General features: G+C 62.5%; 60 protein-coding genes and 1 tRNA gene (2 of these 61 running past the window's edge). 19 read left to right on the top strand and 42 right to left on the bottom strand.

Going from position 1 to position 54172, the window contains the following annotated elements; translation table 11 throughout:
* Together ACFO3E_RS20560 and ACFO3E_RS20555 are read left to right on the top strand one after the other, a co-directional pair.
* Nucleotides 1-627, top strand: the 3' portion of a protein-coding gene (locus ACFO3E_RS20560) for a DUF938 domain-containing protein (RefSeq protein WP_380807166.1). Its footprint begins 21 nt before the window's first position; 627 of the gene's 648 nt are visible here — the last part of the coding sequence; its start codon lies beyond the left edge, outside the window; it ends in the stop codon at nt 625-627.
* Between the two features lie 131 nt (nt 628-758).
* Nucleotides 759-1634, top strand: a complete 876-nt coding sequence (locus tag ACFO3E_RS20555) for a hypothetical protein (protein WP_066527403.1) — start codon at nt 759-761, stop codon at nt 1632-1634.
* Here ACFO3E_RS20555 and ACFO3E_RS20550 read toward each other — a convergent pair.
* The 7 genes from ACFO3E_RS20550 to ACFO3E_RS20520 form a co-directional block, all read right to left on the bottom strand.
* The gene (locus tag ACFO3E_RS20550) at nt 1591-3582 is read right to left on the bottom strand and encodes an ATP-binding protein (RefSeq protein ID WP_380807164.1); all 1992 of its coding nucleotides are present in this window, start codon (nt 3580-3582) and stop codon (nt 1591-1593) included. The two genes, ACFO3E_RS20555 and ACFO3E_RS20550, sit on opposite strands and share 44 nt — an antisense overlap.
* 123 nt (nt 3583-3705) lie before the next feature.
* Complete coding sequence (gene spt / locus ACFO3E_RS20545; protein WP_066529231.1) at nt 3706-4968, bottom strand: serine palmitoyltransferase; 1263 nt, start codon at nt 4966-4968, stop codon at nt 3706-3708.
* Between the two features lie 136 nt (nt 4969-5104).
* Complete coding sequence (locus ACFO3E_RS20540) at nt 5105-5347, bottom strand: acyl carrier protein (protein WP_066527414.1); 243 nt, start codon at nt 5345-5347, stop codon at nt 5105-5107.
* A 118-nt stretch (nt 5348-5465) separates the two neighbouring features.
* The gene (locus tag ACFO3E_RS20535; RefSeq protein WP_066527417.1) at nt 5466-5744 is read right to left on the bottom strand and encodes an ETC complex I subunit; all 279 of its coding nucleotides are present in this window, start codon (nt 5742-5744) and stop codon (nt 5466-5468) included.
* Nucleotides 5745-5803: 59 nt separating this feature from the next.
* Nucleotides 5804-8275, bottom strand: a complete 2472-nt coding sequence (gene hrpB, locus ACFO3E_RS20530; RefSeq protein WP_082919617.1) for an ATP-dependent helicase HrpB — start codon at nt 8273-8275, stop codon at nt 5804-5806.
* A gap of 55 nt (nt 8276-8330) precedes the next feature.
* On the bottom strand, nt 8331-9110 hold the full coding sequence (locus ACFO3E_RS20525) for a TSUP family transporter (protein WP_066527419.1): 780 nt from the start codon (nt 9108-9110) through the stop codon (nt 8331-8333).
* 54 nt (nt 9111-9164) lie between these two features.
* Nucleotides 9165-10193, bottom strand: coding sequence for a polyprenyl synthetase family protein (locus ACFO3E_RS20520; protein ID WP_066529241.1), 1029 nt, complete (start codon nt 10191-10193; stop codon nt 9165-9167).
* A gap of 101 nt (nt 10194-10294) precedes the next feature.
* Between ACFO3E_RS20520 and ACFO3E_RS20515 the strand changes: the two genes are divergently transcribed.
* Nucleotides 10295-10573, top strand: coding sequence for a chorismate mutase (locus tag ACFO3E_RS20515; RefSeq protein ID WP_066529238.1), 279 nt, complete (start codon nt 10295-10297; stop codon nt 10571-10573).
* Between the two features lie 56 nt (nt 10574-10629).
* Here ACFO3E_RS20515 and ACFO3E_RS20510 read toward each other — a convergent pair whose 3' ends face one another.
* From ACFO3E_RS20510 to ACFO3E_RS20495, 4 genes are read right to left on the bottom strand one after another with little or no spacing between them, the layout of a single operon-like run.
* On the bottom strand, nt 10630-11520 hold the full coding sequence (locus ACFO3E_RS20510; RefSeq protein WP_066527422.1) for a DMT family transporter: 891 nt from the start codon (nt 11518-11520) through the stop codon (nt 10630-10632).
* Nucleotides 11517-12164, bottom strand: a complete 648-nt coding sequence (locus ACFO3E_RS20505; RefSeq protein ID WP_066527424.1) for a heme exporter protein CcmB — start codon at nt 12162-12164, stop codon at nt 11517-11519. Before ACFO3E_RS20505 ends, ACFO3E_RS20510 begins: the two co-directional genes overlap by 4 nt.
* Entirely contained in the window at nt 12161-12763 is a 603-nt protein-coding gene (ccmA, locus tag ACFO3E_RS20500; RefSeq protein ID WP_066527426.1) for a heme ABC exporter ATP-binding protein CcmA, read from the bottom strand. The genes ACFO3E_RS20505 and ccmA overlap by 4 nt, the downstream gene beginning before the upstream one ends.
* Complete coding sequence (locus tag ACFO3E_RS20495; RefSeq protein WP_066527429.1) at nt 12760-13167, bottom strand: metallopeptidase family protein; 408 nt, start codon at nt 13165-13167, stop codon at nt 12760-12762. Before ACFO3E_RS20495 ends, ccmA begins: the two co-directional genes overlap by 4 nt.
* Before the next feature lie 40 nt (nt 13168-13207).
* Between ACFO3E_RS20495 and ACFO3E_RS20490 the strand changes: the two genes are divergently transcribed.
* Nucleotides 13208-13501 carry a 4a-hydroxytetrahydrobiopterin dehydratase gene (locus tag ACFO3E_RS20490; RefSeq protein ID WP_066527431.1) on the top strand — a complete coding sequence of 98 codons (294 nt, stop codon included), beginning with the start codon at nt 13208-13210 and terminating at the stop codon, nt 13499-13501.
* A 9-nt stretch (nt 13502-13510) separates the two neighbouring features.
* Here ACFO3E_RS20490 and ACFO3E_RS20485 read toward each other — a convergent pair whose 3' ends face one another.
* The 3 genes from ACFO3E_RS20485 to ACFO3E_RS20475 all read right to left on the bottom strand — a co-directional run bounded on the left by ACFO3E_RS20485 (nt 13511) and on the right by ACFO3E_RS20475 (nt 17226).
* Nucleotides 13511-13924 (bottom strand): hypothetical protein, encoded by a 414-nt coding sequence (locus ACFO3E_RS20485; protein ID WP_335675640.1) that lies wholly within the window; start codon nt 13922-13924, stop codon nt 13511-13513.
* 16 nt (nt 13925-13940) lie between these two features.
* Nucleotides 13941-16334, bottom strand: coding sequence for a patatin-like protein (locus ACFO3E_RS20480; protein WP_380807160.1), 2394 nt, complete (start codon nt 16332-16334; stop codon nt 13941-13943).
* A gap of 196 nt (nt 16335-16530) precedes the next feature.
* Nucleotides 16531-17226 (bottom strand): endonuclease/exonuclease/phosphatase family protein, encoded by a 696-nt coding sequence (locus tag ACFO3E_RS20475; RefSeq protein WP_066527435.1) that lies wholly within the window; start codon nt 17224-17226, stop codon nt 16531-16533.
* Between the two features lie 212 nt (nt 17227-17438).
* Between ACFO3E_RS20475 and radA the strand changes: the two genes are divergently transcribed.
* The gene (radA, locus tag ACFO3E_RS20470) at nt 17439-18806 is read left to right on the top strand and encodes a DNA repair protein RadA (protein ID WP_066527437.1); all 1368 of its coding nucleotides are present in this window, start codon (nt 17439-17441) and stop codon (nt 18804-18806) included.
* A gap of 10 nt (nt 18807-18816) precedes the next feature.
* Nucleotides 18817-19326, top strand: coding sequence for a CvpA family protein (locus ACFO3E_RS20465; protein WP_066527438.1), 510 nt, complete (start codon nt 18817-18819; stop codon nt 19324-19326).
* A gap of 1 nt (nt 19327) precedes the next feature.
* On the opposite strand, the gene ACFO3E_RS20460 is transcribed toward ACFO3E_RS20465, so the two are convergent.
* The 6 genes from ACFO3E_RS20460 to rplU form a co-directional block, all read right to left on the bottom strand.
* A complete protein-coding gene (locus ACFO3E_RS20460) occupies nt 19328-20242 on the bottom strand; it encodes an NAD-dependent epimerase/dehydratase family protein (protein ID WP_197486269.1) in 915 nt (304 codons plus the stop codon).
* Between the two features lie 6 nt (nt 20243-20248).
* Entirely contained in the window at nt 20249-21379 is a 1131-nt protein-coding gene (gene proB, locus ACFO3E_RS20455; RefSeq protein WP_066529250.1) for a glutamate 5-kinase, read from the bottom strand.
* Between the two features lie 25 nt (nt 21380-21404).
* Nucleotides 21405-22496: a GTPase ObgE gene (gene obgE, locus ACFO3E_RS20450; RefSeq protein WP_380807157.1), complete on the bottom strand. Its 1092-nt coding sequence runs from the start codon at nt 22494-22496 to the stop codon at nt 21405-21407.
* A 115-nt stretch (nt 22497-22611) separates the two neighbouring features.
* A complete protein-coding gene (locus ACFO3E_RS20445) occupies nt 22612-23187 on the bottom strand; it encodes a GNAT family N-acetyltransferase (protein WP_066527440.1) in 576 nt (191 codons plus the stop codon).
* 274 nt (nt 23188-23461) lie between these two features.
* A complete protein-coding gene (gene rpmA / locus ACFO3E_RS20440) occupies nt 23462-23731 on the bottom strand; it encodes a 50S ribosomal protein L27 (RefSeq protein WP_007683600.1) in 270 nt (89 codons plus the stop codon).
* A gap of 30 nt (nt 23732-23761) precedes the next feature.
* A complete protein-coding gene (gene rplU, locus ACFO3E_RS20435) occupies nt 23762-24058 on the bottom strand; it encodes a 50S ribosomal protein L21 (protein WP_066527443.1) in 297 nt (98 codons plus the stop codon).
* A gap of 813 nt (nt 24059-24871) precedes the next feature.
* Here rplU and ybaL point away from each other — a divergent pair.
* Nucleotides 24872-26506: a YbaL family putative K(+) efflux transporter gene (ybaL, locus tag ACFO3E_RS20430; RefSeq protein WP_066527447.1), complete on the top strand. Its 1635-nt coding sequence runs from the start codon at nt 24872-24874 to the stop codon at nt 26504-26506.
* Nucleotides 26507-26565: 59 nt separating this feature from the next.
* Here ybaL and ACFO3E_RS20425 read toward each other — a convergent pair whose 3' ends face one another.
* From ACFO3E_RS20425 to ACFO3E_RS20385, 9 genes are all read right to left on the bottom strand, one after another.
* Entirely contained in the window at nt 26566-28314 is a 1749-nt protein-coding gene (locus ACFO3E_RS20425; RefSeq protein ID WP_066529254.1) for a DEAD/DEAH box helicase, read from the bottom strand.
* On the bottom strand, nt 28304-28501 hold the full coding sequence (locus tag ACFO3E_RS20420) for a hypothetical protein (protein WP_197486270.1): 198 nt from the start codon (nt 28499-28501) through the stop codon (nt 28304-28306). Before ACFO3E_RS20420 ends, ACFO3E_RS20425 begins: the two co-directional genes overlap by 11 nt.
* Before the next feature lie 65 nt (nt 28502-28566).
* Complete coding sequence (gene rplA, locus ACFO3E_RS20415; protein ID WP_037464035.1) at nt 28567-29265, bottom strand: 50S ribosomal protein L1; 699 nt, start codon at nt 29263-29265, stop codon at nt 28567-28569.
* A 4-nt stretch (nt 29266-29269) separates the two neighbouring features.
* Nucleotides 29270-29701, bottom strand: a complete 432-nt coding sequence (gene rplK, locus ACFO3E_RS20410; protein ID WP_037464038.1) for a 50S ribosomal protein L11 — start codon at nt 29699-29701, stop codon at nt 29270-29272.
* Nucleotides 29702-29953: 252 nt separating this feature from the next.
* A complete protein-coding gene (gene nusG / locus ACFO3E_RS20405) occupies nt 29954-30490 on the bottom strand; it encodes a transcription termination/antitermination protein NusG (protein WP_062117774.1) in 537 nt (178 codons plus the stop codon).
* Between the two features lie 21 nt (nt 30491-30511).
* On the bottom strand, nt 30512-30718 hold the full coding sequence (gene secE / locus ACFO3E_RS20400; RefSeq protein WP_066529257.1) for a preprotein translocase subunit SecE: 207 nt from the start codon (nt 30716-30718) through the stop codon (nt 30512-30514).
* A 168-nt stretch (nt 30719-30886) separates the two neighbouring features.
* Nucleotides 30887-30962 (bottom strand) — tRNA-Trp (locus tag ACFO3E_RS20395).
* A gap of 57 nt (nt 30963-31019) precedes the next feature.
* The gene (locus ACFO3E_RS20390) at nt 31020-32243 is read right to left on the bottom strand and encodes a dihydroorotase (protein WP_066527451.1); all 1224 of its coding nucleotides are present in this window, start codon (nt 32241-32243) and stop codon (nt 31020-31022) included.
* Complete coding sequence (locus ACFO3E_RS20385) at nt 32240-33235, bottom strand: aspartate carbamoyltransferase catalytic subunit (protein ID WP_066527456.1); 996 nt, start codon at nt 33233-33235, stop codon at nt 32240-32242. The genes ACFO3E_RS20390 and ACFO3E_RS20385 overlap by 4 nt, the downstream gene beginning before the upstream one ends.
* A gap of 81 nt (nt 33236-33316) precedes the next feature.
* Between ACFO3E_RS20385 and ACFO3E_RS20380 the strand changes: the two genes are divergently transcribed.
* A complete protein-coding gene (locus tag ACFO3E_RS20380; RefSeq protein WP_066527458.1) occupies nt 33317-33748 on the top strand; it encodes a DUF488 domain-containing protein in 432 nt (143 codons plus the stop codon).
* Here the strand turns inward: ACFO3E_RS20380 and ACFO3E_RS20375 are convergent.
* From ACFO3E_RS20375 to ACFO3E_RS20360, 4 genes are all read right to left on the bottom strand, one after another.
* Nucleotides 33738-34502, bottom strand: coding sequence for a TIGR02186 family protein (locus tag ACFO3E_RS20375; protein WP_066527461.1), 765 nt, complete (start codon nt 34500-34502; stop codon nt 33738-33740). The genes ACFO3E_RS20380 and ACFO3E_RS20375 overlap by 11 nt on opposite strands.
* A 2-nt stretch (nt 34503-34504) precedes the next feature.
* Nucleotides 34505-35419 carry a sulfite exporter TauE/SafE family protein gene (locus ACFO3E_RS20370; protein ID WP_066527463.1) on the bottom strand — a complete coding sequence of 305 codons (915 nt, stop codon included), beginning with the start codon at nt 35417-35419 and terminating at the stop codon, nt 34505-34507.
* A gap of 181 nt (nt 35420-35600) precedes the next feature.
* The gene (locus ACFO3E_RS20365; RefSeq protein ID WP_380807155.1) at nt 35601-36230 is read right to left on the bottom strand and encodes a hypothetical protein; all 630 of its coding nucleotides are present in this window, start codon (nt 36228-36230) and stop codon (nt 35601-35603) included.
* Between the two features lie 248 nt (nt 36231-36478).
* A complete protein-coding gene (locus ACFO3E_RS20360; RefSeq protein WP_380807153.1) occupies nt 36479-37864 on the bottom strand; it encodes a glycosyl transferase family protein in 1386 nt (461 codons plus the stop codon).
* 273 nt (nt 37865-38137) lie between these two features.
* Between ACFO3E_RS20360 and ACFO3E_RS20355 the strand changes: the two genes are divergently transcribed.
* On the top strand, nt 38138-38317 hold the full coding sequence (locus ACFO3E_RS20355; protein WP_066527467.1) for a hypothetical protein: 180 nt from the start codon (nt 38138-38140) through the stop codon (nt 38315-38317).
* Between the two features lie 13 nt (nt 38318-38330).
* On the opposite strand, the gene ACFO3E_RS20350 is transcribed toward ACFO3E_RS20355, so the two are convergent.
* Nucleotides 38331-38729 (bottom strand): low affinity iron permease family protein, encoded by a 399-nt coding sequence (locus ACFO3E_RS20350; protein ID WP_066527472.1) that lies wholly within the window; start codon nt 38727-38729, stop codon nt 38331-38333.
* A 62-nt stretch (nt 38730-38791) separates the two neighbouring features.
* Between ACFO3E_RS20350 and ACFO3E_RS20345 the strand changes: the two genes are divergently transcribed.
* From ACFO3E_RS20345 to ACFO3E_RS20330, 4 genes are all read left to right on the top strand, one after another.
* Nucleotides 38792-39124: a hypothetical protein gene (locus ACFO3E_RS20345; RefSeq protein WP_066527475.1), complete on the top strand. Its 333-nt coding sequence runs from the start codon at nt 38792-38794 to the stop codon at nt 39122-39124.
* A gap of 142 nt (nt 39125-39266) precedes the next feature.
* Nucleotides 39267-40466: an ADP-forming succinate--CoA ligase subunit beta gene (sucC, locus tag ACFO3E_RS20340; RefSeq protein ID WP_066527477.1), complete on the top strand. Its 1200-nt coding sequence runs from the start codon at nt 39267-39269 to the stop codon at nt 40464-40466.
* 111 nt (nt 40467-40577) lie between these two features.
* On the top strand, nt 40578-41327 hold the full coding sequence (locus ACFO3E_RS20335) for an electron transfer flavoprotein subunit beta/FixA family protein (protein ID WP_066529263.1): 750 nt from the start codon (nt 40578-40580) through the stop codon (nt 41325-41327).
* A complete protein-coding gene (locus tag ACFO3E_RS20330; protein WP_066527481.1) occupies nt 41324-42256 on the top strand; it encodes an electron transfer flavoprotein subunit alpha/FixB family protein in 933 nt (310 codons plus the stop codon). The genes ACFO3E_RS20335 and ACFO3E_RS20330 overlap by 4 nt, the downstream gene beginning before the upstream one ends.
* A gap of 686 nt (nt 42257-42942) precedes the next feature.
* Here the strand turns inward: ACFO3E_RS20330 and ACFO3E_RS20325 are convergent.
* The 7 genes from ACFO3E_RS20325 to uvrA all read right to left on the bottom strand — a co-directional run bounded on the left by ACFO3E_RS20325 (nt 42943) and on the right by uvrA (nt 50239).
* Nucleotides 42943-43179: a hypothetical protein gene (locus ACFO3E_RS20325; protein WP_066527485.1), complete on the bottom strand. Its 237-nt coding sequence runs from the start codon at nt 43177-43179 to the stop codon at nt 42943-42945.
* A 137-nt stretch (nt 43180-43316) separates the two neighbouring features.
* Nucleotides 43317-43517, bottom strand: a complete 201-nt coding sequence (locus ACFO3E_RS20320) for a hypothetical protein (protein ID WP_066527486.1) — start codon at nt 43515-43517, stop codon at nt 43317-43319.
* A gap of 76 nt (nt 43518-43593) precedes the next feature.
* On the bottom strand, nt 43594-43806 hold the full coding sequence (locus ACFO3E_RS20315) for a cold-shock protein (RefSeq protein WP_066527489.1): 213 nt from the start codon (nt 43804-43806) through the stop codon (nt 43594-43596).
* A gap of 191 nt (nt 43807-43997) precedes the next feature.
* On the bottom strand, nt 43998-45026 hold the full coding sequence (locus tag ACFO3E_RS20310) for a hypothetical protein (RefSeq protein ID WP_066527491.1): 1029 nt from the start codon (nt 45024-45026) through the stop codon (nt 43998-44000).
* Between the two features lie 159 nt (nt 45027-45185).
* A complete protein-coding gene (locus ACFO3E_RS20305) occupies nt 45186-46484 on the bottom strand; it encodes an AAA family ATPase (protein WP_380807150.1) in 1299 nt (432 codons plus the stop codon).
* A gap of 8 nt (nt 46485-46492) precedes the next feature.
* Nucleotides 46493-47296: an AAA family ATPase gene (locus ACFO3E_RS20300; RefSeq protein WP_082919619.1), complete on the bottom strand. Its 804-nt coding sequence runs from the start codon at nt 47294-47296 to the stop codon at nt 46493-46495.
* Nucleotides 47297-47323: 27 nt separating this feature from the next.
* Nucleotides 47324-50239: an excinuclease ABC subunit UvrA gene (gene uvrA, locus ACFO3E_RS20295; RefSeq protein WP_066527502.1), complete on the bottom strand. Its 2916-nt coding sequence runs from the start codon at nt 50237-50239 to the stop codon at nt 47324-47326.
* Nucleotides 50240-50697: 458 nt separating this feature from the next.
* On the opposite strand from uvrA, the gene ACFO3E_RS20290 reads away from it, so the two are divergent.
* The 5 genes from ACFO3E_RS20290 to ACFO3E_RS20270 all read left to right on the top strand — a co-directional run bounded on the left by ACFO3E_RS20290 (nt 50698) and on the right by ACFO3E_RS20270 (nt 53245).
* The gene (locus ACFO3E_RS20290; protein WP_066527503.1) at nt 50698-51045 is read left to right on the top strand and encodes a UrcA family protein; all 348 of its coding nucleotides are present in this window, start codon (nt 50698-50700) and stop codon (nt 51043-51045) included.
* A gap of 327 nt (nt 51046-51372) precedes the next feature.
* The gene (locus tag ACFO3E_RS20285; protein WP_066527509.1) at nt 51373-51606 is read left to right on the top strand and encodes a hypothetical protein; all 234 of its coding nucleotides are present in this window, start codon (nt 51373-51375) and stop codon (nt 51604-51606) included.
* 95 nt (nt 51607-51701) lie between these two features.
* Nucleotides 51702-51950 (top strand): hypothetical protein, encoded by a 249-nt coding sequence (locus ACFO3E_RS20280; protein WP_066529265.1) that lies wholly within the window; start codon nt 51702-51704, stop codon nt 51948-51950.
* Between the two features lie 40 nt (nt 51951-51990).
* Nucleotides 51991-52350, top strand: a complete 360-nt coding sequence (locus ACFO3E_RS20275) for a winged helix-turn-helix domain-containing protein (RefSeq protein WP_066527512.1) — start codon at nt 51991-51993, stop codon at nt 52348-52350.
* 346 nt (nt 52351-52696) lie between these two features.
* A complete protein-coding gene (locus tag ACFO3E_RS20270; protein WP_066529267.1) occupies nt 52697-53245 on the top strand; it encodes a hypothetical protein in 549 nt (182 codons plus the stop codon).
* Nucleotides 53246-53397: 152 nt separating this feature from the next.
* Here ACFO3E_RS20270 and ACFO3E_RS20265 read toward each other — a convergent pair whose 3' ends face one another.
* On the bottom strand, nt 53398-53814 hold the full coding sequence (locus ACFO3E_RS20265; RefSeq protein ID WP_066527522.1) for a BLUF domain-containing protein: 417 nt from the start codon (nt 53812-53814) through the stop codon (nt 53398-53400).
* Between the two features lie 231 nt (nt 53815-54045).
* On the opposite strand from ACFO3E_RS20265, the gene ACFO3E_RS20260 reads away from it, so the two are divergent.
* A protein-coding gene (locus ACFO3E_RS20260; protein WP_380807147.1) for a PilZ domain-containing protein crosses the window boundary here: on the top strand, nt 54046-54172 show its 5' portion. 461 nt of this gene lie beyond the right edge of the window; 127 of the gene's 588 nt are visible here — the first part of the coding sequence; the start codon lies at nt 54046-54048; its stop codon lies beyond the right edge, outside the window.

Raw genomic sequence — 54172 nt, 5'->3', positions numbered from 1 at the left:
TGGGAATCCGGTTCCGGTCCCGTTTCTGTGGGCAAGCTCCACGCTCCTGCGACTGAGCGTAACCGCGACGCCATTTTTAGCGTCCTGCGGGAAGAACTTCCGCCATCCGGCCTTGTGCTGGAAGTGGCGAGCGGTAGTGGCGAACATGCGATCCATTTCGCGGCGGCAATGCCGAAGCTCGCTTGGCAACCGAGCGATCCCGATCCGGCGGCATGCGCATCCATCGCCGCCTGGCGGGAAGAAGCGGGGCTGGCCAATCTGCTTCCGCCGCTACGGCTGGACGCCGCGACACCTTGGCCGCTCACAAGCGCCGACGCGTTGCTTTGCATAAACATGGTCCATATCGCCCCTTGGGCGGCGACGCTGGGGCTGATGAAGGGGGCGGGCCAAGTCCTCCCGCCCGGCGGGCTGCTTTATCTTTACGGCCCCTATCTGCGCGAGAACGTGCAAACCGCGCCGACCAATCTGGCGTTCGATGCGTCGCTCCGATCGCGCGATTCGCAATGGGGCCTACGGCGAGCAGAGGACGTAATCGGCGTCGCCGACGCGGAAGGGATGCGCTTCGATCGGCTCATCGAAATGCCGGCGAACAATCTCTCGCTGTTGTTTCGCAAGGGCGCCTCCTAAAGCCGTTCACGCTGAAGCCGCCGGAGCGGGTTATGTCTTCAGCGGGAAGAAGTCCCTTCGACTGCCTGCCTATATCCGTCGCTCCGGACTAGCTTAGACAAGCTCAGGCCGAACGGATATGGGAGGACCTCATGCCGCAAACTCTGCTCTCCCTCGTCACGGCGGAACTCTCCGCTCCGGCTGATCCTCGCGCCGCCGCCATGGCCGGTGCGCTGGCCGCCCGGTATCCGTATGCCGCCCGCGCCGTGCTCTTTTACGGCTCCTGTCTGCGGGAACAGCATCTCGACGGGCTGATGCTGGATTTTTACCTGATCGTATCGGACTATCGCTTGGCTTATGACAAAAGCTGGTTGAGGACGGCGAACCGCCTGATCCCTCCCAATGTCTTCCCATTCGAACATAATGGCCTGATCGCCAAATATGCCGTGCTGTCGGAGGCCGATTTCGCCCGGCTCAACAGCATTGCCGCTGACAATGTTTCGGTATGGGCGCGCTTCGCTCAACCGTCCCGATTGCTTTGGGCCGCAGATGACATCGCCCGTCAGCGGGCCATCACCGCTGTCGCCAATGCGGCGCCGACCTTGCTTTCACTGGCCAGTCCCATGTCGGAGACGCAGGATGCGCTAGCGCTCTGGAAAACCGGCTTTACTCTCACCTACAATGCGGAGCTGCGTGCGGAGAAAAAGGGCCGCTCTCTTTCTATCGTCGATGCAGATCCCGATCGGTATCGCCGCTTCGGTGAAGCGGCGCTGGCGCAGGGCCTGCCCTTATCCCCTCGGGACATTATGAGCCGCTGGCGTCAGCTTCAGCGGCGCGGCAAATGGCTGTCCGTGGTCCGGCTGGCCAAGGCCAGTTTCACCTACGCTGGCGGCATCGATTATCTCGCCTGGAAAATCAATCGCCACGCGGGGACAGCGATCACCATTAAGCCCTGGCAGCGCCGCTGGCCCCTCATAGGCGCGCTCACTCTGCTGCCGCGGCTGTTCCGGGGTGGCGCGATCCGCTGAGCGCGTTGGACAGCGCGTGCGACAGGCCCATCAACGTATAGGGCTTGCGCAGAACTTCGTGCCCACCAAACTCCGAACTTTCGGCAATGTCACCGGCATAGCCGGTGACGAACAACACCGGGACATGCGCGTGCGCGGCGGGCAGGGTGCGGATCATTTCCGGGCCGGTCATGTCAGGCATCAACACATCGCTGATGATAAGACCGATGTCCCGATGGCTGGTGAGCAGCTTCGCGGCCTTCGACGGGTGATCGCAGGCGACGGGAAGGTGGCCCAACTCCGCAAGCGCCGCCATCGTTTGATTCAGCACGCGCGGATCATCCTCGACCACCAATATGCGTGTAGGCGGGTGCAGCACCGGCTCGCGATCGGCCAGCGGAGCCTCGCTCCAGCTAGTGCCTTCAACGCCTGACTTGCGCGGTAGGTAGATGTGCACGCTTGTGCCCTGGCCCAAGTCGGATTCGATTCGGATCTCGCCTTCGCTCTGGCGCACAAAGCCGAATATCTGGCTGAGCCCGAGGCCGGTCCCCTTGCCGACCGGCTTGGTCGTGAAGAATGGCTCGAACACGCGCGCCAGCACTTCGGGCGTCATGCCGCAGCCATCGTCTTTAACGCTGAGGACGATATAATCGCCCGCGGCGCACTCTCCGATTTCATGCTCAGCCAATTGAGCTTGGCGCGTCTCGATGACCAGCCGTCCGCGTCCATCCATTGCGTCGCGGGCATTGACGCACAGGTTCAGGATGGCGTTTTCCATCTGATGTTGATCAACGAAGATGTGCCATCCGGCGGCATTGTTGTCCAAGGACACGGTGACCTGGTCGCCGATCGATCGATCGATCAACTCCACCATGCCCTTGACCAATTGATCCGGGTCAATGGCGCGGGGCAACAGGGGTTCAGACCGGGCAAAGGCGAGTAGGCGGCGGGTCAAGGCGGCAGCGCGCGTAGCGCCTTCCATTGCATTGTCCAGGTGCCGAGCGGCTTCCTGCGGCTTGAGGCGCAGCTTGCGCTTCGCCAGTTCCAAACCCCCGACGACCACAGCCAGCATATTGTTGAAGTCGTGCGCAATGCCGCCGGTCAGTTGGCCCACCGCATCCATCTTCTGCATCTGCCGCAGATTTTCCTCAGCGGCAGCACGTTCGGACGTTTCCTTTTTCAACTGCTCGTAGGCATCCGACAGTTCGATCGTACGGGCCGCGACCGCCGCTTCCAACCTGTCGGCGCGTTCGGCCTCCACCTCCGCCATCCGGCGGGCATTGCGGCGCTCGGTATAGGCGGCGTTCAGCATCCAGAGCGCGAACAAGACGCAGACCAGTAGCACCAGACCGAACAGGCGCGATGTCCGATCGACAAATTGCGTCCGGTTGCCAGCCAGCTTCACGGCGAGGCTGCGTTCCTGGAGCCGGGCATTTTCGGCCTGGATCACCCGATCGAGCAGCGCCGTGATATGCTTCAGATCCTCCGACCGGCCAGCACGGTGAAACTGGGCGAGCGCCCCCATCTTCTGGTCGTAGGTCGTGCGCAGACCAATTTCGCTTAGCGTCTTGCCGCGTTGTTCGAAGGCGTGCTGCAACTCCTGCACATTGGCCCGCTGCCATCCCGATTGGCGCGTTGCGTAGCTTAGAAGCTTCAATTGGCTCGATGCGGTGCGCCATTGGTCCTGAAACAACCGGCCCACATCCGGATCAAGGCTGATCACATAGCGGGCCAGCGTCACTTCGGCGCGCGCAGTTTTGGCCTCGAAAGCTCGCGCAAGGGCTATGATCTCAAAGCTGCGGCGCTGTTCCATCAGCGCGCGTTCATGGTCGCGCGACGCGTTACTGGCGCTGTAAAGCAGGGTGCCGAGCGCCCCCACCAGCAATATCACAAGGACTAGCGGAAGGAAGCGTCGAACCGCCGCTTGCCAGCCGGACTCCTGATCTTCCATGTAATAGCTGTCCGCCATCAACCCCTACATTAGTCGAACAGCATTACCGGCGAAATATCAAGGATGAAAAGGTTCCTTGATAATCTCCCGCTTCATCGGATGAAAATGTTGCTTGGCGGCAAACCAGAGCGGAGAGCGGGTTCAGCCGATTGCGCCAGTGGCTTTGCCTGCCGCTTCGAACATCCCGATGATCTGGCTCACTTGCTCATCGCTATGTTCGGCGCACAGCGAACAACGCAGCAGGAAGGTTCCGGCAGGGGTCGCGGGCGGGCGAGCCATATTCACATAGAGGCCGAGTTCCAGCAGTGCCTGCCACATGGCTACCGCTTGTGTCTGATCGGTGAGGATCACTGCAATGATGGCAGACTGGGGCGTCTCAGTTCCCAGCTTGAAGCCGAGATCCGTCAGGCCCTTATGCAGGAGCTGGCTGTTCTTCCACAGATGCGCGCGCTTGTCGCCCGCATGCATCAGCTTGCGGATCGATGTCGCGGCGGTGGCGACCACGCTCGGCGGCAGCGAGGCGGTAAAGACATAGGGACGGCATACGAGCCGCAGAACTTCGAACTTCGGGTGGTTCGACACGCAGAAGCCGCCGACCGTCCCGACCGACTTGGAGAAGGTGCCGACAACAAAATCGACATCCTTTTCGACACCCTGCTCCTCATAGACGCCGCGTCCATTGGGTCCGAAAAAGCCCATGCCATGCGCTTCATCGACCAAGATCATGCAGTTGGGATGCTTGCGCACCGCCGCTACCATCTCAGGCAGGGGGGCGACGTCGCCCAGCATCGAATAGACGCCTTCCAGCACAATCAGCTTCTGCGCATCGGCAGGCAAGCGGCCCAGGCGTTTGTCCAAATCCTCGACGCTATTGTGACGGAAACGCACGATCTCCGCATCACCCAGGAAGCAGCCGTCATAGATAGACGCATGGCTGTCGGCGTCCAGAACCACATAGTCGCCACGCCCGGCGAGCGTCGAGATCATGCCCAGATTTGCCTGATATCCGGTCGAAAACACCATCGCGCCGCTGGTGCCGTAAAATTCCTTCAGCGCCTCTTCGACTTCCTTGTGGCCCTGATAAGTGCCGTTCAGCACGCGGCTGCCAGTCGTGCCCGCGCCAAAGTCATCAAGCGCCTTCTTGCCCGCCGCGACGACCTCAGGGTCGAAGGTCATGCCCATATAATTATAGGTGCCGAGGAGGATCGTTTCCCTGCCCTTGATGATGGCCTGGGTTGGGGACTTCACCTCGTCCATCACGATGGCGAATGGGTCACGCACGCCGGTCGCCAGCAGCGCTTCCCGCTCAGCAATCAGGGCGTCGAACTTGGAAAACAGGTCGCGCGCGCCAGCTACTTCGGCAGGCGTGTGGGCGTCAGTGGCGGTTTCGGCGGCGTCAGTCATCACATATATCCGTTCGGTTCGAGCAGCATCGAGCAAGGCCGAGATGCGTCAGTCGAAAACTTTTGCCCCGCCATCTCGACCATCGGTTCTCGGCAAGTTCGAACCGCTTCGATGCGAACGGGGGAGGTAAGCTGGCTCAGCCCTTCAGCTTCGCAACGGCATCGACAAGCTGGCCGATATTTTCGATTTCGGCCTGCATGTTCATGGTGATGATGATGTCGAACTCGTCCTCGATCGCGGCGACGAAGTCCATTACCGTCAGGCTGTCCCACTCCAGGTCGCCCGCGAAGGTGGTGGCCTCGGTCAGCTCAACGCCCTTCTTGTTGAAAGGCGTGATCTGCGCGGCGATGCTGTCGAAAATCTGCTGGCGATCCGTCATTATCTGTTCAAAGCTTTCCCATGAAAGGGTGGCTTTTGCCCCCAAGCTCCGCCTCTTGGCAAGGGAATAAGGCGGCAATCGGGCAGCATCGCGCCCGATTGTGCCGCCGTTTCATGCCTCAGCGAAAATTGTCGGCGTACGCCTGGATCTTCAGCGTCTTGGGCGGAGTCGTGATGAAGCGGTAATCGATCCCATATTTGTCTGCATAGGCGCGCGCCGCGTCCACGGAAGGGAAGGTCAGCTTCACTTGGCTCTGCGTGTCGCCCGAGCCGGCCCAACCCGTCAGCGGATCGGGCTTCTTCGCCTCGCTCGGGGCAAATTCCAGGACCCATTTGTTGGTCCGCGCCTTGCCAGACTGAAGGGCGTTCTTCTGAATCTGATAGATGCGGGCGGCCATCGTGGCGTCAAACTCCTTGGGAAGGCGATGGCTCCGTTGCACCAGCGGGCGCCCTCAAGTCAAGGCTTGCCACGGGCGTCGGCACGTTTCGTACGCAACGTCGCAGCCGCGCCTGCAGGATCGTCGGGCCAAGGATGCCTGGGATAGCGCCCGCGCATTTCCTTCGCCACCGCGCTCCAGCTGCCCGCCCAGAAACCGGGCAGGTCACGTGTCGTCTGGATCGGCCGCCCGGCAGGCGACGTCAGCGACAGGACGAGCGGTATGCGGGCGCTACCGACCACCGGATGCTCGGCCAGGCCAAATAGCGCCTGCACGCGCAACTCCACCCGCGGCCCCCCTTCTGCCGCATAGTCGATCGCATGGCTGCTGCCCGCAGGCGAACGGAAGTCCGGCGGAGCGAGCCGGTCGAGTTGCTGCTTGCCGTCCCAGCCGATCAGCCCTTCCAGCACGGCTGAAAGCTGCGCCCGGTCGATGTCGGACAAGCGCCGCCTGCCAGCCAGCAAGGGCGGGAGCCATTCGTCAAGACTGGTCAGCAACGCACTGTCAGACAGCGCTTCGACTCCGGCAAAACCTGCCCGCATCCGCAGCGATCGCGCGGCATCCGACCAGGGCAAAAGGTCCAGCCCGCCGCGCCTTACGCCATCCACCAGCGCGGCGGTCACCGCTTCCGGATCGGGCCGGTCGTCCGATCCGGAAGAAAGCCTGACGGCGCCCAGCCGCCTTTCCCGCAGCGCTTCTATTCCGCCGGTCTCAGGCCGGAAGCGCACCGTGCGATGTTCAGTCACCCGCCCGCTGAAGAGGCCCAGAACATCAGCCTCGTCCATCGGCGCTGCTGACAATATCCGCGCCCCCGCCGCGCCGCCCTGCACCTCTCCCACGGCCAACCACTCTTCGCGGGCGAGTGGGGTGGCAGGGTCGAGCCGGAAGCCGCGTCCGCCCACACTTGTCCAATCAGCACCATCAGCGGAGCGCCGTTTCGCAACGCGGTCGGGAAAAGCGAGTGCGAGGCAAAGCCCCGTTTGATGCTCGGAACCTCCAAAGGGTGAAGTCGCGGCGGGTGCTCCGGAAGGCAGCTTTGCGAGCCGCGCCCACCGCTTGGCCATGGCCCGTGCCGCATCGGCCCGCTTGCCGCTTTCGCGCCGCCAACGCGCCCGCCGTTGCGATAGATCGACGTCCTGCCCGCCAATCCCGCGCTCCCCCAGAAGCACGGCGATTTCGGCCGCAGGCTCCGCCAGCCCCATCTCTCCCGCCCGCACCAGCATATGGCCGATTCGTGGTTCCAGCGGCAGCTGGGCCAGCGCTTTTCCATGGGCCGTGATACGCCCTTCCTCATCCAGCGCTTCGAGTACCGTCAGCCGCTTTCGCGCCTCGCTCAGCGCAGCTTCCGGCGGCGGATCGAGCCATTGCAGGCTCGCCGGGTCGCTCACGCCCCAAAGGGCGCAGTCGAGCAACAGGCTCGATAAATCGCTTTCCAATATCTCGGGCGGGTCGAATGGCGGCATGCCCGCCGTGGCCGCCGCCTCCCATAAACGATAGGCGACGCCCGGCCGCTGCCGTGCCGCACGGCCAGATCGCTGCGTCGCCGCCGCTTGGCTCGCCCTTTCGGTCACCAGCCGCGTGACGCCCGCCGCCCGGTCATAACGCGGACGGCGCGCCAAGCCGGAATCGATCACGATCCGCACGCCATCGATGGTCAGGCTGGTCTCTGCGATGGAGGTCGCCAGAATGACCTTCCGCCGTGCCTCTCGTGACGGGCGGATGGCCGCGCGCTGGGCAGCGGGGTCCAGGCTTCCATGCAGCCTGTGCACTTCTACGCTTAGCCCTTCTAGCCGATCCGCCGTCCGTTCGATCTCCGCCACGCCGGGAAGGAAAGCGAGAAGGTCTCCTTCCGGTTCTTCTGTCAGCGCTCGCCGCACCGCCGCCGCCATTTCATCCTCGATCCGCTTTTCCGCCGATCGCCCCAGATGCCGCAGTTCCAGCGGCTGTATCCGTCCTTTGCTTTCGAACACCGGCGCGCTGTCCAGCAGCGCAGCAAAGCGCGCGCCATCCAGCGTGGCAGACATCGGCACGATACGCAGGTCCGGCCTCAGCGCGCCTTGTGCGTCGAGCGCCAACGCCAGCCCGAAGTCGCTGTCCAGGCTGCGCTCATGCACTTCGTCGAACAATATGGCAGACACGCCCGATAGCTCCGGATCGTCCTGTATCCGCCGCACGAAAATGCCCTCGGTCAGCACCAGAATCCGCGTCCTGGCGGACTGCTTGCTGTCCATGCGCGTGGCATAGCCGACTGTTCCGCCTGGCATTTCCCCCATCAACTCGGCAATGCGCTCCGCCGCTGCGCGCGCCGCCAGCCTTCGTGGGGAGAGCAGCAGGACCTGCCCAGTGCACCAGGGTTCGTCCAGCAGGGCAGGCGCCACGGCCGTCGTCTTGCCCGCACCCGGCGGCGCGACGAGCACCGCATTGCTCCTATTGCGCAGCGCCTCAAGAAACCGGGGCAGGACATCATAAATGGGCAGCACGGCGGTCATCATCGCCCTGTCGCTTTATTCGACGCGGGCTGCAAGCGCAGCCTGCTATCGTCGGCCGTCATCCAAATAACAAAGCATGCACCGGGTTCTTGGGATCCAAAAGCATCTTCGCAGTCAACCCCAGCGACATGATGATCAACAATGGCCGGATCAGCTTGCTCCCGAACCGCATGGCCAGATGCGATCCGATCTGTCCGCCGGTGATGCTCCCGACAGCCATCGCCAGCCCCGCAACCCAGATGACATGGCCGCCGATGATCATCGTCATCAGCCCGGCGATGTTGCTCGCAAAATTCGCCGCCTTGGTCTGTGCTGTCGCCCGCACCAGCCCCAGGCCGCCCAGGGCCACGAAAATCGTCGTGTAAAATGCCCCGGCCCCTGGCCCGAAAAAGCCGTCATAAAAGCCGATGACGCCGATCAACGGGCTCAGCACGACAATCCCTACGCGGCTGCGCCGGTCCATCTCGCTCACCTTGGGTGAGAAAGTGAAGTAGAGCGCCAACATGATCAGCAGCGCAGGCATCAGGCCCGCCAGAACGGTGGGGTCCACGCGCTGCACCAGCCATGCGCCGCCTATGGACCCGGCGAAGGCCGCAAAGACCGGCCAACGGTAGGTTTTCAGGTCCATATGCCCCGCACGCGCATAGGCGATGCAGGCGCCAAAGGTTCCGAGGGACGATTGCAGCTTGTTGGTGGCGACGGCGGGTACAGGCGGTACTCCGGCGGCCAGCAGTGCGGGCAGGGCGATCAGTCCGCCGCCACCGGCCATTGCGTCAATGCATCCGGCGACCAGCGCGGCCGCCATAAGGAAGGCCAGAGTTTCCGGTGTTAGGATCATGTCAAAGTCGCCCCGCTGCTATTCCCGTAAATACGAGCGGATGCGGCGAACCCCTCAATAAGCGCGCGCGATTGCGAACTCCACCGCCTCGGTCAGCGCTGCCTTGGCGCTGCCGGCATCGAACTGACCCAGCGCATCAATCGCCCGCTGACCGTAAAGTCGCGCGCGTGCCAAGGTGTCATCGATGGCGCCGGTCTTGCGCAGCAATTGCGTCGCCAGCGCAAGATCCTGGTCGCTCACCCGATTGCCCGCGATCGCCTGTTTCCAGAAGGCCCGATCCTCTTCGGACCCGCGCGCGTAGGCCAGGATGACCGGCAGCGTTACCTTGCCATCGCGGAAGTCGTCGCCCGCGTCCTTGCCCATCGTCGCGCCATCGGATTCATAGTCGATGGCGTCATCGATCAGCTGGAAAGCAATGCCAAGGTTGCGGCCATAAACGTCCAACGCCTTTTCCTCTGCCTCGTCGCGATCAGCAACGACGGCGGAAATCCGGCAGGCTGCGGCAAACAAGGCGGCGGTCTTCGCGCCGATAATGTCCAGATACTGTTCTTCGCTGGTGTCGATCTTGCGCTGGGCGGTCAGCTGGTTGACCTCGCCCTCGGCGATCACCGCCGACGCGTTGGAAAGGATTTTCAGCACCTTGAGCGATTCCGCTTCGACCATCAGTTCAAAGGCGCGAGAAAACAGGAAGTCGCCGACCAGCACGCTGGCGCTGTTGCCCCAGATGATGTTGGCGGTTTTGCGGCCACGGCGCAGGCCCGACCCGTCCACCACATCATCGTGCAGCAGCGTGGCGGTGTGGATGAACTCGACGGCGGCCGCCAGCTTGTAGTGGCGGCTCCCTGCATAGCCTACCAACTGCGCACAGGCGAGGGTGAGCATCGGCCGCATCCGCTTGCCGCCGCCCGCGATCAAATGGCCTGCCAGTTCAGGGATCAGTGGGATGCGCGACTGCATCCGGTCCAGGATTACCGCATTCACCTGGTTCATGCCCTGGGCAACCAGCGCCATCATAGGGGCGAGCGAGGGCGCGCCGTTGGCGCGGCCGATGGGATGGACATTGCCTGAGGCGGGTGCGGTCATGACCCGGCCCATGTGGCGGCGCAAAATGCAGATGGCAAGCGGGAATAGCTTGCACCCAGCGCTGGATGGCGCAAAAAGCGCCCGAAGAACGGAGGACAAGCGTGGACGAGACTTTGAAGCGGTATCGCGAGAGCATCGACAATATCGACGCCGCGCTCGTGTTCATGCTTGCTGAACGGTTCAAGATCACGCAGGCGGTCGGCGAATATAAGGCGACCCATGACTTGCCGCCTGCCGACCCCGGCCGGGAGGAACGGCAGATCGCCCGGCTGCGTCAGCTTGCGACCGATGCCAATCTCGACCCCGACTTCACGGAAAAATTTCTGCGCTTCATCATCGACGAAGTGATCCGCCACCACGAACGGCTGCGCGAACGCTAAGCCGGTCCAAGAGTAGTGAACGTCCCTCCGTTCGTTCGAGCGAGGGGGAGAAATATTCAGGCCGGCTCGTTCACCGTCTCGCGCTTGCCCTGCGACCGCCCAAGCAGAACGCCCACCAAGGCCAACGCGAAACCTATCAACTGAATCGGCCCCAGCCTTTCTCCGAACAGCAACCACGCTTCGACAGCGGCGAGCGGAGGAACCAGCAGCAGCAGCATCGACATGCGCGTCGGTCCCTGTGTCCGCACCAGCCAGATCAGCAGCGACAGCCCCCCTGCTGACAGCCCCAGAACGGACCAACCGAGACCCAGCCACAGCAGCGGCGCGCCATCCCAGCGCATCTCGCCGATCGTCAGCACTGTCGCGATCGCAATCAGCGCTCCGCCTGCATTCTGCATGGCGCCTGAAACCCAGATGCCGTCGCCTGCGATCGATCCGCGCTGGACCAGCGTGCCCGCAGTCATGCCGATTACCGCGATCAACCCAGCGATTACAGGGATGAGGGGGATGCCGCCTGCGCCGGAACGCTCGATCGCTGGCAATAAAACGCAAGTCACGCCCGCAATGGCGATGGCCAGCCCTGCCCAGGCGCGCCTCAGCAGCCTTTCTCCCAAGAGCAACACGCTCGCCACCGCCACCATCAGCGGCTGCAGTGCGCCCAGCAGCGACATGATCCCCGCAGGCATGCCATGATAGACGGCCCACCAACTGACCGTCAGATAGACGCCGTGCAGCATCGCGCCCGCCAGCAGGTGCAGTAGCAGCCGTCTCCCAGTCGGCACTCTTTGCCGTGCGCCGAGAGCAATCATTCCCAGCAGCAGCGCCGTCAGCGTCAGTCTTACGCTCAATATCAATTCGGGCGCGCCATGCGGCACCGTCCCCCGCGCTACGATGAAGCCGGTGGACCAAATGAGGACGAACAGCAGCGAAGCGGCAAGCGCGATCATTCCCGTCCGGCCCGTATCGCCGCTGCACCTGCAAAAGGCGTGATCGCAACTAGCAGCAGCGACGCCGCGCCCAGGAATTTGAGCGCCGACCCGCTTCCATCGCCCAGCGTCCCCGCGCCAAAGATCAGCAGCGGCACAGCCAGCGGTAGCGCCAGAAGCCCGGCCAGCGCTCCGCTCGACCGCAGCCCCGCCGTCAGGCTCGCCACCAGCAGACCGAGTGCCGCAAGGGCAGGGGTCCCGATCAAAAGCCCCAACTCCAACATGCCGATCGTAGATCCGTCCAGCTTCAGCAGGGCCGCCGCTGGCAAGGCGGCGATCATCAGCGCCGGCCCAAAACCCAGCCAATGCGCGATCAGCCGTGCCAGGACCACCAACTCCTCGCCTATGCCTCGCAGCGCGATTTGGTCGAGCACGCCCGCGTCCCGATCCGGGGCCACGAGTCGATCGACCGGCAGCAGGCTCGCCAGCAGCGCCGCGATCCACAGCATGCCCCCGCCCGATCGCCCCAGCAGTGCCGCGTCGGGTCCCACCGCGAAGGGATAAAGGCTGGCCACCAGCAGCAGGAACGCGACCGGCAACCACAGCCCGGCGGACTGCCACGCCTGCCGCAAGTCCCGCGCCGCCAGCAGCAGGACCAGCCTCATGCCGCGTCCTCCGCCACATAATCGGCAAGCTCGACGATCGCCGGCGCGGTCATCGGCAGGGGCTGATGCGAAGCCGCGACAACGATCCCGCCGCCAGCCAGGTGCGCCGCCACCGCCGTACCCAGCAGCGCGAGCGACGCGTCGTCCAATCCATTGCCCGGCTCGTCCAGCAGCCACAGCGGGGCTCCCCCGGCAATCACCCGCGCCAGCGACGCCCGCTTGCGCTGCCCGGTCGACAGCATCCGCACAGGTATGTCAGCCAGCGGTCCCAACGCCATCGCATCCAGCGCCCGGTCCAGCGCCGCTGCATTCACTCCGTCCAACCGCGCCCAAAAGCCCAGCGCCGCCCTCAATGGCTCTTCCATTTCCAGCGCCAGCCGCTCATCGGCGAGCGCGATCCGCCCCCGCCGCTCGATCGTCCCGGCCATCGGCCGCAGCAATCCGGCGCAGATGCGCATCAAACTCGACTTGCCGATGCCATTTGGGCCGCGCAGCAACGCGCTTCCGCCCGCCTGCAGCGACAGGTCCACGCCCCGGAACAGCATCCGCCCGCCACGCGCGCAGGCAATGCCCGACAGGCGCAGCGCTGCATCGCTCATGATGAGACCATGTCCTCCAATACCTGCATGTCGAGGTCGGAGAGGCCAAAATGATGGCCGATCTCATGCACCACCACATGGGTGATAAGCACATCCAGCGGCACGCCCGTTTCCACCCATTCATCCAGCAGAGGACGCCGGAACAGATGGACCGTGGGTGGGCTATCCCCGGTCTGGGCTGGCTCACCCACCGGACGCCCGCTGTAGAGGCCGGTGAGGCCGAAGGGATCGTCGATCCCCATCTCCTTCAGCACCTGATCGTCGGCAAATTCCTCCACGAACAGGACGACGTTGAACAGGTGCGAGCGGAAGGGGTCGGGCAGGCGCCCTAGAGCCGCCAGCGCAAGGCTCTCGATCTCAGCACGGGTCGGCGGGAAAAGAGGGGGTTGACCATGGTCGGACATGGCTGCGACATAGGCGAAACAATATTATGAGGATAGAGCTATGATTGGTAAACTGACCGCAGAAGAGCGGGATCAGGAACTCGCCGATCTGCCGGAGTGGACGGTGATCGCGGACCCGGATGGCATCCGTCGCCGTTTCAACTTCGCCGATTTCAGCGCAGCCTTCGGCTTTATGACGCGTGTCGCGTTGCTGGCCGAGCAGGCCAACCACCATCCAGAATGGTTCAACGTCTATAATCGCGTCGATATCACCCTGACGACGCATGATGCGGATGGTCTGTCCCGTCGCGACATCGATTTGGCAAAGGCAATTGACGCGCTGCTGCTCGACTGATCCCTTCGATCAGTTGGCTCGGGTTTCGATATGATCCTCATAGCCGTGCAGCGCGGCCATGACTGCGGGATCGCCTGCATAGCGCCGCCGCAGCATCGCCAGCTTGGCGTCCGTGCCAGTGCATAGTTCGGCGATGCTCTCCATCAAGAAGACGCGCCGCTCCCCATCATAGGGTTCTTCGCCCCGGAAATGGTCACAGCCGTCGCGATCGACCATGAAGCTGGTCACTTCCTGCGGGAAGGGCGTCGCCAGCGCAGCGTCCGGGGAAGGAGGCAGGTCCAGCGATCCGAGCGGCGCGGGTTCCGCGCGCACCCTGACCTCAGCGGAAGGCCGCTGCCGGGCGGCGACCACCTCGATCGGTTCACCCTCTATGGGATTTGCGGACAGTGCGGGCAGCGGCGAAGCAGCGTTGTCCGCAGACACGGCATCGCCAGACGCATCACGGCAAGCCGCGGTTAGCGTCAGCATCATCATCAATGGAAACAGCCCCAACCGTGCGCCCACCGATTTCCTCCCGCAATATGGCAATAAGATCAGCGACATGCGGCAGTCGCTGCTCCTCCTCATCGAGAATCGCCATGAAAGCGGCTTGCCTATAGGCGCGGACGCTCTCTTCGGAAAGGCGGCTTGCCGCGGGCAATGCGGAAATTACGATATCCAGCATGCGCTCGACGCCATGAAGGCGTCCCCACAAATAGTCGTTCTCCCGATAGGCCCTGCTAAAGAAAGCGCCGAAATTATTGAATTCTATCCCCTTTAATGTCGCCTCTGCGCCGCCCGTGCGAATTGCGCTGCAATCTTCAGGAGAAATCCGATCAACCTTCACCGGATCATATTCATCCATAGCGTGGCCTTGAAGCAACGGTAGGGTGGCGATGTCGTAGAAGGGAAAGCCGAGATAGGAGAGCAGCATCGTCCTCCGTTCCGCCTTCGGCAGGTCCGCCAGCGCTTCGGCCAGCATCACGTCCGCTACGCCGTCGCGCTCGCCTAGCCCGCGCGCCTGCGCGATCGCATCCAGCGCCGCCGCCGCATCATTGGGCAGTTCCTTCGCCGCTGACCGGATCGCGCCATTGTAGAAGTCTGTGCCCTCGCATTCCGTATAATGGGCCAGCGCCTGATAGATGGCGTCGTGCATCTTCTGGACCGCAGCGTCGCCCGCCTGCGATTCGACCTCCAGCGTTTCGGCCAGCCGCCGCGCCAGAAAACGCAGCCGCCGGATGCGGAAGGCCAGGTCATGGGTACGGAAGAAGAGAACGGGCGGCGATCCCGGCCCGACATCTTCCGTCAGCTGGTCCGCTCTGATCGCCCGCACATGCGACCACAGCGCCTGGCGGTAATTTTCCCGCATCAACGGGCTTTCCTCGTCACTCAGGCGAAAGAGCAGGGCGGCAAGATCTTCCACAATGCCGGACAGCTTCAGGTGCCCATAGGCTGGGAAGGCGAAACCTGCCGAATTGGCGGCGCGCTGCTGGGCCTTCGCGCGCCAGACCGAAAGCCGGGCGGGCGTGGGACGGTCGAGGAACAGCATGCCGCCCATCGCGCTTTCCACTTCCGCCTCAATCCCCGGACGCAGCGCATTCAGAATGCGCACCATGCGGCGGATGCGGGACGAATGGCGATCAATGGCTTCCAAATTGTCACGGATGGGCTGTTCACGCGGAATGTCGCTCAGTGCACCGAAGATGGTGCGAAAGAAGCCTGGCAGCGGCGCACCTTCGCCAACGGCCTCTTCTTCCTGAACGCCCTCTTTGTTGAGCTGGATCGAGCGATGGCCCGGCTTGGGGTCGATATAGACAAACCGCCGATCGACCTCGCGCCGCGATGGGCGGTTCCGCAGCGCGCCGATCGCCTGCGCGAACGGCGCGTTCGCCAGCACCGATCCGTCGATCAGTACGGCGTCCTCCGCTTTGCCGCGCGCCCAATGCCGGGGCAGGGCATGCGCCAGAAAGGCGTCGCGCGTTGGCCAGGCCCGATGGCGGCGCTTCAGCACTCGGTCCAATTCGCGCACGGTGAAGGGCGGGAAAGCGCCGGGGAAACTTGCTGTCGCCCTCGCCGCAAAGACGAGTTCGGCCGGGTCCGCGAACAGCCTGTCGCCGCGCCCTCGTGCCCGAAAGCCGATAGACAGGCGATGCTCTGTCTCAACCACCTGGGGTGGGCTGTTGAGATTGAGGCTCTGCGGATGGCCTTCAAAATCCGTCACCGTGACGAACAGGTCCAGAGGATGTCCCTCTGGCAGCAGCGGCGGCCCACGTTCCGCCGCCTCCATCGCGTCGAACGCATCCAGGATCATCGCGGTGAACACCTCGCCGCCGAAGGGCGGCTCGAACCAGCGCGACCGGATGAAATTCGACAGCTTGTGCCGCACCTCCTCGCGGGTATTCGGCGCCACGGTGCGCTCTACCGTGTCTCCAGGATGCCGCGCCGCCATCCAGACCAGCGGCGTTGCCCAGAATTTGGTGATCCGCCGAGCGGGTCGGGCATCAGGGTCCAACAGCCGCTCAACGTCGGCATTTTCCAGCCACAGATCGGTTAGCGGCTCCAGCGACTGGCCTGTTTCAATAGCTTGCGCCAGGAAGATGCCGTTGATGCCGCCCGCACTCGCGCCCGCAATAATATCGGGCATGACCCGCAAACGCACGCCGCTCGCCGCCTCCAGGTCCTCCAACAGCTTCCGGTACACGGCCTCGCTGCTGTTCCCGCTGGTCGAGCCATCATGAAAACCCCGGCTCGCCCGCGCGAGCCGCCAGATTTCCTTGGTGATGCCGTGCATGTAAACGGCCAGACTGATCCCGCCGTAGCAGACCAGCGCCAAGCGAAGTTCGCGCTCTTTCATGAGCGTGTCTTATCCCTGATCCTATGACCGTGGATTGAATGGCGCGTTACCTCTTTCATCCCCTTCGCTTCGAGCGGCTTCGAGCGAAGTCGAGAAGCGCCCGCCGAAAAGTCGGCGCAGTGTTCTCGGCCTGCTAGAGCCGACCGGAGAGGAGGACGGCCTGCTGGCCCAAACTTGGCTAATCTATCGCCGCCCCTCACAACCAAAACTCCGCCCATATCGGCAAATGGTCAGATGCCTTCCGCGCCGCCGCGCTGTCATGCACTCCGCTATCGACCAATTTCAGTTGCCCGCAATGCATGATCCGGTCGAGCTGCGCCACCGGCCGCCGCGCATGGAAGCTCCGGCCACAGGGCGCGAAGCTGTAATGCCGCGCGAAATCGGCCAGGCATCCTCGTCCCGCGCTCCATTCGTTTAGGTCCCCCATCAGCACCGTGGGCATCTCCTCGCGCAGCCCTGCCGCGTGGATCACCGCTGCTGCCTGCTTCCGCCGCCAAAGGCCAGACAGGTCCAGATGCATGCCGAAAATCCGCATCTTGGACTTGCCCAGCGTTACCTCCGCCATGGTCGCCCCTCGCGGTTCCAGACAGGGCAGGTGCAGCACGTCATGTGCGCCGATCTCCGCCTCCTTGCGCACCAGAATGGCGTTGCCATGCCAACCCATGGAATCGGCCTGCACATTCAATGGCACGGGCTTGTAGGAGCTGAGGGAGTCCAGCAACCAAGGCGGGATCGCAGCCGATCTTACCCCAAAGCGGCGATCCGCTTCCTGCAGGGCTATGATGTCGGCATCCACCTCTGCCAGCACTTCCAGCACCCGTTCCGGACTTCGGCGGCGATCCGTGCCGATGGCCTTGCGGATATTGTAGCTGGCAACGCGAATGGATTTCATGGCGAAACAATGCGCCACATAGCAATGAGTTTCCAGCACTCTCCGTCCGGCTCTAACAATCCCCCGGTCTCTTTAAGCCCGTGGAAGGGCGCCAGCTTCGTTTCTTTGTTCTTGAAACGTTCGCGGCGTGCCGCCATACCACATCCGTTCGCTTAATTACCCCATTCGCTTCGAGCGAAGTCGAGACGCGAGATCGGACGGCAAGGTTTATAATGGCAAAGGCAAAGCGCAAATTCGTCTGCCAGCAGTGCGGCACGCTCTCCTCCCGCTGGCAGGGGCAATGCGATGATTGCGGCGAATGGAACAGCATCGTGGAAGAAGCGGCCGAAACCATCTTCTCTGCCCGTCACGACCTTCAAACCGGCGGTCGCGCTCTGACGCTCGTGGGCCTAGATAGCCAGGTCGAACTGCCGCAACGCACTAGCACCGGCATTGCCGAGTTCGACCGGGCGCTGGGCGGCGGGATCGTTCCTGGCTCCGCGACGCTGATCGGCGGCGATCCCGGCATCGGTAAATCGACGCTGCTGCTTCAGGCCGCTGCCCGCATTGCCGCACGGGGCCTCTCCGTCGCCTATATCAGTGGGGAGGAGGCATCGGATCAGGTCCGCCTGCGCGCACAGCGTCTCGGCCTCGGCAGCGCGCCGGTGCAGCTCGCCAGCGCGACCTCCGTCCGGGACATATTGACCACGCTGGGGGAGGGGGAGCCGCCCGTTCTGCTCGTCATCGACTCCATTCAGACGATGCACAGCGATTTGATCGAGGGCGCTCCCGGCACGGTCAGCCAGGTTCGGGCCTCCTCGCAGGAACTGATCCGCTTCGCCAAGCAGCACGGCACCGCAGTCATTCTCGTCGGCCATGTGACGAAGGACGGCAGCATCGCTGGCCCTCGCGTCCTTGAACATATGGTGGATACAGTGCTCAGCTTCGAGGGGGAGCGCAGTCACCAGTATCGCATCCTGCGCGCGATCAAGAACCGCTTCGGCGGCACCGACGAGATCGGCGTTTTCGCTATGGTAGCGGAAGGGCTGGAGGAAGTTGCCAACCCTTCCGCGCTGTTCCTGACACATCGTGACGTAACCGTAACGGGTGCCACCGTCTTTCCGGCGCTTGAGGGCACCAGGCCCGTTCTCGTCGAAATACAGGCCCTCGTCGTCCGGCTCTCCAGCGGCGCTACCCCCCGCCGCGCGGTGGTTGGCTGGGACAGCGGCCGCCTCGCCATGATTCTGGCCGTGCTGGAGGCGCGCTGCGGCCTCAGCTTCTCGACCTGCGAAGTCTATCTGAACGTCGCGGGCGGATATCGCCTTTCCGATCCCGCCGCAGACCTCGCCGTCGCCGCGGCGCTCATTTCCGCCTTGGCCGAACGCCCCGTGCCGGCCGATCTCGTTCTCTTCGGCGAACTTGCGCTGTCAGGTGAAATTCGCCCTGTCGCTCACGCACCTCTGCGCCTGCGGGAATCTGCCAAGCTCGGCTTCGAACGCGCCTATGTTCCCTCGGCAGTGGCGGATGGGGTGAAGGGCATCGCCGTCAGCGGCTATCGCGCGTTAAGCCAATTGGTTGACCAGATGCTCGGCCGCGGATAGCCCGGCGTCCATGAACGCCGTCGATATCCTCGTCCTCCTCGCCATCGGCGGATGCGCCGTCTTGGGTTTGCTACGTGGTTTCGTTCTCGAAACATTGTCGCTGATCGCCTGGGTGCTCGGCATCTTCGCCATCCGCCTCTTCCACAGTTCTGCGACCGAACTGCTCACTCCCCTTGTAGGAACCACCAGTGGCGCTGCAATTCTTGCATTCATTCTGGTATTCGGCATTACCTTCGGCGCCGGTAAGCTTCTCGCCCACGCCATCGGCCGCCGCACCCGGCAGTCGATCCTCGGCCCTGTCGATCGCGTCTTGGGCGCAGGTTTCGGAGCGGTCAAAGGACTGATTGGCGCAACGCTCGTCTTCCTCGCCTTCAGTCTGGTGTACGACACCTTCTACGGCAGTACCGCTCGTCGTCCCGACTGGTTGTCCGATGCACGCACCTATCCCCTGCTCAACGCCAGCGGTCAGGCGATCAGCGAATTCGTCGCCGAGCGCCGCGCCAGGAAGTCAGCGGACTGAGCTACAGCCATCCTTTGGCCCGGTAAGCGTCAGCCGTCGCCTTAAGCCCTTCCTCCGTGGTCACCATGGGGGTCCATAGCTTTTTGGGTGGTTGCTTGCGCTTCGTCACCACCCAATCCGGATGGCAGAAATAGCTAACCCGATCCTGTGTCAGTTTCGCCCCCTTGCCGCGCAGTATCCGGTCCAGCCGGGCCCCCAGACCCAGCGCCCAGTTCGGCGTCGCAAAGGTCCGGACTGGCCGCCCCACCGCTCGGCCTATCGCCTGGCCAAAATCCAGATGATCCCAGCCGCCCGGGGTGCCGTCATCGGCTTCGTAGCAATGGGCGAGGCTGATTTCTTTCTCTCCGGCAAGCACCAGCAGCAGCCGCGCCAGATCGCTGACCTCGATCAGCGACAGACGGCCACCGGGCGGCAGCAGCATGACGCCGCGCTTAGCCATGCGAAACAGCTCCAGCATCTCCCGGTCGCCTGGCCCATAGATTGCTGGCGGCCGCACTATCGTCCAATCTAGGCCGCTCGCCTTCACATGCCGCTCAGCCAAGCCCTTTGACCAGCCATAGTCGGACAGCTTGGGTTCTCGCGCCGCAAGTGACGATACATGAATCAGCCGCCGCACCCCCCGTTGCCGCATGGCGTCAATCACGGCCATGGTGCCCCGAGCGTTGCCTGCCTCGAAGCCATCGCGATCAGCGGCGTTGACGACCCCTGCAATATGGATCACCACATCTGCGTCGCGCACAAGCGTGTTTAGCGCTGGGCGATCCTCTAACGAGCCATGCACCCATTTCAGTCGCGCGCGGGGCGGCTGCGCCTTGCGTGTGATCGCCGTCACATGGAGCCCGGCTTGCAAGGCTTGATTAAGTGTTTCGGCACCGACGAAACCCGTCGCGCCGGTCATTGCAATACGCAGTTTCATGAAATGTCAGACCATCGCCAAATGGTCGCGATGGACCAGGACGGAGCGAGGCAGGTGCCCCAGCAGGGCGGCTATATCCTCGCTGCGCTTGCCAGCAATCCGGGCTGCTTCCTCGCTGTCATATTCGCTGAGACCGCGAGCGATCACTTGCCCTTCCGGGCCGATGATATCCACGACATCGCCGCGCGCGAATGCTCCCTCGACTCTTGCCACACCCGCGGGCAGCAAGCTGTTTCCGCGGCCCAGCGCTTTTTCCGCTCCCGAATCGATGATGATCCGCCCGCGCACCATCAGCCGTCCGGCGAGCCATCCCTTGCGTGCGCGCTTCGCAGGCGCGGCCAGGAAGATCGATCCTCGCCCGCCATTACTCCAGTGGGATAAGGGGCTGTCCACCTTGCCCGAGATAATCGCCAGATGCGCCCCTGCTCCCGTTGCGATCCGCGCCGCCTCAATCTTGGACGTCATGCCGCCTGAACCCATGCCGGAAGCCGATCCGCCGTCCGCCATTCCGGCGATCCGCGCGTCTATGCGCTCGATTGTCTGTATCAACATCGCGCTCGCATCGACGTGCGGGTTCGCGGTGTAAAGCCCATCGACATCGGAAAGCAGCACGACCGCGTCGGCCCGTGCCGCCTGTCCGATGCGCGCCGCCAGCCGGTCGTTGTCGCCGAAGCGGATCTCGGCTGTCGCCACGCTGTCATTCTCGTTCACGACCGGAACGACGTCCAGTGCCATCAGCCGCTCTAGGGTGGCCGATGCGTTGAGATAGCGTCGGCGATGCTCAAGATCGTCGAGCGTCACCAGTATCTGCGCAGCCGTCATGCCCTTGTCCTGCAGCAAGCGCGCCCAGCATTGTGACAATGCAATTTGCCCCGTCGCAGCCGCTGCCTGCGCATCCTCCAGGCTGCCGCGTCCGCCCTTGGGCAGTTTCAGTCGACGAGCCCCAAGCGCGATCGCGCCAGATGATACAATGATGATCTGCTGCCCAGCGGCTTTACGGGCGACAATATCTTCTACCAGCGTGCGCAGCCATGCCTCGCGCACCTCGCCAGCCGGATCGACCAGCAAGGCGGACCCGATCTTGATGACCAAACGCCGAATCTGGGAAGGCGGAAAGCCGGAAAGAGGGGATGTCACAGATTCGAATCCATCCGCCTTGCAATCAAATGGGCGACCATGGTGCGTCACCTTCCCCATCGGCCGACTCCTCTGCCTTGGGTTCCGACAGCAACGGCAGAACCGCATCGAGCAGCGCGGGGACGCCCTCACCGGTGGCCCCAGATATGATGAACACATCCTCCACACCGGCTTCTTCGCGAAGCTGGGCAGCGATGTCCTCCATCAATTCCTGGCCCAACAAGTCGCCTTTGTTGAGCGCTACGATCTGCGGCTTGTCTTCCAGACCTTCATCATATGCGGCGAGTTCGTCCTGCACGATCCGGAACTGCTCGACGGGATCGTCGCCTGTCGCATCCACCAAGTGCAGCAGCACGCGACAGCGTTCGATATGGCCAAGGAAACGGTCGCCAATCCCGGCTCCCTCGGCGGCGCCCGCAATCAGCCCCGGAATGTCGGCCAGCACGAATTCGCGATCGCGGTGCAGCACGACGCCGAGCTGAGGCTTGGTCGTGGTGAAGGCATAGGCTCCGACCTTCGCTTTGGTGTTCGTCACCTGATTGATGAAGGTCGACTTGCCAGCGTTGGGCATGCCCACCAACCCTACATCGGCAAGCAACTTCAGCCGCAGCCACACCCACATTTCCTGACCCGGCCAGCCGGTGCCATGTTGCCGGGGCGCGCGGTTGGTGCTCGTCTTGTAAGATAGATTGCCGCGCCCGCCGTCGCCGCCGCGGAGCAGCACCAAGCGCTGCCCGACTTCCGTGAAATCCGCGAGCAGTTCCTGCTCCTCATAATCAGGATAGCCGTCCTCATCCTCCGTGCCTTCGATGGGCTGGGGGTCGGACAGAATCTGGGTGCCTACGGGCACTTTGATGACGAGATCCTCGCCACCCGCGCCGTAGCGATTCTTGCCTGCGCCGGGCAGCCCTCGCTGCGCTTTGAAATGCTGAGTATAGCGGAAGTCGATTAGGGTGTTCAGCCCGGCGACGGCTTCAAAGATAATGTCTCCGCCCTTGCCGCCATTGCCGCCGTCGGGGCCGCCATATTCGACATATTTTTCCCGCCGGAAACTGACCGCGCCGGGGCCGCCCCAGCCGGATTTAATGTAAATCTTTGCTTGATCCAGGAAATGCATGGGCTGGCCCATAGCTGCTTATGCTGCGGAATTAAACCTTGCCGTCTCCGGTCTTAATTAAACATGTGTTGGGAGGGGAGGGACGACACGGTTCGACGCCGCCCCTGTCGATCAGTCATGCCGCAAGGGCAGGCATGGCATCTTCATAAAGGTCCATGGCGGGATCTGTCATCATTCGTCCGGCCACGCCTTCTTCGAAGACCAGGCACTCGGCCGTCGTCCCGCGCGCGGGGCTGTATCGCTGCTCAACACGCCCCGTGTAGCGGAAGCCGAGTTTGCGCAGTACGTTGCCCGATGCAGGATTGTCAGCGAAATATGCCGCGGCGATGCCGTTAACGCCTGCCGCGCGCGCCATGTTCAGCACCGCACTTGCCGCCTCGGTGGCGAAGCCCAAGCCCCAATAAGGGCGAGCGATCCAGTAGCCGATCTCCGGCGCACCATCTTCGGCGAGATGCAGCCCGCAGCCACCGACGAGCCGTGGCGCTCCCCGGGTACGAGAAAAAGCCAGCAATCGCGGGAGGCGCGAGTCGTGCGGTAGCGAAAGGAAGGCGCGGGCGTCATCGACGCCATAGAGCGCAGGTGCCCTCGTCAAATTGCGCAGGATCGCCTGCTCGCCGATCGCCTCGGCCAGCGCAGGCGCATCTTCCATCCAGCCAGGTCTCAAGAGTAGGCGAGGGGTACGGGCGAACATTTTCAAATCTCTCCTCTGATCGACGCGCCAATGGCCGCGAAAAGTTACGGCTTGACGACTTTTCCTCTGGCTGAACCCCGCCCGCATGACGCGTGAGAAAGGACAGGGTTCCAAAGGCTTGAGGGAAAATGAGGGGAGATGCCACCGAACGGAAAAAGGGGCGCTCCCAGACGGGGCGCCCCTTCGTTTCCCTCGAACACTGGCGGTGGACTAAATGTCTTTCCACCAGGAGGATCGCCCCAATTGCGTGGGACGATCCGTCATCAATCGTCCGTTATTCGGCTGCTTCGGCCATCGCATCGACCGACACATATTTGCGGCCGAGCTTGCCGGTGTGGAATACCACGCGGCCTTCACCCAGCGCGAAAAGCGTATGGTCCTTACCCATGCCTACGTTGCGGCCCGGATAGACGCGCGTGCCGCGCTGACGGATGATGATGTTGCCACCGATCACTTCCTGACCGCCGAACTTCTTCACACCAAGGCGCTTCGATTCCGAATCGCGACCGTTACGCGACGAACCGCCAGCTTTCTTATGTGCCATGACTCAAACTCCTCGAAACTGGACTGCGGCTCAGGCGATCGACACGATCTTGAGGATCGTGTGATTCTGGCGATGACCGTTGCGGCGACGGTAGTTGTGCCGACGGCGCTTCTTGAAAACGATGACCTTCTCGCCCTTCGCCTGCGCGATGATTTCTGCGGCAACGGTCAGCTTGCTGGCGTCCTTCACGTCGCTGCCTTCACCGGCGAACAGGACGTCACCCAAGGTAACCTTGTCACCAGCCTCACCGGCCAGCTTCTCAACGACGATCTTGTCTCCGGCGGCGACGCGATATTGCTTGCCGCCCGTGCGCACGACTGCGAACATGGCTCTTCTCTTCTCGTTCAAATCTGCTTTACGCAGATCGCCGAGGACTTGACGTCCTGTTGACCCGCGCGGGAATGTGGCCCGGTAGTGGAATGACTCGCTGCTGTCAACTATATCGACTGGTATCGGTACTGGTTTTTAGGCGGGCACGCGCCTATCTGGACTACGCAAAGGAACCGCGAAGCGCATGACGTCAGTGTCGCATAGGGATAGCAGCATGATGGGACGCAGGTCCTTCATCGCGTCCCTGTGGGTGGCGATCATGATTGCGCTGCTGTCTGCCCTCGCGCCTCTGGGGCCGCCATCGAGCAGGCTGACGGGCTCTGCGTTCAACCCTGCGACGGTGGGCGTCGTGTTGAAGGCGCGGTCTCCAGCTACGATAGAGGAAGCGCTTCCTTCAGAGATAGGACGCGAACGCGCTGGGCAGATCGGGGGGCCGATCAAGTTGTGGGTCTTGCCAGCCGTTATGGCGCTTGTTGCAGCCGGGCTTTTTCTTTTTGGATGGTGTTGGCCCTCTTCAACGGAGGCACATCGCGCAACTACTTATACTTCCTGTCGCAGAGCGAGAGGGCCTCCAGCATCTTTCTGACAGTCTTTGCCCCGCCCGCTATGCGGGCGTTCCCTGGAAGGAGTCTTCCATGACTGGCAGAAAATCGCGTCGCACCAGCCCGCCCCGGTGGTTTATGCCCGCTGTGCTGACCGGATTGGCCGCAGCGGGTGCGCTGCTGTCCGCAGCGATGCTGGCCATCGCCGAATGACCACAGGCCAGGGCCAGCCGAGCGCTGCGCCCTGGCGGACAGGAACAGATTCTATATGCCTCATCATACGCCTCTGATCGGAACGATCGTTGCGGGCCTTGTCGTTGCTTTCGTCATGGGCGCCATCGCCCATCGCCTGAAATTGTCTCCATTGGTCGGCTACCTTGTCGCGGGTATCATCGTCGGTCCTTTCACACCCGGTTTTGTCGCCAATGCAGGACTGGCCAATGAACTTGCCGAGATCGGCGTTATTCTGCTGATGTTCGGCGTCGGCCTCCACTTTTCGTTGCGTGACCTGCTTTCGGTGAAGAATATCGCGGTTCCCGGCGCGATTGGCCAGATTGCCGTGGCGACATTGCTGGGCATTGGCCTTTCCCATTTCATGGGATGGCCCCTGCTGGGCGGCCTAGTGTTCGGCCTAGCTTTGTCGGTCGCCAGCACCGTTGTCCTTTTACGCGCGCTGCAAGGCGCTGACCTGGTGAAGACGCGCCGCGGGCGAATCGCTGTTGGCTGGCTGATCGTCGAGGATCTGGTGATGGTGCTGGCGCTGGTCCTGTTGCCCGCACTGGCCGGGGTCATGAACAATGCGGATGCATCGGCGGGAGCGGGGGCGCTGTTCGGGCCGTTGCTCGGCACACTGCTGAAGGTGACCGGCTTCGTCGCATTGATGCTGATCGTGGGTCGCCGGGTCATCCCCTGGGCGCTGCACTGGGTCGTGCATAGCGGATCGCGGGAACTGTTCCGTCTCGCGGTCCTGGCGATCGCGCTCGGCGTCGCTTTCGGTGCAGCGGTTGCTTTTGATGTGTCCTTCGCGCTTGGAGCCTTCTTTGCGGGCATGATCCTGGGGGAGACACCCCTCAGTCGGCGCGCCGCGGAGGAAACTCTACCGCTACGCGATGCGTTCGCGGTCCTTTTCTTCGTCTCGGTGGGCATGCTGTTCAATCCGGCCGTGTTGGTCCAACAGCCCTTGCCCCTACTTGCGACGGTGGCGATCATCATCATTGGCAAGTCCATTGCCGCCTTCGTAATCGTTCGAGCTTTTGGCTACACTGGTGAGACGGCGCTAACCATCGCGGCAAGCCTCGCCCAGATCGGTGAATTTTCGTTCATTCTCGCCTCGCTGGGGACTGGCCTTGGCATCTTGCCTGCCGAAGCGCGGGACCTGATCTTGGCCGGTGCTATCGTTTCGATCTTCCTCAATCCGCTGATCTTTTCGCTGATCGTGCGCAAGCATAAGCCGGAGGACGATGAGGAGCTTACCGAAAAGGCGCAGGTGACGCGCCGGATCGGCCATGTCATCCTGGTCGGCTACGGCCGCGTCGGCAAGATGATCGCATCTCGTCTGGCCGAGCGGCATGCGCATCTGGTGGTTGTCGAAGGAGATCACGAGCGGGCGGAGGAAGCGGAGGAGGCGGGGCTGTCGGTCGTGCGCGGCAGCGCGCTGGAGGACCGTCATCTCATTGCAGCGGGTATTTGCGAAGCGCGCCGCTTGTTGATCGCAGTGCCGGAGGGCTTTGAGGGTGGCGCAATCCACCAGCATGCCCGCCACCTGAACCCGAACATCCAAGTTATCGCCCGCGCCCATTCGGATGCGGAAGTCGTGCATCTGGAAGGGTTGGGCGTTCCCCACATCGTCATGGGGGAACGCGAACTGGCCGCCAAAATGCTGTCGCTCTGCGGCGCGGGATGACCCTTTTTTGTTAGTTTGAAGCGACAAAGGGCCGCCTTGTCAGACGGCGGCCCTTCACCTCAAACTCGGGGTTTTCGAGGACCGCCGCGCTTGGGACCACCCTTGAATGGGCGTGGACTGTGCGCGGGAGGACGGGGGCCGCGTTCGGCGTTGGGACGCCCCTTGCCGCGGGGCCCCTCCCGCCGGTTCTCGCGAGCCATTTCGCGCGGCTTGCCTTCGATTTGCTCGATCGCGACTTCCGCGCCCTCGTCACTGGCTTGGCCGGTGCGCTTCACCGCGCCGACGAACTTCGCCGCAATGGCCGAAGGGATCTCGAACATTGTTTCATTGGCGGCGATGCGGATCGCGCCGATATCCTGGCGCGACACATGGCCGCGACGGCAGATCAGCGGCAGGATCCAGCGCGGATCGGCATTCTGGTTGCGGCCGATGTCCATGCGGAACCATATCGTGTCCTCAAAGCCGGGACGCGGCCCTTCCTGGCGCGCAGGCGCCTCGCTGCGGTCGAGCAGTTCCTCGGGCGCGGGGAGGGCGGAGCGGGCGCTTTTCACCAGCATCGCGGCGATTTCCTTGGCGGACTTTTCGGCCAGCAACTCGGCGCCCAGCGCCCAGTCCTGCTCGTCCAATTCGGCCTTCTCCATCAGGCTGGCGCGCAGGCGGGCATTGTCCTGCTCCTGAATGGCTTCCTTACTCGGCGGAGTGCCCCATTCGACGGGGATTTTAGCGCCCCGCAGCATGGATTCGACGCGGCGGCGGCGCGGGTAGGGGACGATGAGTACCGCCGTTCCCTTCTTACCCGCACGCCCGGTGCGACCCGAGCGGTGCTGCATCGTTTCCGCGTCACGGGGAATTTCCACGTGGACCACGAGGCTGAGATTGGGCAAGTCGATGCCGCGAGCGGCGACGTCGGTCGCCACGCAGACCCGTGCGCGGCGGTCGCGCAGCGCCTGAAGCGCATGGTTGCGCTCATTCTGGCTGTGCTCGCCCGAGAGCGCGACGGCCGCGAAGCCGCGTTCGGTGAGGCTGGCATGGAGATGGCGTACATTGTCACGGGTGGCGCAGAAGAGGATCGCTGTTTCCGCCTCATGATAGCGTAGTAGGTTGACCACCGCATTTTCGATGTCCGCCGGGGCGACGGTCACGGCCTGATAGCTGATGTCGCCGTGACCGCGCTCATCACTGACCGTCGAGATGCGCAGCGCGTCCTTCTGATAGCGCTTGGCGAGGGCGACGATCGGCTTGGGCATAGTGGCGGAGAAGAGAAGGGTGCGGCGATCCTCGGGCGCGCCGTCGAGAATTTCTTCCAGATCCTCGCGGAAGCCCATGTCGAGCATTTCGTCGGCTTCGTCGAGCACCACGGTCTTGAGACCGGAGAGATCGAGGGCACCGCGCTCCAAATGGTCGCGCAGACGGCCCGGCGTGCCGACGACAATGTGCGCGCCATGGCTGAGTGCGCGGCGTTCCTTTGCGGCGTCCATGCCGCCGACGCAGGTGGCGATGCGAGCGCGAGCCTCACCATAGAGCCATTCCAGTTCGCGGCTCACCTGCAGCGCCAGTTCGCGCGTGGGCGCGATGGCCAGTGCGAGCGGCTTGCTGGCGACCGGCAGGCGGCTTTGTTCGCCAAGGAGTTCACCCGCCATGGCGAGGCCGAACGCAACCGTCTTGCCCGAGCCGGTCTGTGCCGAGACGATGAGGTCGCGACCTTCGTTTTCGGGTTGCGTGACCTCGGCCTGGACGGGGGTCAGCTGTTCATAGCCTTTCCGTGTCAAAGCGCCGGAAAGCAGGGGAGGGAGATGTTCAAAAGACATTATATTTTCCATCGGTAAGGCGACCCGCCATTCCCGACGGATACATGATGACCTGATCTTCTCCAGCTGCTGCCGGAGCCCAGGGTGCAAGGTCACGCACCCCGAAGTTCACACCGTCCCTGGAGTAGAGAAACCGCCGAAAGCCGGGGCTTTCGAGCAGGCCCCCTGCGAAGGGAGAATGTCCCAAATAAGAAGGCCGCCTTCCCCCGCAAAGAGGGAAGGCGGCCCCTTTTTTGCTTATCCGCTAAGGGATCAGACCGAAGCGACTTCCGCTACATCGACCTTCACGCCGGGGCCCATCGAGGACGACAGGGCGATCTTGCGGACGTACTTGCCCTTCGAACCCGACGGCTTCGCCTTGACGATCGCGTCAACGAAAGCGTCGAAATTCTTGCGCAGATCTTCGGCCGAGAAGCTCGCCTTGCCCAGACCGGCGTGGATGATGCCAGCCTTTTCGACGCGGAATTCGATCTGACCGCCCTTGGCAGCCTTGACCGCTTCGGCGACGTTCGGCGTCACGGTGCCCAGCTTCGGATTCGGCATCAGGCCCTTGGGACCCAGAACCTTACCCAGGCGACCGACCAGACCCATCATGTCGGGGGTGGCGATCACGCGTTGGAAGTCGATGTTGCCGGCCTGGATGCTGTCGAGCAGATCCTCAGCGCCCACGATGTCGGCGCCAGCGGCGGTCGCGGCTTCAGCCTTGTCGCCGCGGGCGAACACGGCGACGCGGACGTCCTTGCCGGTGCCGGCGGGCAGGGTGACGACGCCACGGACCATCTGGTCGGCGTGACGCGGATCGACGCCCAGGTTGATCGCGATTTCGACGCTTTCGTCGAACTTGGCGGTCGCGTGGGTCTTGATCAGGCCCAGCGCTTCGTCAACGCCGTGCAGCTTTTCCCGGTCAACGGCGGTGGCCAGGGCCTTCGCCTTCTTGCTCAGCTTTGCCATGGTCTTAGCCCTCCACCACTTCGAGGCCCATCGCGCGAGCGGAGCCTTCGATGATCTTCGTCGCTGCGTCGATGTCGTTCGCGTTCAGGTCAACCATCTTGGCCTGCGCGATTTCGGCGAGCTGGGCGCGGGTGATCTTGCCGGCGACAACCTTGCCCGGTTCCTTGGAACCCGACTTCAGGTTGACGGCCTTCTTGATCAGGTAAGTGGCGGGCGGCTGCTTCGTGACGAAGCTGAACGAACGGTCCGCATAGACGGTGATGATGGTCGGCAGCGGGGTGCCCTTGTCCATCTTTTCCGTCGAGGCGTTGAACGCCTTGCAGAATTCCATGATGTTCACACCGCGCTGACCCAGCGCCGGACCGATCGGCGGCGAGGGGTTGGCGGCTCCAGCGGGCACCTGGAGCTTGATATAGCCCGTAATCTTCTTGGCCATTTTCACTCTCTTTCAAGTTAAGCGGTCAAGCAGCGACCCGAAGGACGCCTCCCGCACTAGCTTCCCTTGTCGTTCATGCCAGCAGATGCTGGCATCTCAAGCCGCAAGGGAACGGCTTAAGGCACGAAATCCCTGCTTTCGCTGGGATGACGTAATCTCTTTCATCGTCATGCCGGACTTGATGTGGCATTCCGCTGCCCCTGGAAGGAAAGCGGGACCCCGGATCAAGTCCGGGGTGACGAGCGTAATTTTTTACTTCGACAGTTCGACCTGTTCGAAGTCCAGTTCGACCGGCGTGGCGCGGCCGAAGATCGACACGGACACCTTGACGCGGTTCTTTTCGAAATCCAGTTCCTCGACGGTGCCGTTGAAGCTGGCGAAGGGGCCGTCCAGAACCTTGACGCTGTCGCCGATTTCGTAATCGACATTGACCTTGTGCTTGGGCGCAGCCTCGGCTTCCTTGCGGGCGCCGAAATAGCGGGCGGCTTCCGTCTCGCTGATCGCCTGCGGCTTGCCGCTCGATCCGAGGAAGCCGGTCACCTTCGGCGTGTTCTTCACAAGGTGATAGATGTCGTCGTTCATCGCCAGCTTGGCGAGGACATAGCCCGGCATGAACTTGCGTTCGACCTGAACCTTCTTGCCGCGCTTCACCTCGGTCACGGTCTCGGTGGGAACTTCCACCTGCTCGACCAACTGGGAGAGGCCCATGCGCTCGGCTTCGGACAGGATCGATTCCTTGACCTTGTTTTCGAAGCCCGAATAGGCGTGGATGATGTACCAGCGCGCCATGTTACCGTTTCAAACTCCCAATCAAGCCTGTCCGGCAGCGAAGCTCAGCAGCCACTGAACGACCGCGCCGAAAAAGGTGTCGATGCCGAAGAAGAAGAGGCCGAGCAGCGTGGTCATGATACCGACCATCACCGCAGTCATGACCGTTTCGCGGCCGGTGGGCCACACGATCTTCGACGCTTCGGTCTTCACCTGATTGACGAATTCGCCCGGAGAAACCTTCGCCATCGCTGCCTCAAAACCTTCGAACAAAACACCAAAGCGCGAAGCAACAGTCCGCCCTCCGGACCCCGCCATGTCGGCGTCCCGGGGTGCGGCCGCTGGCTTCGCGACCCATCTTCGCTCGGGCAGCTACCCGCGAACCTTTGAAAAATCAAGGATCGACGACCAGATGCTTGGCAGGAGTGGAGGGACTCGAACCCCCGGCATTCGGTTTTGGAGACCGACGCTCTACCAGCTGAGCTACACTCCTGTGCCGGCGAAGGAGGGCGCTTTAGCGTGGCATGCGGGGTAGGGCAAGCAGGAAACTTTAGAGGAAAACGCCGCCCTTCATGATCCGCCGCGCACGGCCCTGGACCGGCACCCGATCAAAGGGCGTGTTACCCGCTTGCGCGGCCATCCTTGCAGAGTCGATGATCCACGGCGTATCGGGATCGATGAAGATGAGGTCGGCCGCGCTGCCCGCTGCGAAGCTTCCGGCATTGACGCCCAAGATCCGGGCGGGATTGGCGCTCAGCAGCGTCATCAGCCGGGTCATGGAGAGATGGCCTTCGCGCACCAGATTGAGCGACAGGGCAAGGAGCGTTTCCGCGCCAGCCATGCCCGGCGACGCATCAGCGAAGGGCAATCGCTTGTCCTCCGGCCCGCGCGGGTCGTGGCTGGACGTGATCACATCGACCGTGCCGTCCGCCACCGCTGCGATCGACGCCAGGCGGTCATCCTCCGACCGAAGCGGGGGCGACAGGCGCGCGAAGGTGCGGAAGTCCGTGACGGCATTGTCCGCCAGGTAGAGATAGGCCGGGCTGATCCCGCAGGTGACCTTCAGCCCCTCGGCCTTCGCCGCTCGGATGAGGTCGAAGCCAGCCTTTGTGGTGACGAGCCGGAAGTGAATAGCCGCGCCTGTTTCGCGGGCCAGCATGATGTCGCGCCCGATCGCGATGGCTTCGGCGCAAGCAGGCGCGTGGGGCAGGCCGAGGCGCGTCGCCGTCTCGCCGCTGGTCGCCACGGCCTTGCTCGTCAGCCCACTGTCCTCGGCATGGGTGATGACCGTCAGCCCAAGGCCGGAGGCATAGGCGAGGACGCGCATCATGACGCCGGAGTCTGCGATCCACTGCCGTCCGGTTCCGACCGCCTTTGCGCCGGCCGCCTGCATCATGCCGATTTCCGCCAGTTCAGCGCCCTTAAGGCCGCGGGTGGCAGCGGCGATGGGATGAACCCAGAAGTCCGGCTTCCCCGCGCGCGTCGCCTGGCGGATCAGGCCAGCGTCGTCCAACGGAGAGGATTGGTCCGGCATCAGCGCGGCGCGGGTTATGCCGCCAAAGTGGAAGGCTGGCTTGTCGGTGGCGAAGACCCCGAGGTCGATCAGGCCTGGTGCGACGACCAGACCTGCCGCATCCACTTGTTCCGCATCCTGCGGAACGGCGATGTCGCCTGCAGCGGCGATCCGGTCGCCCTCGATCAGAATGACGCCGTTCGCCAAGCCCGGTGCGGCGGGATCGGCAAGCTTTCCGTTCACGATGGCGAGCTTGTTCATTGCCAGCCCTCCACACCGCGTGCACTTCGCGTCAGCACATCCAGGCAGGCCATGCGGATGGCGACCCCCATTTCCACCTGTTCGGTGATCGCTGAGCGATCGGGATGGTCCGCCACCACGCTCGCGATTTCGACGCCGCGGTTCATTGGTCCGGGGTGCATCACCAACGCGTCGGGCTTCGCCAGCGCCAGCCGTTCGGGGGTAAGGCCATAGAGCATATGATATTCGCGCGGCGACGGGATGAACGCGCCGTCCATGCGCTCATTTTGAAGGCGCAGCATCATGACGACGTCAGCGCCGTCCAGCCCCTCGTCCATTCGGTGGAAGGGGGTTGCGCCCAACATCTCGACTTCCGGCGGCATAAGGGTCGGCGGCGCGACCGCCCGCACCTGAGCCCCCAGAGCGGCGAGGCAGAGCATGTTCGAGCGCGCCACCCGGCTATGCAGCACATCGCCGCAGATTGCGACGATCAGCCCTTCGAAGCTGCCCTTGCGGCGGCGGATCGTCAGCGCATCGAGCAGCGCCTGGGTGGGGTGCTGATGCCAGCCATCCCCGGCGTTGAGGACCGGGCAGTCCACCTTGTCAGCGATCAGCGCGACAGCTCCCGAACTGGCATGGCGGATGACGATCACATCGGCGGCCATCGCGTTGAGCGTCATCGCCGTGTCTATCAGCGTTTCGCCCTTTTTTACGCTGGACTGGCCGGCGTGCATGTTGACGACGTCCGCGCCCAGCCGTTTGCCCGCAATCTCGAAGGACAGCAGCGTGCGCGTGCTGTTTTCGAAAAAGGCGTTGATCTGCGTCATGCCTTTCAGGCGGTCGTCATGCTTGCGCGCATTACCGCGATTGGTCCTTGCCCAATGCTCCGCCTCATCAAGCAGGAAGCGAATTTCCCAAGGCTTCAGATCGGCGATGGAGAGGAGATGCCGATGCGGAAACAGCGCCCGGCCAGAAAGGTCGGGCGAGGCGGAAGGAGCAATGATCTCGGGCATGAACGGACCCTTTAGGCGAGCGCATGGGAGAGGGCAAGGCGCGAAGCTTGGAAGTTCCGCGCTGCTCCCTATCTCTTCGACATGCGCATTTACACGATAGGATATGAAGGGGCGACCCAGGCCGAGCTCATCGCGGCGCTGCAGGAAGCTGGCGTGACCCTGCTGGCCGACATCAGAGCGGTTCCGCTGTCACGCCGTCCCGGCTTTTCGAAGAACATCCTGGCGGCCGGACTCAAAGAGGCGGGCATCGATTATGTGGGCTTGAAGGCGCTGGGGACGCCCGCCGAGGGCCGGGAGGCTGCGCGAAAGGGCAATCATGCGAAGTTGCGCGAAATTTATTCAGCTCAGCTTGATCTGCCCGAAGCCATTGTTCAGGGGGAGCAGTTGCGTGACTTAGCGCGGGAAAGACCGACGGCGCTGCTCTGCTTCGAGCGGGAGGCGGACGGGTGTCATCGCTCCCTGCTGCTCGAATATGTCTTTCCCGACGACGAGCGCGTTGACCTCAAGCCCTGAATCGGCGCGCCACCGCTCCGGCCGCCCAGCCCATGCCGACAGCCAGCAGGATGGCCGTGAGGCCATAGAAAAAAGGCCATTGCTCCGCAGCGACGGCCATGAACCTTTCGAATCCCGATTTGCGAATGGTGATGTCGCGGACAGCGGCGGCGACGACCCGACCATCCTGAACCAGGAAAGTTTCGGCCGTATAGTCGCCGACGATTACGCGCGCAGGAAGCGGCAAGCGGGCGCGGTACAGCACGCCTTGGGTGATCTCCACCGATCCCTGCCGCTCGGCGAAAAGGCCGGTTCGCTCCCGCAGGTCGATGAGGCCAGCCTGAAAGCGGTCGAGTTCGGCACTTTCGTTGAGCGAAGAGGGTGATAGTTGCAGCTTGTTGACGCCCAACTCGTAAATGGCGGCGGTGCGGTCATCCACCACATCGGTAATGGGCCGCGAGGACGCGACTGCGTAGAAGCTGGGGGCGGAGCGGAAGCGGACACTATCGGCGTTTACCCAGATGCCGGCCACTTTCTGCTTCTCGCGCATCATGATGGATTGATCGGGGCCTTTCAGCACGACCAATATGTCGGCCGGTTTCTTGGGCTGGCGGCCGTTCGGATAGACGATTGCGCCGAACAGCAGGAGGTCCGCGCCTGTGAAGCTATATTGGATTTCCACCTCGCGCTGAGAAACGTCGGGCACCAGCATGGGCTCTCCAGCCGCGCTTGTGAGCAACAGCGCAGGCAAGAGAAGCGCGAGGCGGGCGCGCACGCTCAGCGAACTTCCACCGTGTAGATTTCATCGGGGCGGAAGCCCAACCCCAGCGCCATGCGCGCGGCCACCAGGAGAACGATGGCGGAGAGCAGGATGCGCAGATATTCGGGGCGGACCGTCATGGAGATGCGCGTGCCGACTTGCGCGCCGGTGACGCTGCCGATCAGGAGGAGCATCGCGAGGACAAGATCGACGGCCTTGGTCGTCATGGCGTGCATCATGGTCGTGGCCATGGTGACGAACAGGATCTGGAACAATGAGGTCCCGACCACCGACTGCGTCGTCATGCCAAGCAGGTAAAGCATGGCAGGCACCAGGATGAAGCCGCCGCCGACGCCCAGCAAGGTGGTGAGGATGCCGGTCGCCATACCCAGCAGCAGCGGCGCAAGTGGCGAGATATAGAGGCCCGACCGGTAGAAGCGCCAGCGCATCGGGAGAGCCGCGACAAGCGGATGGTGCCGGCGCTTGCGCGCCGGGGGCCGCTTTCCGCTTTTCAATGCGATGAGGGTCTGGATCGATTCCTTCGCCATCAGGCTGCCGATGCCGCCCAGCATCAGGACATAGAGGATCCCGATAACGGTATCGATCTGCCCAGCCGATTGCAGCAGGCGGAAGAGCAAGACGCCGATGCCCGCGCCGATGACGCCCCCGCCGATCAGAACCCCGCCCATTCGGAAATCGACGGTTCCTCGGGCCATGTGCGTGATTACGCTGGACACGCTGGCGCCAGTTACCTGCGACGCTGCCGAGGCCGCGGCGACGGTGGGCGGGATGCCGTAGAAAATCAACAGCGGCGTCGTCAGAAACCCGCCGCCTACCCCAAACATGCCTGAAAGCAGGCCGACCACGCCACCCAGGGCGATGATCACCAACGCGTTCACCGACAGATTGGCGATGGGCAGGTAGAGATCCATGGAGTCACAGGGTTAAGCCCATTGCGCGGCGAGATAAAGGCAGGGGAGGGTACTCCTTTTAAAAATCGGCACCGAGCGTCACGGCCAGGCCGGACGGGGGGCTTGCCTGGCCGGCAATCCGTTCCCGCCACTCGATGCTGAGACGGGCGGAGACCTGTGGAAGCGGCAGGCGGAGCTGCACTTAGAGCAGCGAGAATTTGCCGTCGGCGAACAGGTCGCGGCGGTGAAAGCCGACCATCCCGGCCTGTGCATAGGCTTCGGCCTCCAATCCAAGGAACACAGGGGTTGGGCCGAAACCGCCGACCGCCAGGACGGCGTTGGCGTCGCGGGCGCCCTTGCCAAGAGCTATGCGGCGTTCGGCGGCTATGCTGACGGGAATGGCCCGCGAGGGTTGCCAGGCGAGACCCAGCGCGCCTTCGGGGGAGGCTGGGCGGTTGAGGGCTGCGGTGACGCGGCCATAGGCGGCGGCTCGGCCAGATGACGCAGGAGTCAGATCATAATCCAATCTAAGTCCGGCCTGTGACCCGCCGAGCTTGCCCGCGGTGATGATGTTCGCGCGGCTGGCGCTGCCGTCGCGCCAGAGCAGCCAAGCGCTGCCACGCCAACGATCCAGCCGCGACTGACCGTGAGGCGCAAGCGGAACTGCCGGTGTGGGGGAGGGGTCCGGGCTGGCCTGGGGCTGAGCAGGGGTGGCGGCTGATATATGATCGTCTTGGCCGATCGCGAGCATTTCAGCCGGGGTGGTACGCGCTGACCTGAACGGCGCTTCGACGGATTTGCGGATTGGGCGTGCGACAGTGCGGGTAGGCACGGGCGTTCCGAGCGGTCGCGCGCCGGATACAGATAGGGGGGGGGAGCCACAATTGCTGCTTTCGGCCTTTGCATTGGCGCAGCCGTGTGACGCACAGAGCTTGGCTGCATCGGGGGCGTCAGGCCCTGGGTGGAGACGGGCCAAAACATGCCGCTTGCGCTGCCCAAGCGTATAATTGTCCAACCGCCCATAAGGACGACGAAGAAGCGGACGGGACGTCCGCTGACGGTTCGGCTCATGCGGACCTACTAAAGCTGAGGAAAGCGATGCTGCGTCTTGTCCCAGACCAGCGGTTTGCCGAACAGGGAATCAAGATAGAGGAATATGGCGCGACGGGCGGCCATCATGGCGATCAAGTTTGCAATGATCGATCGCGGGATCGCGCCCAGTCCGTATCGCCAGCCATAGCTACGGCCGACGAAGATGGCTCGCATCGCGAGGCGCCAGACCATGAAGAGGAAGTTGAGCCAAAGCAGGGGCTCGATCAGTGCCGAACCTCGAGGCGCAGGAACAATGCCGAACCAGCGTGCGACGGTAAGCACGCCCCAAAGCAACAGAGCGAGATAGGCGGCGAGCAGCACGAAGGCGGCGATGGCCGCCCGGCGGTCGCGAATGCGCATCCACCTTTCCGTCGCGCCACCCTGCCAGCCCATGCGGGCCCATCCGGCCAGCGAGATACCCACCATCCAGCGAGCCTTTTGCTTCACCGCGGCATCGAGATTGTCGGGAAAATATTCGCGCGTCGCGACCAGTTCGCCCGATCCGTCGCGCATGCGTACAAAGACGCCGCGGCCGCCCATATTCTTAATCCGCAGGCCGACCTCATAGTCCTCGGTCAGGGAGTCAGGATCGAAAGGCCCGCCATTTTTCGGGTCTATGAGTTTGTCGAGCGTGGCGCGTTCAAAGGCGCAGGCCACTCCCGCGGAGGGCACTGACGCGCCCATGGCCTCGCGAATGGTCAGATACTTCCCATGACTCTCGGCAAATTCGTCGCAATAATGATTGGCGATCGCCCTGCTCCACCAGCCCCCGTGGCCAGGCAGGGGGAGAACCGGGAGCTGAACCAGTTGGAAGCGGTCGATCATCAGGTCGAACAGCCGGATCTCATCGGCGTGAACGACATCTTCCGCGTCATGGAGAACGATTGCCTTGAAAGGCACGCCGGTGCGGCTTTCTTCCTTCATCATCGTACGCCATTGCAGGTTCAGGCAATCGGCCTTGGTGGTAGGGCCTGGCCGTTCGTTGATGCAGATGATCAGCCGCTCTTCGCCTTCGGCGATCGGGATCACGGCGTCCAGCGTGGCGCGGTCATTGGGATAAACGCCAACGAAGATGCGATAGTCGCCTTGGCGCCATTGGCTGAGTGCGTTGCGGAGCATTGGGCCAATCACGTCCGCTTCACCCCAGGCGGGAACGAAGATGGCGATACGTCCCGGATTTTCGGATTGTGGCAAGCTGGCCGTGGTCATGCGCGGATGGCGCGAATAGATGATGATGTTTCGCCACCAGCGGCGGGCCAGAAACATGATATCGACAAGGAAATCATCGGTCCCGCCGATTGCGAGACCGACCACCGCGAAAAGCAATATCTCATGATAAATGACCGCCAATATCGCGGTCAGCGATTGCGCCATAATCCTTGAACCCCCTGTTCGGCGCGCCCATTGGCACCGGACGGACGAAATTCCAAGCCTCGGGGAAAAATTTCTGTACGGAACCGCGGGGTTAGCTGCTCTGGCGAGGATCATTGACGGCAGGGTATTTCCGGCAGGGTGCTCCGGCGCTGCGTTGGACTGAATCGCTTATCCAAAAGGGGGATGCTATTGTCGCTTTTGCCGGAACGACGACTCGCTAAGGGTCGCGGCACCCCAACCAGTCTCTTAGAGCGATAAGGTAGGAGGGCGTGAATGACCGGGGAGATGGATGTCAATTACCTCCTGCACAGGCAGCAGGTGTCCTTGATACGCGCTCAAATGAGCCGTTCGAGGAGAGGGCGCGCAGCCTACGAGGATCTTGCGCGCGGCTATACCGATCAGATTGATGCGTATCGGCAGGAAAATGTGCGGATGGTGAATCTCGCGCATTGATGGCGCGCGCTTTTCACCGCCGCCGGATCAGTCTGTCGATTAGCTGACGATGGGTTTCGTCGCTGCCGCATTCCCTTTCCAGCACGGCCTTGACGCGCTCCAGATCGGCTTCGGTCAGATGTTCGATGCCGATGAACTCATTGCGCGCGTCCATGCCGGCGCGGATCAGTTCGTCCAGTTTCGCCTGGATGGCTGATCCGTCGCGGTTCTGGGCGTTCTGGATCAGGAAGACCATCAAGAAAGTGACGATGGTCGTTCCGGTGTTGATGATGAGTTGCCAGGTATCGGAAAAACCGAAGAGCGGCCCTGTCACGACCCACCCGATGATGACCGTCACGGCGAGAATGAAGGCCAGCGGCTGTCCCGACCAACTGGCGATGCGATGTGCGAAGGCTCCGAAAATCCTGTCCATTCTCTTCTCCCGGTGGCGGCCCATTTACCTTGCGTTCAGCCTCTGATTGCCATGGAGCGAGGATGATCACCATATCCTCTCGCGCCTTCGCGCTCGCCCTTCCTGCCGCCGCGCTGCTGTTGTCTTCCTGCGCCACCGTCTCGCCCGAATCGAAGGTGAGGGCCGGGCTGATCGAGGCGGGGCTTTCGCCGCGTATGGCGGGATGCATGGCCGAGCGGATGGTGGACCGGCTGAGCCTGGGTCAACTGCGGCGGCTGCAGTCGCTGGCGTCGCTCCGCAAGTCGCACATGGGTGAGATGACGGTCGATCGTTTCCTCTACAAGGTGCGGGCTCTGGAGGATACGGAGATATTCATGGTGACGAGCAAGGCTGCGATCCTTTGCGCGATCGACTGAATGAAGTAGCGAATTGAACGCGATTTCGAGAAACCATTTTGCAATTTTGCAAAGTGGTTTTGCGAAATGATGCTGGCATCGCCAACCCGGCTGTGCTTTAGGCCCGTCATCAGCTTTTCAGGCGAAAGGACGGCCCGGGCCCATGAACATTCACGAATATCAGGCGAAGGAACTGCTGGCGAAATATGGCGCGCCGATCGCCGCCGGTTATGCCGCTTTCTCGGTGGATGAAGCCGTCGAAGCCGCCAATAAGCTGCCCGGACCGCTTTATGTCGTGAAGTCGCAGATCCACGCTGGTGGCCGCGGCAAGGGCAAGTTCAAGGAACTGGCCCCCGAAGCGAAGGGCGGCGTTCGCCTCGCCTTCAACCTGGATGAAGTGAAAGCCCACGCCACCGACATGCTGGGCAACACGCTGGTCACGATCCAGACCGGCGACGCCGGCAAGCAGGTCAACCGCCTCTACATCACCGATGGCGCGGACATCGCGAAGGAATTCTACCTCGCCCTGCTGGTCGATCGTGGCAGCAGCCGCATCGCTTTCGTCGTTTCGACCGAGGGTGGCATGGATATTGAAGAGGTTGCCCATTCGACCCCCGAAAAGATCCACACCTTCACCGTCGATCCGGCAGCCGGTTTCCAGCCGCACCACGGCCGCTCGGTCGCTGCCGCTCTGGGCCTGACCGGTGAGCAGGCGAAGCAGGCGGCCAAGGTCGCTTCCTCGCTCTACGCTGCTTTCCTCGACACCGACGCCGAGCAGATCGAAGTCAATCCGCTGGCGCTGACCGAGCAGGGTAACCTGCTGGTGCTGGACGCCAAGGTGGGCTTCGACGGCAACGCCATGTTCCGTCACAAGGACATCGCGGAACTGCGCGACCTGACCGAGGAAGATCCGGCGGAAGTCGAAGCCAGCGAATATGACCTCGCCTACATCAAGCTCGACGGTAACATCGGCTGCATGGTGAACGGCGCGGGCCTAGCCATGGCGACCATGGACATCATCAAGCTGAACGGCGAATTCCCCGCCAACTTCCTGGACGTCGGTGGTGGCGCTTCCAAGGAGAAGGTGACCGCGGCCTTCAAGATCATCCTGAAGGACCCGGCGGTGAAGGGCATCCTGGTCAACATCTTCGGTGGCATTATGAAGTGCGACATCATTGCCGATGGCATCGTCGCCGCCGCCAAGGAAGTGAACCTGTCGGTTCCGCTGGTCGTGCGCCTGGAAGGCACGAACGTCCAGCAGGGCAAGGACATTCTGGCCAAGTCGGGCCTGGCGATCGTCCCGGCGGACGATCTGGGCGATGCGGCGAAGAAGATCGTGGCGGAAGTGAGGAAGGCGGCCTGAGGCACTTTCCAGCCATTTAAACAGACACCATGGGGCGCAGGCGGGCTTTAAGGGCCGCCTGCGTCCTTGTCCGCATATGCGGGCGATGGCGTGAAACGAAAGGATGTTGCGATGAAGATCCTTGTCCCCGTGAAGCGGGTCATTGACTATAATGTGAAGCCGCGGGTGAAGGCTGACGGCACGGGCGTGGACCTGGCCAATGTCAAGATGAGCATGAACCCGTTCGACGAAATCGCTGTCGAGGAAGCCATCCGCCTGAAGGAAAAGGGCGTGGCGACCGAGGTCGTCGCCGTGTCTATCGGCGTCGCCAAGGCGCAGGAAACGCTGCGCACGGCGCTGGCCATGGGCGCGGACCGCGCGATCCTGATCCAGACCGACGATGAAGTCGAACCGCTGGGCGTCGCCAAGCTGCTCGCCAAGGTGCAGGAAGAAGAAGGCGCTGGCCTGATCATCCTGGGCAAGCAGGCGATCGATGACGACAGCAACCAGACCGGCCAGATGCTCGCCGCTCTGCTGAACCTGCCGCAGGGCACCTTCGCCAGCAAGGTCGAAGTGTCGGGTGACAAGGTCGATGTAACCCGCGAAGTCGATGGCGGCCTAGAGACAGTGAAGCTGAACATCCCGGCGATCGTCACCACCGACCTGCGCCTCAATGAACCGCGCTATGCCTCGCTGCCCAACATCATGAAGGCGAAGAGCAAGCCGCTCGCGACCAGGGCGCCTGCCGATTATGGCGTCGATATTTCGCCGCGTCTGGAAACGCTGAAGGTTACTGAGCCCGCCAAGCGTTCGGCTGGCGTCAAGGTCGCCGATGTCGATGAACTGGTCGCGAAGCTCAAGGCTCTGGGAGTTGCAGCATGACGAAAGCGCTTGTCTGGGTTGAACATGAGGGCGGCGCCGTGAAGGACGCGACCCTTTCCGCCGTCACCGCCGCTGCAAAGCTGGGTGAAGTGCATCTGCTGGTCGCTGGTGCTGGCGTTGGCGGCGTGGGCGAGGCGGCCGCGAAGATTGCGGGCGTCGGCAAGGTCCATGTCGCCGATGACGCGGCCTTTGGTCATGCGCTCGCTGAAAATGTCGCGCCGCTGATCGTTGAGTTGATGGGCAGCCATGACGCGTTCGTCGTGCCCGCCACCAGCAACGGCAAGAATATCGCGCCGCGCGTCGCGGCTCTGCTGGACGTGATGCAGATCAGCGACATTCTGTCGGTTGAGAGCGACGACACCTTCACCCGCCCGATCTATGCCGGCAACGCGATCGCGACCGTTAAGTCGAAGGACGCGAAGAAGGTGATCACCGTTCGCGGCACCGCCTTCGAGAAGGCGGCGCGCGAGGGTGGTTCGGGTGCGGTGGAAGCCGTGTCTTCCACCGGCGACAAGGGGCTGTCGAGCTTCGTCGGCGCCGAGATCGCCAAGCAAGAGCGTCCGGAACTGACCAGCGCCAAGGTGATCGTGTCGGGTGGCCGTGCGCTGAAGGACGGAGAGACGTTCGAGCAGGTGATCTTCCCGCTGGCCGACAAGCTGGGTGCGGCGGTTGGCGCTTCGCGCGCTGCGGTGGACGCTGGCTATGTGCCGAACGACTATCAGGTTGGCCAGACCGGCAAGATCGTGGCGCCGGAAGTCTATATCGCGGTCGGCATTTCCGGCGCGATCCAGCATCTGGCGGGCATGAAGGACTCAAAGACCATCGTCGCCATCAACAAGGATGAGGATGCGCCGATCTTCCAGGTGGCGGACATCGGCCTAGTGGGCGACCTGTTCAAGGTGGTGCCGGAGCTGACGGAGAAGCTGTAAGGGATTTTGCCTTCAGCTCCGTTCGGGCTGGCTGAATGCGCCACTTGCCTCATTCAGATGTCCATGCCCGCGTGCGCGCTTTGATAGGCTCAGGGCGAACGGTGGTGAGGGGCTTCCCTTGAAAAGGGGGCGCGGCTGATGGCCGCGCCCTTTTTTGTTATTCGCGGCGGACGTCGTTGCGATTGAGGGCCCGGTCGGCGAGTGCGCCTCCTGCGTAGGGGATGGTGCCTCAGCGTTTTGGGGCCGCCGGGCGATGATGTTGCCCAGATGTAGCCTGCGATTGCGCCGACTATGGTTCGGCGGTGCTGTCGTGGCCTTGCAATGGTAGCGGTTGTTGGTGTTGGCGAGGACGCGGCCGGAATAGGCGGGACGGGGCCGGATGGGCGGTCGTAGCTATAGCGGTCGCTTTAGGTGTCGCAGGCGGTTGGTGGGATCGCCAGCAGTGTCGCGGCAAGGCGGGGTGCGCATTAGATATTCTTCTAAAACTGCGTCACTGACAGGGTAACAACCCCTGGTTGGGATGAGTTGCGCGGGCGGAACGGATCGCGAGGGAGAGCCCTGGCGCGGGAAATAGTCCACCCGCCGCGGCGCCGCGAAAGGGGGAGGACGCGGGCCGGGCGGGCGGTGGCCAGCGGCCAGAGGGAGAAGCCGCCGGAACTACAATATCGTGACGTTGAGCGCCGAAATCAGCTGGCGATGGGCGAGCTGGACGGCGTGTGGCGCGGCGGGGTTGGGGTCACCGCGGGAGACATGTCGCTGCCGCTCAGGCTGCTGCTGCTGCTGCCTGTCCGGTTGGACAGGTCGCTGCGGGCTTGCTGATAGCGGGAGACGAGGTCTTCCTTGAACTCGGTCAGCTTGCCTTCGTCATACAGCTTCTTGCCGACGTAACCGGCGATCGCGCCGAAAATCAGGGTACGGATCATTGTGCCTTGCTCCTTACGGGATGTGTCCTGGCAGGGTTTGCACAGGATAACAGGTGGAGCGGCGTTGGGTTCCGGGCGCTTTTGGGTAATCGACAGGGCGAGCGCAGCAGGCGGCGTGAGGGCACGGGCCCCCTTATTCAGACCGTCTCCGCATCCTTGGCGGCGGCGGCTGCGGCTTCGCGCCGGGCGCGGTTGGCGTCGGCCAAATCCTGACGATGGGCCATGGTGAGGAAAGCGGCTTCCGAACGCAGGCAGCGATTGCGCACATTGTCTAGCGAGGAGGCGTCGGCTTCGCTGCGGGCCTGAGCGGCGAGCGCGCGATAGTCGGGATGGGTCATGGGCTTTCTCCCTTCCTGCAAGGCGACGATGGGAGGACCGGACGCCGCCCATCAAAGCGGCGTCCGGCCATTCCGATTATTGGGCGTGCTGGAGGTTCACCGCCGCCATCTTGCCGCGCTTGTCCTGCTCCAGATCATAGGAGACACGGTCCTTTTCACGCAGCGTGGCGAGGCCAGCGCGTTCCACGGCCGAGATGTGGACGAAAGCGTCCGGGCTGCCGTCATCGGGAGCGATGAAGCCATAGCCCTTGTCGGCGTTGAAGAATTTGACGGTTCCGACGATGCTCATTGGGTATTCCTTCTTTCGTGCGGCGCGCCCCGTGTGGACGGGCCTTGCGCTAGAGGGGCAGGGAAAGAAGGAAGTTTGGTGCCGCAAAGCGCCGAAAGACCGTCGATTTGCGACTGTAGCAGCGCCCATATGGGCCCCGGGGCGCGGAATAGCAAGGGCTACCCCATCCGCTGGCCGTGATCGGCCAGCCTTCAGCCCGATCCATCCAGCGCCGCAAAGCCGAAAAAGACGTCGCGGGCGCGGGCCGCGGCATCCTCATAGGGGCGGCGCTGCAGGGCCTGCCGCGCGGCGAGCGCGTCTTCCTCCTGCGGCGTCAGGTCGCGCTCATAGCCGTCGATGTCGTATATGTCGTCGCTTTCATCGCCGTCGAAATCCGGCGGCGCGGGATAGTCGGTGCGCCAGGCTTCCCTTTCCTCGTCCCACCATATGCCGCGCAGGCGGGCGGCGGCCTGAGCAGGCGGAAGGGTCGCGCGATCGACCGGCGGCAGGCGAAGTTCACACCGGTCATCGAGGGGGTAGGGCTGAGCCTTGTCGCGCCCGCTCAGCGCCATCCGCGCGGCGACGAAAAGCGCGGCGGACGCGCCCGGCGACAGTGCGGTGGCGGTCTGTTCAAGGCCAAGCGGCGCATCCGATGAGGCGGCGTCGAGCAGCCCGGCCTCTTCCCCGTCGAGCGCCAGGGGTTCGCCGCCGGGGGACGCCAAGCCGAGGCGATCCGCCTCCGCCGCCGCCAGTTCCATCGCCTGATCCGGCATCCGCTGCTCCGGGCAGATGAGGTCGAGATAGGCGGCGAAATCCTGCGCCACGACGCGGGCGAGCGCGGCGTCGGACCCCTCGGGCGGGCTGTCGGCCATGCGGTCGAGGCGCGAGAGCATCGACATGGCGAGGCGGTTGTCGTGGCGGTGGCGGGTGATTTCGCCTGCGTCCATGTCCTTGCGGATCACTTCCTCATGGCCGGTGAGGGCGCGGGCGAGCAGATCATCGGCGAGGCGCGCGCGCGCGATGAGGATGGCCGCGTCCCAGCCGAGGCGAAAGGCCGCGCCGTCGCGGCGGATGCGTAAGGCGTAAGCCGAGCGCGTGGTGATGGCGGCGGCGTCGCAGGCCGTGCGGATGATGCCGGTGGCGGCGAGGGTTTCAAGGAAGGTCCGCTGCCGCGCGGGGCTCCAGCCGTCGGCGCGGATTTGCTGCGCGGGCGTGGGGAGAGGAGGGAATTGGCAGGTCATGGCAAGGCCCTTTTCGTTAGGTGGCTTTGCCGGGAGGATATGTCAGGAGAGGGGTTGTAGGACAGAACAAAATGGGAACATGCGGCGGGGGCGGTTTACAAATCATGATGGTTGGTGTGCCTGGCATCGCCTTTCCGGCGAATACCAGGCAGTGCGAGATTAAGCCGCTATTATTTCGTTTACGACGCTTATCATGCCTTCAGGCCGATAGCCGGTGTCAACCATTCTGGACAAAATCATGTTGCGGAGCACTTCATAGGATATCCCATTCGGGAGCTTGGAAGCATATGCTCGCAATATATCACGTCCGGGCAAGCGTGCGCGCCAGCTTCCATCTGCGAAGGCTTGTTCGATCTGCTCTCTGGTGGATCGTTCGAACCCTCGGACGGCTTCATCAGACAGGGTGCCATCCCGCAGTTTTGACAGGCGATCCAAAGAGCGATCTGCTGCCAACAAAATTTCTCGGGTGAAATCACCTGCGGCCGGATCCGACTTTAAATCAATAGATCGGATCAAATGCTGGCTAACAAACTCATTCACACTGTGCCTGACGGCAAACGGCACAGTTTCTCTCGCGGCAGACCGCAAATCTTCAATTACCTTCTCAGGAGTAAGGGTGTTAGTGGCAGAGAGAGAATTAACCACATGGCAAATAGATTCTTCATGAAGAAGGTAATTTTCTATGTGATACACGTTCCAAGTGTATCGTTTTATCGCCCGAGAGGATTCATCTGCTTCTTCAAAATCTTTGTCAACAATAGCAAAGAATGAGGTCTTCAAGTCTCCTCTTTCATAGGCGCGATTCAGTACCTCGTGAAGTGCTTTGACCTTAGATTTGTTGCTGCCAGAGATCAGGTTTATTTTCTTACCGATTTCCGGAAACAGCCTTAATGTCATCGATTGATCAAAATCTGTGTCACCTCCGCCCTCAAAAATGATAGCTTTCCGTCCTGGCTCGTATGTTGCCAAGTCGCCAACGAGATCGGTCAGAGCGATGTCGACATCTTTTGTCGCGCTAAGAGGCTTTAGCTGATTATACCCGACGACAGGAGTGATGTGGCCCGCTGAATTCTGAAGAGAGACAGGTTGCATATGAAAAACGTCAAAGCCGGGCTTCCCCACGGCTTCGCGGAGCAAGGCGTCAGAATGAGAAACGAGCCAAATCTGATTATTCAGCGCCTGACCAAGGTGCTTGCGGTAGAATTCAGGTAGGTTCCTGATTAGTCTAGGATTTAAGTGTAATTCGGGTTCGTCCAGAAGAATGATGGAGTACTTCGGAGCTGAATTTCGTATTCTCAAGTAACCATACAAAATCTCTTTCTCGCCCGCGCTCAAATCATCGAGATCATGCGTCGTTCCGGCGCCGGTAATAACAGGAAAGCTCAAGTTTCCGTCGGACGTTGGCGTAGGCCCCTTAAATTCCTTATCAGGGAAAAATGTCTGGAACAGCTCCTTCATCGTCTGCGTCATTCCAACATGGCTGGCTTCTCCACCAGCCTGTTGTGCGAACATTTCTTTGACGTAGCTTGCCGCAAGCTCGCTTTTGACGTTATTGTATTTGTTTGAATAATTGTAAAGCGCGTGTTGACGTTGATGCTGCGATGATCCAAACTGATGTTGACGGCTTGAACCAATTCCCGACCATAATGACGTTGCGCGCCGTGATAGTCGACTACGCCAATTTCCTGCGGTCGATATGTAGTGAAGACAACAGACAATATCTGAGATGGGTGCAGCATGATGCTGCCACCTACTGGGACCGACACTCGGCCAATAATCTGAGGTTGGGCCAACTCGGCAAGCAGAGCAGGGAGTTCTGCCTCAACGCGAGCGCGTACTTCTGGCTCTTTCTCCCGAAACTGGCTCGCAAATAGCGCGAGGCGATAAGCGCCAAATTGGAAAGCCTCGGGCAATATTGTCCGCCAAATTGCGTCAGTTAACAGTTCAGCCGCGTTTCGCGTAACGAAATTCTTTTCAGAATCTTCTAAACTAAACTGACATTCAATCAATATTGGTCTAGTGGGATCATTAAACATCCCCTTCAGGCTTTCACCTGTAGCGTTCGGCGCAATTGAGAACTCGCCTAACCAGTTCTGCCATTCGTTTTGTTGGTATCCGCCATATACGGACTTCAATAGTCGAATGGCATCAAAAATACATGATTTCCCGGACCCATTTTGCCCCGCTATTATAATGGTATCGCCGAGATCTTGAGCAGCAACACGTCGAATTCCACGAAAATTTTCTATTGTTATGCTGTCGATCTTCATAGTTCCCCCTTCAGACCAAATCGATTGCTACTCCGCCGCCACAGCCTCCAACCCCAACAACGGCGCGAGATAGCGCCCGGTAAAGCTCCGGGCGTTCTTCGCGACCTTTTCGGGCGTGCCTTCGGCGACGACTTCGCCGCCTTTGACGCCGCCTTCCGGTCCCATGTCGATGATCCAGTCGGCGGTCTTGATGACGTCCAGATTATGCTCGATCACAACCACGCTGTTGCCCTGTTCGACTAGGGCGTGGAGGACTTCGAGCAGTTTGCGGACGTCTTCGAAGTGGAGGCCGGTGGTGGGCTCGTCCAATATGTAGAGGGTCTGGCCGGTGGCGCGGCGGGAGAGTTCCTTGGCGAGCTTGACGCGCTGGGCTTCGCCGCCGGACAGGGTGGTGGCCTGCTGGCCGACCTTGATATAGCCGAGGCCGACTTCGGCGAGCATCGCCATCTTGTCGCGGATGGGGGGGACGGCCTTGAAGAATTCCACCGCGTCCTCGACCGTCATGTCGAGAACGTCGGCGATGCTGTGGCCCTTGAACTTCACCTCCAGCGTTTCGCGATTGTAGCGCGCGCCGTGGCAGACGTCGCAGGTGACATAGACGTCGGGGAGGAAGTGCATCTCGATCTTGAGCACGCCGTCGCCCTGGCAGGCTTCGCAGCGGCCGCCCTTGACGTTGAAGCTGAAGCGGCCGGGCTTGTAGCCGCGCGCCTGCGCTTCGGGGAGGCCCGCGAACCAGTCGCGGATGTTGGTGAAGGCTCCCGTATAGGTCGCCGGGTTGGAGCGCGGGGTGCGGCCGATGGGCGACTGGTCGATGTCGATCACCTTGTCGCAATGTTCAAGGCCGGTGACCTTGTCATGCGGGCCTGCGACGATGCGCGCGCCGTTGAGGGCGCGGGCTGACGCGGCGTAGAGGGTGTCGATGGTGAAGCTGGACTTGCCCGATCCTGACACGCCGGTGATGCAGGTGAAGGTGCCGAGCGGGATGCTGGCCGTGACGCCTTGCAGATTGTTGGCGCGGGCGTTGTGGACGGTGAGCTTCTTGCCATTGCCCTTGCGGCGCTTGGTCGGGACTTCGATGCGGCGGGTGCCGTTCAGATAGTCCGCGGTCAGGCTGTCGCGGTGGGCGAGCAGTTCGTTGAGGCTGCCTTGGGCGACGATGGTGCCGCCATGGACGCCGGCGCCCGGTCCCATGTCGACGATATAGTCGGCGGTGCGGATCGCGTCCTCGTCATGCTCCACGACGATGACGGTGTTGCCGAGGTCGCGCAGGCGCTTGAGGGTAATGAGCAGGCGGTCATTGTCGCGCTGGTGCAGGCCGATGCTGGGCTCGTCGAGGACGTAGAGGACGCCCGACAGGCCGCTGCCGATCTGGGAAGCGAGGCGGATGCGCTGGGACTCGCCGCCCGACAGCGTGCCGCTGGTGCGGTCGAGGTTGAGATAGTCGAGGCCGACATTGTTGAGGAAGCCGAGGCGCTCGACGATTTCCTTGAGGATGGCCTTGGCGATCTGGTTCTGCTGGTCGTTGAGCTGCGCGGGGAGGGTGGAGAAGAAGCCGAGCGCATCGACCACCGAGCGGCGGGTGGACATGGAGATGTCCTCGCCCGCGATCTTGACGGCGCGGGCTTCGGGCTTGAGGCGGGCGCCGTGGCATGTCTCGCAGGGCATGGCGGTTTGGTACTTGCTGAGTTCCTCGCGCATCCAGGCGGATTCGGTCTGGAGCAGGCGGCGGTTGAGGTTGCCGATGACGCCTTCGAAGGGCTTTTTGACCTCGTAGGACTTCTTGCCGTCGACGAAGCGCAGGGTGACGGGCTTACCGGCGGTGCCGTGGAGGATGATGACCTTCACCTCCGGCGGCAAGTCGATCCAAGGCTTGTCGAGGGTGAAGCCGAACTCCTTCGCGAGCGAGCCGAGGACCTGCATATAATAGGGGCTGGGCGGGTTGGACTTGGCCCAGGGGACGATGGCGCCCTTTTTGAGGGTGAGATGCTCGTTGGGGACGACCAGTTCGGGGTCGAACTCCTGCCGCTCGCCGAGGCCATCGCAGGCGGGGCAGGCGCCTTGCGGGGCGTTGAAGGAGAAGAGGCGCGGTTCGATCTCGGGGATGGTGAAGCCCGAGACGGGGCAGGCGAATTTTTCGCTGAAGACGATGCGGTTGGCGGGGATGCCTGCGTTCTTCATTTTGCCGGTGGATTCGGCTTCATCCTCGCGGCCGGGAACGACGCCATCGGCGAGGTCGATATAGGCGAGGCCGTCGGCGAGCTTCAGCGCCTGTTCGAAGCTGTCCGCCAGGCGGGTGGACATGTCCGCGTCCACGGCGAGGCGGTCGACGACGACTTCGATGTCATGCTTATATTTCTTGTCGAGGGCGGGGGCGTCCTCGATCAGATACATTTCGCCGTCGATGCGGACGCGGGTGTAGCCCGCCTTCTGCCACTCGGCCAATTCTTTGCGATACTCGCCCTTGCGGCCGCGGACGACGGGGGCGAGCAGGTAGAAGCGGGTGCCTTCGGGAAGCTGGAGGACGCGATCGACCATCTGGCTGACGGTCTGGGCGCTGATCGGCTCTCCGGTCGCGGGGGAGTAGGGGATGCCGACGCGCGCCCAGAGCAGGCGCATATAGTCGTAGATCTCGGTGACGGTCGCGACGGTCGAGCGCGGGTTGCGGCTGGTCGTCTTCTGCTCGATCGAGATGGCGGGGGAGAGGCCGTCGATATGCTCGACGTCCGGCTTCTGCATCATCTCCAGGAACTGTCGGGCGTAGGCGGAGAGAGACTCCACATAGCGGCGCTGCCCCTCGGCATAGATTGTGTCGAAGGCGAGGGAGGACTTGCCCGAGCCGGAAAGGCCGGTGATGACGATCAGGCTGTCGCGCGGGAGGTCGACATCGACGCCCTTGAGGTTGTGCTCGCGCGCGCCGCGCACGGAAATCGTAGTGAGACTCATGGGCCGTGTTGTTCCAGATTTGTTCTTTGGGGGCAAGTTTATCGCGCGGATATGGGTTAGCGGACCGTGGCTCGCAAGCGGGCATGCTTTCCGGCGCGCGCATGCGGCGGGTGGTCGAATGGTAAAGTGGCCTTAACCTGTTTGGGCCTATGAAGGGTGACGGACTTGCCGCATCGGCGGCGTCCTGATCAGCGAGCTTTAAGAGAGATCCTGGGTAGCCCGACAGCATCCCGGATACGCCCCCGGCCATCCCTTGCGCCGGGGGCGTTTTTTTGGGCGCTGGACTCTATTTTACGCTACGAAAATAAGGCTTTTTGCCTCGACAGCAGGGCTGCATCTCTTTATTGGCGCGCCTTGCTGATGGGGAGGACTGACGGGTCCCAGCCTGCCCATTTCAATCGCGGCCAGATCCCCGGAGAGCGACGGCCGCAGCATTTTGAAATAGGGGGACCCAAATCATGTCGATTGTTGCAAAGATGGTTGCGGTAAGCGCCTGCGCTCTGATGAGCACGGCGGCGATGGCGAGCAGTATTCCGTTCGAATCCAACGGCCGCACCGTCGAAGTGGGCTATCAGGACCTGGATCTGGCGAAAAAGGCGGACCAGCGCGAATTGACGCTGCGCATCCGCCGTGCGGCCGTGAAGGTGTGCCCGGGGCGGTCGGTGCAGGAATCGCGGTCCTGCCAGTTGGCGGCGCTGGATCATGTTCGGGAGCCTATGGCTGCCGCGATTGCGAGCGCTCAGGGGCGGGATGCCGGACAGTTTGCGGAAGTGAGCAAGGACAAGGTGCCTGGCTCGGCGGATTGAAACGGTCCTGCCGTGATAAGTGAAGGAAGGTCCGGTTGATTGCCGGGCCTTTTTTCTTGGGGTGCGCGCGGGCTTCGACAGGCTCAGCCCGAACGGGGGTGGGGGTGGATTGGGGGAGGGACTATCGGGCGGAATGGATGGAAGCGTCTAACCTCCGTTCCGTTCGAGCGTAGTCGGGCAAGCGCATGTGTGTGCTGCCTGTTTCTCGACTTCGCTCGAAACGAACGGGGTGGGGGAAGGCTTCCATGGCGCCCGCGCGGAACCGCCGATTGGCGCTGGCCGTTGATCGGGCGAGGCGCGCATGATGCTTGCGCCGAGGAGAGAGCGATGAGCGACAAGACCGATATCCGGCCCAACAGCCGTGAAGAGGCGCATGACGAGCGCCCCACCGACGCGCAGGACCATGCCGTGACCAATGAGGAAAAGTTGGATGAGGGGCTGATGGACAGCATGGATGCGTCCGATCCGCCGGCGGCGACCGCTCCGGGCGATCATGGCGATCCGGTGCCTTCTTCGGGCTTCCATGAAGAAGATGAAGATGAGGAGAAGGCGGAGCGATAGACGGCGCTGATATTGGTGATATGATCAGCTTCACAGGCGGACCGGATCGGCGGATGGCCGGGCGGTTCGCCTTACCGGCGAGAGGAGCCCTGTTGATGCCGACTTCCACGACCCCCGCGATCGAACGCATTGCCCGCGTGCTGGCCGGACGCCAGCTGAGCCTGAACGGCGAGGGCAGCGATCCGCATGCGTCGGGCGCGGTGGACGCGAGCTGGCAGAAGCATGTGGATGACGCCTATGCCATATTGCACACGTTGCGGGAGCCCGATGAGCAGATGGCGCAGGCGGGCGATGTGGCGGTGTGGCGCAAGATGATCGGGGCGGTCCTCGAACGGCGGCCCTGACGCCGTTGGCGGTCTCGCTTGCGCGTGGCATAAGCGCTGCATGAACGGGCCTGCACTGAAGATCAAAATCCAGATTTATTGTGGCGACGAGATCGCCATGGGCCCCGGCAAGGCGGACCTGCTGGACGCGATCGCCAGCGAGGGATCGATTTCCGCGGCGGGGCGCAAACTAAAGATGAGTTATCGCCGCTGCTGGATGCTGGTGGACGTGATGAACCGTTGCTGGGCGCGGCCGCTGGTGCAGACATCGACCGAAGGCGCGGTGCTGACGGAATTGGGGCAGAGCGTGTTGGCGCAGTATCGCGGGCTGCAGAAGGCGGTATCGAGTGCTGCGGGGCGTACGCATTGGCCGGCGCTAGCGGAGCAGTTGAGGGGAGAGCCTTTGCCGGTGCAGGGGTAGGAGCGCTCGACATTCAGCCTGTCGGGGTCTGAAAACGATAGAAGCTCGCGGCTTTTCTCGTCTCAATTTCCGCGCTTCGGTGATCACCATCTTTGAGTATGCTGCGCTCCGATGCTGGAACATCAGGCTATTCGGCGCCTCTGAACTGCATGTCGAGCGGGCCTGTTTACGACAGCGGTGCGAGGGCAGGTCCGGCTATTCCATTCGGCGCATTCACAAAATTTACATGTTGCACCGCACAAAGAAACATGATTCATGAGCATGTCGGCGGAACCGGCGCTTAAGCATTCAGTAACCATGATGGGTGCATGTTCTGCTGATCGACTTGAAGTCGGAGGGCAAGAGCATGGGCACCAATGCAAGACCGGCTGACGGGGCAATCACCCTGGCTGAATTGCGCGAATTCGCCAGTTTCCCGTCTGCCACGCAGCGCTACATCCGCCGATCGCTGGATATCGGCCTCCATCGCCGCGACGCCATGAAGCTGTGGTCGCGCGACATGGTGGAGGAAGCGAGCATCCGCGCGCAGGCCCGCATCTATGGGCGGCTGGATGAGATCAAGGCGCGGGTGCCCGATGACAGCGGGCTCGACCAGATGGAGCCGTTCATGGCGCCGCTGGTGACGATTTCCGCCTTCGACCTGGGTCAGGACAGGCTGTGCAGCTTTTCCTCCTATCGGTTCCTTTACGAGCGGCTGCTGGGGGCGGGGGCCCGGCCGTGGCTGCCCGGAGCTTTCTGCGCGGCGGCGAGCCTGCCGCATCTGCATCCGGAAAAACGCCGGGCGCTGCTGCAGTCGATCAGCGAGGCGGCGGCGACCGCGGTGGGCTGGTCGAACCGCGAGCCGACCTTCTATCCGGAGTGGGTGGAGAAGGTGGATATGAGCAAGGCGAACTGAGTTTGGAGCCTGGCCCACTTTTGGGGGCTGGGGTTTAGATGAGGTTTTGGACGGGGCGCGACGGGCCGAAAGGGCACGTTGCGCTTTTGTCTTTTTGGATGGTCTGAAGACGCTGCGATATTGGGGTCAGGGGGAAACCGACGGGGCAGCGTTCAGCTATGGCCTTCGATAGCGAAGCCAGCCAACATTTCGGCAAGCGCTTCGATACCCTCTTCGCTGCCGTTCAACGCCGCTGTGAGCGCATCCTCCACTTTTGATGCGACGAATTGCGAAGGCCCCGCATAATCGAGCGACCATGTCAGGAAACGCCGGTGGTCATAGGGGCCTTCTGCTATGGTGTGAACATCGCGATGGCGGGGGTCCTGAAGGATGGACCGCTTAAGTTCGGCGATACCTTCAGCAGGGCCTTCAAGATATTGCGCGAACCGCCGGCCGGTAAAAAGCAGTGCGCCCGTAACGCTCAACGACGCATTGCGCGGTATGGAAATATCAACGATTTCCCGGACATGATCTGGAGCGTCAGCATCAATCAGCTGGCTCGTGCTTATATATAACCATCGCTCGAACATGCTCTTGTGGTATACAGCTGTACAAGAGTAGTAAAGGCGAGGCGCAGGTGGGGACCTGTTTGTGCGCCTCGCCTTCCTTCTTGCCGGTCCCCGGGGGAGGAGTCCGGCCGATCGAAGAAGCCCTGTTTACTCCCATTATGGTTAAGCGCGGATTTCGGTCATTCGTCGTAAAAATACGACATCACGCTGGTCAGCCCTCTTAAAGAAGCACGCGCTAGGGGCCGCTCCGTATTGGACGGAGGCGGATTGATGTTTTCTCCTAAAGGCGAAACATTTCAAATCGGAGACAGTGGGGCTGACAACCGTCGGCACCCTCGCAAGACGGTGTTCAAATCCGCATTGCTTTATCCGGTTCTGG

It is taken from the genome of Sphingobium tyrosinilyticum (assembly GCF_042654265.1).
Classification (GTDB): Bacteria; Pseudomonadota; Alphaproteobacteria; order Sphingomonadales; family Sphingomonadaceae; genus Sphingobium; species Sphingobium tyrosinilyticum.
This window is presented reverse-complemented; position numbering and strand designations above follow the sequence as displayed.

What these genes read in the sequence shown, in the direction of transcription:
- ACFO3E_RS20555 (WP_066527403.1), top strand. Translation starts at nt 759, where the DNA reads ATGCCGCAAACTCTGCTCTCCCTCGTCACGGCGGAACTCTCCGCTCCG.
- ACFO3E_RS20550 (WP_380807164.1), bottom strand. Translation starts at nt 3,582, where the DNA reads ATGGCGGACAGCTATTACATGGAAGATCAGGAGTCCGGCTGGCAAGCG.
- spt (WP_066529231.1), bottom strand. Translation starts at nt 4,968, where the DNA reads ATGACTGACGCCGCCGAAACCGCCACTGACGCCCACACGCCTGCCGAA.
- ACFO3E_RS20540 (WP_066527414.1), bottom strand. Translation starts at nt 5,347, where the DNA reads ATGACGGATCGCCAGCAGATTTTCGACAGCATCGCCGCGCAGATCACG.
- ACFO3E_RS20535 (WP_066527417.1), bottom strand. Translation starts at nt 5,744, where the DNA reads ATGGCCGCCCGCATCTATCAGATTCAGAAGAACGCCCTTCAGTCTGGC.
- hrpB (WP_082919617.1), bottom strand. Translation starts at nt 8,275, where the DNA reads ATGATGACCGCCGTGCTGCCCATTTATGATGTCCTGCCCCGGTTTCTT.
- ACFO3E_RS20525 (WP_066527419.1), bottom strand. Translation starts at nt 9,110, where the DNA reads ATGATCCTAACACCGGAAACTCTGGCCTTCCTTATGGCGGCCGCGCTG.
- ACFO3E_RS20520 (WP_066529241.1), bottom strand. Translation starts at nt 10,193, where the DNA reads ATGACCGCACCCGCCTCAGGCAATGTCCATCCCATCGGCCGCGCCAAC.
- ACFO3E_RS20510 (WP_066527422.1), bottom strand. Translation starts at nt 11,520, where the DNA reads ATGATCGCGCTTGCCGCTTCGCTGCTGTTCGTCCTCATTTGGTCCACC.
- ACFO3E_RS20505 (WP_066527424.1), bottom strand. Translation starts at nt 12,164, where the DNA reads ATGAGGCTGGTCCTGCTGCTGGCGGCGCGGGACTTGCGGCAGGCGTGG.
- ccmA (WP_066527426.1), bottom strand. Translation starts at nt 12,763, where the DNA reads ATGAGCGATGCAGCGCTGCGCCTGTCGGGCATTGCCTGCGCGCGTGGC.
- ACFO3E_RS20495 (WP_066527429.1), bottom strand. Translation starts at nt 13,167, where the DNA reads ATGTCCGACCATGGTCAACCCCCTCTTTTCCCGCCGACCCGTGCTGAG.
- ACFO3E_RS20490 (WP_066527431.1), top strand. Translation starts at nt 13,208, where the DNA reads ATGATTGGTAAACTGACCGCAGAAGAGCGGGATCAGGAACTCGCCGAT.
- ACFO3E_RS20480 (WP_380807160.1), bottom strand. Translation starts at nt 16,334, where the DNA reads ATGAAAGAGCGCGAACTTCGCTTGGCGCTGGTCTGCTACGGCGGGATC.
- ACFO3E_RS20475 (WP_066527435.1), bottom strand. Translation starts at nt 17,226, where the DNA reads ATGAAATCCATTCGCGTTGCCAGCTACAATATCCGCAAGGCCATCGGC.
- radA (WP_066527437.1), top strand. Translation starts at nt 17,439, where the DNA reads ATGGCAAAGGCAAAGCGCAAATTCGTCTGCCAGCAGTGCGGCACGCTC.
- ACFO3E_RS20465 (WP_066527438.1), top strand. Translation starts at nt 18,817, where the DNA reads ATGAACGCCGTCGATATCCTCGTCCTCCTCGCCATCGGCGGATGCGCC.
- ACFO3E_RS20460 (WP_197486269.1), bottom strand. Translation starts at nt 20,242, where the DNA reads ATGAAACTGCGTATTGCAATGACCGGCGCGACGGGTTTCGTCGGTGCC.
- obgE (WP_380807157.1), bottom strand. Translation starts at nt 22,496, where the DNA reads ATGCATTTCCTGGATCAAGCAAAGATTTACATTAAATCCGGCTGGGGC.
- ACFO3E_RS20445 (WP_066527440.1), bottom strand. Translation starts at nt 23,187, where the DNA reads ATGTTCGCCCGTACCCCTCGCCTACTCTTGAGACCTGGCTGGATGGAA.
- rpmA (WP_007683600.1), bottom strand. Translation starts at nt 23,731, where the DNA reads ATGGCACATAAGAAAGCTGGCGGTTCGTCGCGTAACGGTCGCGATTCG.
- rplU (WP_066527443.1), bottom strand. Translation starts at nt 24,058, where the DNA reads ATGTTCGCAGTCGTGCGCACGGGCGGCAAGCAATATCGCGTCGCCGCC.
- ybaL (WP_066527447.1), top strand. Translation starts at nt 24,872, where the DNA reads ATGCCTCATCATACGCCTCTGATCGGAACGATCGTTGCGGGCCTTGTC.
- ACFO3E_RS20425 (WP_066529254.1), bottom strand. Translation starts at nt 28,314, where the DNA reads ATGTCTTTTGAACATCTCCCTCCCCTGCTTTCCGGCGCTTTGACACGG.
- rplA (WP_037464035.1), bottom strand. Translation starts at nt 29,265, where the DNA reads ATGGCAAAGCTGAGCAAGAAGGCGAAGGCCCTGGCCACCGCCGTTGAC.
- rplK (WP_037464038.1), bottom strand. Translation starts at nt 29,701, where the DNA reads ATGGCCAAGAAGATTACGGGCTATATCAAGCTCCAGGTGCCCGCTGGA.
- nusG (WP_062117774.1), bottom strand. Translation starts at nt 30,490, where the DNA reads ATGGCGCGCTGGTACATCATCCACGCCTATTCGGGCTTCGAAAACAAG.
- secE (WP_066529257.1), bottom strand. Translation starts at nt 30,718, where the DNA reads ATGGCGAAGGTTTCTCCGGGCGAATTCGTCAATCAGGTGAAGACCGAA.
- ACFO3E_RS20390 (WP_066527451.1), bottom strand. Translation starts at nt 32,243, where the DNA reads ATGAACAAGCTCGCCATCGTGAACGGAAAGCTTGCCGATCCCGCCGCA.
- ACFO3E_RS20385 (WP_066527456.1), bottom strand. Translation starts at nt 33,235, where the DNA reads ATGCCCGAGATCATTGCTCCTTCCGCCTCGCCCGACCTTTCTGGCCGG.
- ACFO3E_RS20380 (WP_066527458.1), top strand. Translation starts at nt 33,317, where the DNA reads ATGCGCATTTACACGATAGGATATGAAGGGGCGACCCAGGCCGAGCTC.
- ACFO3E_RS20370 (WP_066527463.1), bottom strand. Translation starts at nt 35,419, where the DNA reads ATGGATCTCTACCTGCCCATCGCCAATCTGTCGGTGAACGCGTTGGTG.
- ACFO3E_RS20360 (WP_380807153.1), bottom strand. Translation starts at nt 37,864, where the DNA reads ATGGCGCAATCGCTGACCGCGATATTGGCGGTCATTTATCATGAGATA.
- ACFO3E_RS20355 (WP_066527467.1), top strand. Translation starts at nt 38,138, where the DNA reads ATGACCGGGGAGATGGATGTCAATTACCTCCTGCACAGGCAGCAGGTG.
- ACFO3E_RS20350 (WP_066527472.1), bottom strand. Translation starts at nt 38,729, where the DNA reads ATGGACAGGATTTTCGGAGCCTTCGCACATCGCATCGCCAGTTGGTCG.
- ACFO3E_RS20345 (WP_066527475.1), top strand. Translation starts at nt 38,792, where the DNA reads ATGATCACCATATCCTCTCGCGCCTTCGCGCTCGCCCTTCCTGCCGCC.
- sucC (WP_066527477.1), top strand. Translation starts at nt 39,267, where the DNA reads ATGAACATTCACGAATATCAGGCGAAGGAACTGCTGGCGAAATATGGC.
- ACFO3E_RS20335 (WP_066529263.1), top strand. Translation starts at nt 40,578, where the DNA reads ATGAAGATCCTTGTCCCCGTGAAGCGGGTCATTGACTATAATGTGAAG.
- ACFO3E_RS20330 (WP_066527481.1), top strand. Translation starts at nt 41,324, where the DNA reads ATGACGAAAGCGCTTGTCTGGGTTGAACATGAGGGCGGCGCCGTGAAG.
- ACFO3E_RS20325 (WP_066527485.1), bottom strand. Translation starts at nt 43,179, where the DNA reads ATGATCCGTACCCTGATTTTCGGCGCGATCGCCGGTTACGTCGGCAAG.
- ACFO3E_RS20320 (WP_066527486.1), bottom strand. Translation starts at nt 43,517, where the DNA reads ATGACCCATCCCGACTATCGCGCGCTCGCCGCTCAGGCCCGCAGCGAA.
- ACFO3E_RS20315 (WP_066527489.1), bottom strand. Translation starts at nt 43,806, where the DNA reads ATGAGCATCGTCGGAACCGTCAAATTCTTCAACGCCGACAAGGGCTAT.
- ACFO3E_RS20310 (WP_066527491.1), bottom strand. Translation starts at nt 45,026, where the DNA reads ATGACCTGCCAATTCCCTCCTCTCCCCACGCCCGCGCAGCAAATCCGC.
- ACFO3E_RS20305 (WP_380807150.1), bottom strand. Translation starts at nt 46,484, where the DNA reads ATGAAGGAGCTGTTCCAGACATTTTTCCCTGATAAGGAATTTAAGGGG.
- ACFO3E_RS20300 (WP_082919619.1), bottom strand. Translation starts at nt 47,296, where the DNA reads ATGAAGATCGACAGCATAACAATAGAAAATTTTCGTGGAATTCGACGT.
- uvrA (WP_066527502.1), bottom strand. Translation starts at nt 50,239, where the DNA reads ATGAGTCTCACTACGATTTCCGTGCGCGGCGCGCGCGAGCACAACCTC.
- ACFO3E_RS20290 (WP_066527503.1), top strand. Translation starts at nt 50,698, where the DNA reads ATGTCGATTGTTGCAAAGATGGTTGCGGTAAGCGCCTGCGCTCTGATG.
- ACFO3E_RS20285 (WP_066527509.1), top strand. Translation starts at nt 51,373, where the DNA reads ATGAGCGACAAGACCGATATCCGGCCCAACAGCCGTGAAGAGGCGCAT.
- ACFO3E_RS20280 (WP_066529265.1), top strand. Translation starts at nt 51,702, where the DNA reads ATGCCGACTTCCACGACCCCCGCGATCGAACGCATTGCCCGCGTGCTG.
- ACFO3E_RS20275 (WP_066527512.1), top strand. Translation starts at nt 51,991, where the DNA reads ATGAACGGGCCTGCACTGAAGATCAAAATCCAGATTTATTGTGGCGAC.
- ACFO3E_RS20270 (WP_066529267.1), top strand. Translation starts at nt 52,697, where the DNA reads ATGGGCACCAATGCAAGACCGGCTGACGGGGCAATCACCCTGGCTGAA.
- ACFO3E_RS20265 (WP_066527522.1), bottom strand. Translation starts at nt 53,814, where the DNA reads ATGTTCGAGCGATGGTTATATATAAGCACGAGCCAGCTGATTGATGCT.